At 43.6% G+C, this 56,409-nt stretch carries 71 protein-coding genes, 1 rRNA gene and 2 other annotated features; of the genes, 70 read left to right on the top strand and 2 right to left on the bottom strand.

The genetic code is table 11. From position 1 onward, the window contains the following. Positions 1-133: 133 nt before the first annotated feature. The 67 genes from radA (at position 134) to L1611_RS19125 (ending at position 53,321) form a co-directional block, all read left to right on the top strand. Complete coding sequence (radA, locus tag L1611_RS19455; protein ID WP_236315336.1) at positions 134-1,504, top strand: DNA repair protein RadA; 1,371 nt, start codon at positions 134-136, stop codon at positions 1,502-1,504. Between the two features lie 3 nt (positions 1,505-1,507). Further along, positions 1,508-2,581: a DNA integrity scanning diadenylate cyclase DisA gene (disA, locus tag L1611_RS19450; RefSeq protein ID WP_236315335.1), complete on the top strand. Its 1,074-nt coding sequence runs from the start codon at positions 1,508-1,510 to the stop codon at positions 2,579-2,581. Positions 2,582-2,703: 122 nt separating this feature from the next. Continuing rightward, positions 2,704-3,813 (top strand): PIN/TRAM domain-containing protein, encoded by a 1,110-nt coding sequence (locus L1611_RS19445; RefSeq protein WP_236315334.1) that lies wholly within the window; start codon positions 2,704-2,706, stop codon positions 3,811-3,813. A 25-nt stretch (positions 3,814-3,838) separates the two neighbouring features. Further along, a complete protein-coding gene (gene ispD, locus L1611_RS19440; RefSeq protein ID WP_236315333.1) occupies positions 3,839-4,537 on the top strand; it encodes a 2-C-methyl-D-erythritol 4-phosphate cytidylyltransferase in 699 nt (232 codons plus the stop codon). Then, positions 4,530-5,003 (top strand): 2-C-methyl-D-erythritol 2,4-cyclodiphosphate synthase, encoded by a 474-nt coding sequence (gene ispF / locus L1611_RS19435; protein ID WP_236315332.1) that lies wholly within the window; start codon positions 4,530-4,532, stop codon positions 5,001-5,003. The genes ispD and ispF overlap by 8 nt, the downstream gene beginning before the upstream one ends. Positions 5,004-5,084: 81 nt before the next feature. Then, a complete protein-coding gene (gene gltX / locus L1611_RS19430; RefSeq protein ID WP_236315331.1) occupies positions 5,085-6,551 on the top strand; it encodes a glutamate--tRNA ligase in 1,467 nt (488 codons plus the stop codon). 51 nt (positions 6,552-6,602) lie between these two features. Continuing rightward, positions 6,603-6,820: a binding site (T-box leader), on the top strand. 620 nt (positions 6,821-7,440) lie between these two features. Next, the gene (gene epsC, locus L1611_RS19425) at positions 7,441-8,088 is read left to right on the top strand and encodes a serine O-acetyltransferase EpsC (RefSeq protein WP_236315330.1); all 648 of its coding nucleotides are present in this window, start codon (positions 7,441-7,443) and stop codon (positions 8,086-8,088) included. Continuing rightward, positions 8,085-9,488, top strand: a complete 1,404-nt coding sequence (cysS, locus tag L1611_RS19420) for a cysteine--tRNA ligase (RefSeq protein WP_236315329.1) — start codon at positions 8,085-8,087, stop codon at positions 9,486-9,488. Before epsC ends, cysS begins: the two co-directional genes overlap by 4 nt. Then, the gene (locus tag L1611_RS19415; RefSeq protein WP_265738526.1) at positions 9,485-9,910 is read left to right on the top strand and encodes a Mini-ribonuclease 3; all 426 of its coding nucleotides are present in this window, start codon (positions 9,485-9,487) and stop codon (positions 9,908-9,910) included. The genes cysS and L1611_RS19415 overlap by 4 nt, the downstream gene beginning before the upstream one ends. Continuing rightward, on the top strand, positions 9,907-10,653 hold the full coding sequence (gene rlmB / locus L1611_RS19410; protein WP_236315328.1) for a 23S rRNA (guanosine(2251)-2'-O)-methyltransferase RlmB: 747 nt from the start codon (positions 9,907-9,909) through the stop codon (positions 10,651-10,653). Before L1611_RS19415 ends, rlmB begins: the two co-directional genes overlap by 4 nt. Positions 10,654-10,655: 2 nt before the next feature. Then, entirely contained in the window at positions 10,656-11,165 is a 510-nt protein-coding gene (locus tag L1611_RS19405; protein WP_236315327.1) for an NYN domain-containing protein, read from the top strand. 71 nt (positions 11,166-11,236) lie between these two features. Continuing rightward, complete coding sequence (sigH, locus tag L1611_RS19400) at positions 11,237-11,887, top strand: RNA polymerase sporulation sigma factor SigH (protein ID WP_225067043.1); 651 nt, start codon at positions 11,237-11,239, stop codon at positions 11,885-11,887. A gap of 388 nt (positions 11,888-12,275) precedes the next feature. After that, the gene (rpmG, locus tag L1611_RS19395; RefSeq protein ID WP_236315326.1) at positions 12,276-12,425 is read left to right on the top strand and encodes a 50S ribosomal protein L33; all 150 of its coding nucleotides are present in this window, start codon (positions 12,276-12,278) and stop codon (positions 12,423-12,425) included. Positions 12,426-12,582: 157 nt separating this feature from the next. Then, positions 12,583-12,777, top strand: coding sequence for a preprotein translocase subunit SecE (gene secE, locus L1611_RS19390; protein ID WP_236315325.1), 195 nt, complete (start codon positions 12,583-12,585; stop codon positions 12,775-12,777). Between the two features lie 91 nt (positions 12,778-12,868). Then, positions 12,869-13,405: a transcription termination/antitermination protein NusG gene (gene nusG / locus L1611_RS19385; RefSeq protein ID WP_236315344.1), complete on the top strand. Its 537-nt coding sequence runs from the start codon at positions 12,869-12,871 to the stop codon at positions 13,403-13,405. A 511-nt stretch (positions 13,406-13,916) separates the two neighbouring features. After that, on the top strand, positions 13,917-14,342 hold the full coding sequence (gene rplK / locus L1611_RS19380) for a 50S ribosomal protein L11 (protein ID WP_225067046.1): 426 nt from the start codon (positions 13,917-13,919) through the stop codon (positions 14,340-14,342). 64 nt (positions 14,343-14,406) lie between these two features. Beyond that, the gene (rplA, locus tag L1611_RS19375; protein ID WP_322972586.1) at positions 14,407-15,150 is read left to right on the top strand and encodes a 50S ribosomal protein L1; all 744 of its coding nucleotides are present in this window, start codon (positions 14,407-14,409) and stop codon (positions 15,148-15,150) included. 41 nt (positions 15,151-15,191) lie between these two features. Continuing rightward, positions 15,192-15,334 (top strand) — a sequence feature (ribosomal protein L10 leader region). 40 nt (positions 15,335-15,374) lie between these two features. Next, positions 15,375-15,872: a 50S ribosomal protein L10 gene (gene rplJ, locus L1611_RS19370; RefSeq protein ID WP_236315323.1), complete on the top strand. Its 498-nt coding sequence runs from the start codon at positions 15,375-15,377 to the stop codon at positions 15,870-15,872. Positions 15,873-16,023: 151 nt separating this feature from the next. Beyond that, on the top strand, positions 16,024-16,386 hold the full coding sequence (gene rplL, locus L1611_RS19365) for a 50S ribosomal protein L7/L12 (protein ID WP_236315322.1): 363 nt from the start codon (positions 16,024-16,026) through the stop codon (positions 16,384-16,386). Positions 16,387-16,767: 381 nt separating this feature from the next. Next, positions 16,768-17,370, top strand: a complete 603-nt coding sequence (locus L1611_RS19360; protein WP_236315321.1) for a class I SAM-dependent methyltransferase — start codon at positions 16,768-16,770, stop codon at positions 17,368-17,370. Between the two features lie 452 nt (positions 17,371-17,822). Then, a complete protein-coding gene (gene rpoB / locus L1611_RS19355; protein WP_236315320.1) occupies positions 17,823-21,365 on the top strand; it encodes a DNA-directed RNA polymerase subunit beta in 3,543 nt (1,180 codons plus the stop codon). A 35-nt stretch (positions 21,366-21,400) separates the two neighbouring features. Further along, on the top strand, positions 21,401-25,024 hold the full coding sequence (gene rpoC, locus L1611_RS19350) for a DNA-directed RNA polymerase subunit beta' (protein ID WP_236315319.1): 3,624 nt from the start codon (positions 21,401-21,403) through the stop codon (positions 25,022-25,024). A gap of 86 nt (positions 25,025-25,110) precedes the next feature. Beyond that, positions 25,111-25,359, top strand: coding sequence for a 50S ribosomal protein L7ae-like protein (locus tag L1611_RS19345; RefSeq protein ID WP_225067053.1), 249 nt, complete (start codon positions 25,111-25,113; stop codon positions 25,357-25,359). A 110-nt stretch (positions 25,360-25,469) separates the two neighbouring features. Next, the gene (gene rpsL, locus L1611_RS19340) at positions 25,470-25,892 is read left to right on the top strand and encodes a 30S ribosomal protein S12 (RefSeq protein WP_221569194.1); all 423 of its coding nucleotides are present in this window, start codon (positions 25,470-25,472) and stop codon (positions 25,890-25,892) included. Positions 25,893-26,206: 314 nt separating this feature from the next. Further along, positions 26,207-26,677 carry a 30S ribosomal protein S7 gene (gene rpsG / locus L1611_RS19335; protein ID WP_236315318.1) on the top strand — a complete coding sequence of 157 codons (471 nt, stop codon included), beginning with the start codon at positions 26,207-26,209 and terminating at the stop codon, positions 26,675-26,677. A 51-nt stretch (positions 26,678-26,728) separates the two neighbouring features. Beyond that, positions 26,729-28,807 carry an elongation factor G gene (gene fusA / locus L1611_RS19330; protein WP_236315317.1) on the top strand — a complete coding sequence of 693 codons (2,079 nt, stop codon included), beginning with the start codon at positions 26,729-26,731 and terminating at the stop codon, positions 28,805-28,807. Between the two features lie 120 nt (positions 28,808-28,927). Then, complete coding sequence (gene tuf / locus L1611_RS19325) at positions 28,928-30,118, top strand: elongation factor Tu (RefSeq protein WP_236315316.1); 1,191 nt, start codon at positions 28,928-28,930, stop codon at positions 30,116-30,118. Between the two features lie 617 nt (positions 30,119-30,735). Further along, entirely contained in the window at positions 30,736-31,044 is a 309-nt protein-coding gene (rpsJ, locus tag L1611_RS19320) for a 30S ribosomal protein S10 (RefSeq protein ID WP_221569190.1), read from the top strand. Between the two features lie 38 nt (positions 31,045-31,082). Then, positions 31,083-31,721 (top strand): 50S ribosomal protein L3, encoded by a 639-nt coding sequence (gene rplC, locus L1611_RS19315; protein WP_236315315.1) that lies wholly within the window; start codon positions 31,083-31,085, stop codon positions 31,719-31,721. A gap of 17 nt (positions 31,722-31,738) precedes the next feature. Then, the gene (gene rplD, locus L1611_RS19310) at positions 31,739-32,362 is read left to right on the top strand and encodes a 50S ribosomal protein L4 (RefSeq protein WP_225067057.1); all 624 of its coding nucleotides are present in this window, start codon (positions 31,739-31,741) and stop codon (positions 32,360-32,362) included. Next, entirely contained in the window at positions 32,362-32,652 is a 291-nt protein-coding gene (gene rplW, locus L1611_RS19305; protein WP_225067058.1) for a 50S ribosomal protein L23, read from the top strand. Before rplD ends, rplW begins: the two co-directional genes overlap by 1 nt. A gap of 27 nt (positions 32,653-32,679) precedes the next feature. Beyond that, positions 32,680-33,510, top strand: a complete 831-nt coding sequence (gene rplB, locus L1611_RS19300; RefSeq protein WP_225067059.1) for a 50S ribosomal protein L2 — start codon at positions 32,680-32,682, stop codon at positions 33,508-33,510. Positions 33,511-33,567: 57 nt separating this feature from the next. Beyond that, positions 33,568-33,846, top strand: coding sequence for a 30S ribosomal protein S19 (gene rpsS, locus L1611_RS19295; RefSeq protein ID WP_225067060.1), 279 nt, complete (start codon positions 33,568-33,570; stop codon positions 33,844-33,846). 20 nt (positions 33,847-33,866) lie between these two features. Continuing rightward, on the top strand, positions 33,867-34,208 hold the full coding sequence (rplV, locus tag L1611_RS19290) for a 50S ribosomal protein L22 (RefSeq protein WP_225067061.1): 342 nt from the start codon (positions 33,867-33,869) through the stop codon (positions 34,206-34,208). A 3-nt stretch (positions 34,209-34,211) separates the two neighbouring features. Continuing rightward, a complete protein-coding gene (gene rpsC / locus L1611_RS19285; protein ID WP_225067062.1) occupies positions 34,212-34,871 on the top strand; it encodes a 30S ribosomal protein S3 in 660 nt (219 codons plus the stop codon). A gap of 2 nt (positions 34,872-34,873) precedes the next feature. Then, a complete protein-coding gene (gene rplP, locus L1611_RS19280; protein WP_221569182.1) occupies positions 34,874-35,308 on the top strand; it encodes a 50S ribosomal protein L16 in 435 nt (144 codons plus the stop codon). Then, on the top strand, positions 35,298-35,501 hold the full coding sequence (rpmC, locus tag L1611_RS19275) for a 50S ribosomal protein L29 (RefSeq protein ID WP_225067063.1): 204 nt from the start codon (positions 35,298-35,300) through the stop codon (positions 35,499-35,501). Before rplP ends, rpmC begins: the two co-directional genes overlap by 11 nt. A gap of 21 nt (positions 35,502-35,522) precedes the next feature. After that, entirely contained in the window at positions 35,523-35,786 is a 264-nt protein-coding gene (gene rpsQ, locus L1611_RS19270; protein ID WP_236315314.1) for a 30S ribosomal protein S17, read from the top strand. A gap of 46 nt (positions 35,787-35,832) precedes the next feature. Beyond that, positions 35,833-36,201 (top strand): 50S ribosomal protein L14, encoded by a 369-nt coding sequence (rplN, locus tag L1611_RS19265; RefSeq protein WP_221569179.1) that lies wholly within the window; start codon positions 35,833-35,835, stop codon positions 36,199-36,201. A gap of 51 nt (positions 36,202-36,252) precedes the next feature. Then, positions 36,253-36,564 carry a 50S ribosomal protein L24 gene (gene rplX, locus L1611_RS19260; RefSeq protein ID WP_236315343.1) on the top strand — a complete coding sequence of 104 codons (312 nt, stop codon included), beginning with the start codon at positions 36,253-36,255 and terminating at the stop codon, positions 36,562-36,564. Positions 36,565-36,590: 26 nt separating this feature from the next. After that, positions 36,591-37,130 carry a 50S ribosomal protein L5 gene (rplE, locus tag L1611_RS19255; protein ID WP_236315313.1) on the top strand — a complete coding sequence of 180 codons (540 nt, stop codon included), beginning with the start codon at positions 36,591-36,593 and terminating at the stop codon, positions 37,128-37,130. A gap of 21 nt (positions 37,131-37,151) precedes the next feature. Next, positions 37,152-37,337, top strand: coding sequence for a 30S ribosomal protein S14 (gene rpsN / locus L1611_RS19250; protein ID WP_225067067.1), 186 nt, complete (start codon positions 37,152-37,154; stop codon positions 37,335-37,337). Between the two features lie 30 nt (positions 37,338-37,367). Next, positions 37,368-37,766, top strand: coding sequence for a 30S ribosomal protein S8 (gene rpsH, locus L1611_RS19245; RefSeq protein WP_225067068.1), 399 nt, complete (start codon positions 37,368-37,370; stop codon positions 37,764-37,766). A 33-nt stretch (positions 37,767-37,799) separates the two neighbouring features. After that, entirely contained in the window at positions 37,800-38,339 is a 540-nt protein-coding gene (gene rplF / locus L1611_RS19240) for a 50S ribosomal protein L6 (RefSeq protein WP_236315312.1), read from the top strand. A gap of 32 nt (positions 38,340-38,371) precedes the next feature. After that, positions 38,372-38,734: a 50S ribosomal protein L18 gene (gene rplR, locus L1611_RS19235; RefSeq protein ID WP_236315311.1), complete on the top strand. Its 363-nt coding sequence runs from the start codon at positions 38,372-38,374 to the stop codon at positions 38,732-38,734. Between the two features lie 21 nt (positions 38,735-38,755). After that, complete coding sequence (gene rpsE / locus L1611_RS19230; protein ID WP_225067071.1) at positions 38,756-39,256, top strand: 30S ribosomal protein S5; 501 nt, start codon at positions 38,756-38,758, stop codon at positions 39,254-39,256. Positions 39,257-39,269: 13 nt separating this feature from the next. After that, positions 39,270-39,458, top strand: coding sequence for a 50S ribosomal protein L30 (rpmD, locus tag L1611_RS19225; protein ID WP_221569173.1), 189 nt, complete (start codon positions 39,270-39,272; stop codon positions 39,456-39,458). 33 nt (positions 39,459-39,491) lie between these two features. Beyond that, positions 39,492-39,932, top strand: a complete 441-nt coding sequence (gene rplO / locus L1611_RS19220; RefSeq protein ID WP_236315310.1) for a 50S ribosomal protein L15 — start codon at positions 39,492-39,494, stop codon at positions 39,930-39,932. Beyond that, a complete protein-coding gene (gene secY / locus L1611_RS19215) occupies positions 39,932-41,221 on the top strand; it encodes a preprotein translocase subunit SecY (RefSeq protein ID WP_236315309.1) in 1,290 nt (429 codons plus the stop codon). Before rplO ends, secY begins: the two co-directional genes overlap by 1 nt. 72 nt (positions 41,222-41,293) lie before the next feature. Further along, positions 41,294-41,944, top strand: a complete 651-nt coding sequence (locus tag L1611_RS19210) for an adenylate kinase (RefSeq protein ID WP_236315308.1) — start codon at positions 41,294-41,296, stop codon at positions 41,942-41,944. After that, the gene (gene map, locus L1611_RS19205; protein ID WP_236315307.1) at positions 41,944-42,690 is read left to right on the top strand and encodes a type I methionyl aminopeptidase; all 747 of its coding nucleotides are present in this window, start codon (positions 41,944-41,946) and stop codon (positions 42,688-42,690) included. Before L1611_RS19210 ends, map begins: the two co-directional genes overlap by 1 nt. A 16-nt stretch (positions 42,691-42,706) precedes the next feature. Beyond that, positions 42,707-43,027 carry a KOW domain-containing RNA-binding protein gene (locus tag L1611_RS19200; protein WP_236315306.1) on the top strand — a complete coding sequence of 107 codons (321 nt, stop codon included), beginning with the start codon at positions 42,707-42,709 and terminating at the stop codon, positions 43,025-43,027. Then, positions 43,020-43,238, top strand: a complete 219-nt coding sequence (infA, locus tag L1611_RS19195) for a translation initiation factor IF-1 (protein WP_093073147.1) — start codon at positions 43,020-43,022, stop codon at positions 43,236-43,238. The genes L1611_RS19200 and infA overlap by 8 nt, the downstream gene beginning before the upstream one ends. A gap of 169 nt (positions 43,239-43,407) precedes the next feature. After that, positions 43,408-43,521, top strand: coding sequence for a 50S ribosomal protein L36 (gene rpmJ / locus L1611_RS19190; RefSeq protein WP_003322638.1), 114 nt, complete (start codon positions 43,408-43,410; stop codon positions 43,519-43,521). Positions 43,522-43,540: 19 nt separating this feature from the next. Next, positions 43,541-43,906 carry a 30S ribosomal protein S13 gene (gene rpsM, locus L1611_RS19185; protein WP_236315305.1) on the top strand — a complete coding sequence of 122 codons (366 nt, stop codon included), beginning with the start codon at positions 43,541-43,543 and terminating at the stop codon, positions 43,904-43,906. Positions 43,907-43,924: 18 nt separating this feature from the next. After that, entirely contained in the window at positions 43,925-44,320 is a 396-nt protein-coding gene (gene rpsK / locus L1611_RS19180) for a 30S ribosomal protein S11 (protein WP_225067078.1), read from the top strand. A gap of 407 nt (positions 44,321-44,727) precedes the next feature. Then, a complete protein-coding gene (locus L1611_RS19175; protein ID WP_225067079.1) occupies positions 44,728-45,672 on the top strand; it encodes a DNA-directed RNA polymerase subunit alpha in 945 nt (314 codons plus the stop codon). A gap of 38 nt (positions 45,673-45,710) precedes the next feature. After that, positions 45,711-46,073: a 50S ribosomal protein L17 gene (gene rplQ / locus L1611_RS19170; protein WP_225067080.1), complete on the top strand. Its 363-nt coding sequence runs from the start codon at positions 45,711-45,713 to the stop codon at positions 46,071-46,073. A 287-nt stretch (positions 46,074-46,360) separates the two neighbouring features. Continuing rightward, positions 46,361-47,200: an energy-coupling factor ABC transporter ATP-binding protein gene (locus tag L1611_RS19165; protein WP_236315304.1), complete on the top strand. Its 840-nt coding sequence runs from the start codon at positions 46,361-46,363 to the stop codon at positions 47,198-47,200. Continuing rightward, on the top strand, positions 47,176-48,048 hold the full coding sequence (locus L1611_RS19160) for an energy-coupling factor ABC transporter ATP-binding protein (RefSeq protein ID WP_236315303.1): 873 nt from the start codon (positions 47,176-47,178) through the stop codon (positions 48,046-48,048). The genes L1611_RS19165 and L1611_RS19160 overlap by 25 nt, the downstream gene beginning before the upstream one ends. Then, on the top strand, positions 48,038-48,835 hold the full coding sequence (locus tag L1611_RS19155; protein WP_236315302.1) for an energy-coupling factor transporter transmembrane component T family protein: 798 nt from the start codon (positions 48,038-48,040) through the stop codon (positions 48,833-48,835). The genes L1611_RS19160 and L1611_RS19155 overlap by 11 nt, the downstream gene beginning before the upstream one ends. A gap of 12 nt (positions 48,836-48,847) precedes the next feature. Beyond that, positions 48,848-49,594, top strand: coding sequence for a tRNA pseudouridine(38-40) synthase TruA (truA, locus tag L1611_RS19150; RefSeq protein WP_322972585.1), 747 nt, complete (start codon positions 48,848-48,850; stop codon positions 49,592-49,594). Positions 49,595-49,741: 147 nt separating this feature from the next. Continuing rightward, the gene (gene rplM, locus L1611_RS19145; protein WP_407681755.1) at positions 49,742-50,197 is read left to right on the top strand and encodes a 50S ribosomal protein L13; all 456 of its coding nucleotides are present in this window, start codon (positions 49,742-49,744) and stop codon (positions 50,195-50,197) included. A gap of 20 nt (positions 50,198-50,217) precedes the next feature. Further along, positions 50,218-50,610, top strand: a complete 393-nt coding sequence (rpsI, locus tag L1611_RS19140; protein WP_236315301.1) for a 30S ribosomal protein S9 — start codon at positions 50,218-50,220, stop codon at positions 50,608-50,610. Positions 50,611-50,860: 250 nt separating this feature from the next. Next, on the top strand, positions 50,861-51,298 hold the full coding sequence (locus L1611_RS19135; RefSeq protein ID WP_236315300.1) for a DUF2521 family protein: 438 nt from the start codon (positions 50,861-50,863) through the stop codon (positions 51,296-51,298). Positions 51,299-51,366: 68 nt separating this feature from the next. Continuing rightward, entirely contained in the window at positions 51,367-52,092 is a 726-nt protein-coding gene (gene cwlD / locus L1611_RS19130) for an N-acetylmuramoyl-L-alanine amidase CwlD (protein WP_236315299.1), read from the top strand. A 203-nt stretch (positions 52,093-52,295) separates the two neighbouring features. Beyond that, positions 52,296-53,321 (top strand): Mrp/NBP35 family ATP-binding protein, encoded by a 1,026-nt coding sequence (locus L1611_RS19125; protein WP_236315341.1) that lies wholly within the window; start codon positions 52,296-52,298, stop codon positions 53,319-53,321. 55 nt (positions 53,322-53,376) lie between these two features. Here the strand turns inward: L1611_RS19125 and gerD are convergent, their stop codons facing one another. Beyond that, on the bottom strand, positions 53,377-54,000 hold the full coding sequence (gerD, locus tag L1611_RS19120; protein ID WP_236315298.1) for a spore germination lipoprotein GerD: 624 nt from the start codon (positions 53,998-54,000) through the stop codon (positions 53,377-53,379). A gap of 146 nt (positions 54,001-54,146) precedes the next feature. On the opposite strand from gerD, the gene L1611_RS19115 reads away from it, so the two are divergent. Next, positions 54,147-54,728: a KinB-signaling pathway activation protein gene (locus tag L1611_RS19115; RefSeq protein WP_236315297.1), complete on the top strand. Its 582-nt coding sequence runs from the start codon at positions 54,147-54,149 to the stop codon at positions 54,726-54,728. Between the two features lie 18 nt (positions 54,729-54,746). Here L1611_RS19115 and pdaB read toward each other — a convergent pair whose 3' ends face one another. Beyond that, positions 54,747-55,511: a polysaccharide deacetylase family sporulation protein PdaB gene (pdaB, locus tag L1611_RS19110; protein WP_236315296.1), complete on the bottom strand. Its 765-nt coding sequence runs from the start codon at positions 55,509-55,511 to the stop codon at positions 54,747-54,749. 190 nt (positions 55,512-55,701) lie between these two features. Here pdaB and L1611_RS19105 point away from each other — a divergent pair, with 190 nt between their 5' ends. Both L1611_RS19105 and L1611_RS19100 read left to right on the top strand, forming a co-directional pair. Continuing rightward, complete coding sequence (locus tag L1611_RS19105) at positions 55,702-55,926, top strand: hypothetical protein (RefSeq protein ID WP_236315295.1); 225 nt, start codon at positions 55,702-55,704, stop codon at positions 55,924-55,926. A gap of 392 nt (positions 55,927-56,318) precedes the next feature. Next, a 16S ribosomal RNA gene (locus L1611_RS19100) occupies positions 56,319-56,409 on the top strand; the annotation flags it as partial.

Raw genomic sequence — 56,409 nt, 5'->3', positions numbered from 1 at the left:
CCCTTAATTACCCATATGATGATAACTTATGAATACAATGGTTAAAAGAAGAGTTCCCAAACCTGTTTATGATATGATGGCAATAACAAAATCGAGATAGTTTTAAACCGTTTGGGAAATGGGGAAAATATAGATGGCAAAACGAAAAACGAGTTTTTTGTGTGGAGAGTGCGGGTATGATTCTCCAAAATGGATGGGAAAATGCCCGGGATGCGGAAGATGGAATACGATGGTGGAAGAAATCACCCAACCGGAAAAAGGACACCGCAGATCTTTCCAAACTGGGGGAACAAGCCAGAAGCCAGAACCGATCACCAAAATAAAAAGTGAGAAAGAACCCCGGATCAATACACAAATCAACGAATTGAACCGGGTGTTAGGCGGGGGGATTGTCCCGGGGTCTCTGGTACTGGTCGGTGGGGATCCAGGTATCGGAAAATCGACACTTTTGCTGCAAGCTTCTGCAAAACTAGCTGAACATAATCACACCATCTTATATATATCCGGAGAGGAATCGATCAAACAAACCAAATTGAGGGCCCAAAGACTCGGTATCAATCATGATAACCTTTATGTCCATGCTGAAACAGATATGGACCTGATTGAAAAAGCGATTGAAGAAGTCAACCCTAGCCTTTTGATCATCGATTCCATCCAAACTGTCTTCCGCGCTGAAATCACATCTGCGCCAGGCAGTGTCTCACAGGTCAGGGAATGTACTTCCCAATTCATGAGAATTTCAAAAACGAGCGGAATTGCAACATTTATTGTAGGACACGTTACTAAAGAGGGGTCTATTGCAGGACCTCGCTTACTTGAGCATATGGTTGATGCCGTCCTTTATTTTGAAGGGGAAAGACATCATACGTATCGTATTTTACGCGCTGTAAAAAACCGTTTCGGCTCGACGAATGAAATCGGGGTTTTCGAAATGAAGGAAGCTGGGTTGGACGAAGTTGAAAATCCATCTGAAGTCTTTTTAGAAGAAAGATCGAACGGGGCAGCTGGTTCCGCAATCGTGGCTTCTATGGAAGGAACAAGACCCGTTCTCGTTGAAATACAGGCATTAGTATCTCCGACAAGCTTCGGTAATCCTAGGCGTATGGGGAATGGGATCGATCATAACAAAGTATCCTTGTTGATGGCGGTCCTCGAAAAGCGGGTAGGTTTATTGATGCAGAACCAGGATGCGTATGTCAATGTGGCTGGAGGTGTCCGGCTGGATGAACCGGCTGTGGACTTGGCAATCGCGGTAAGCATTGCCTCAAGTTTCAAAGACAAACCGACAAAGCCGACTGATGTCATTATCGGTGAAATCGGTCTGACCGGGGAAGTCCGTCGCGTTTCACGTGTTGAACAACGTGTACATGAAGTTGCTAAACTAGGCTTCAAACGGGTCATTCTGCCTGAGAGGAACATTGGCGGATGGACGGTACCGGAAGGAATAGAAGTTGTCGGTGTATCCTCTGTGCAAGATACGCTACACCACACATTGGGAGGATGACGCATGGACGTGACCATGAAGGAAATGATCGTTAGTAAGATGCTTCAATATATAGCACCAGGAACGCCATTGCGTGATGGTATCGATAATGTTTTACGTGCAAAAACCGGGGGATTGATCGTGGTCGGTTTTAATGACAAAGTCCAAAAGATTGTCGATGGCGGCTTCTCGATCAATTGCCGATTCTCACCAGCTTATTTGTATGAATTGGCAAAAATGGATGGTGCGATAATCTTAAATGATGAAGGAAATCGGATCTTATTTGCGAATACTCAACTAATACCTGATACATCGATTCCGTCAAAGGAAACAGGGATCCGTCACCGTACGGCAGAACGTGTTGCAAAGCAAACCGGAAATCTGGTCGTATCCATTTCACAAAGAAGGAATGTCATCACGTTGTATCAAGGGAGCATTCGTTATTCTTTGCAGGATATCGGAGTCATTTTGACAAAAGCCAACCAGGCATTACAGACGCTTGAAAAGTATAAATCTGTCCTTGATCAGAGTTTGACAGACCTTGGTGCCCTAGAGTTTGAAGAACTAGTGACCTTTCAAGAGGTCTCACAAGTGATACATCGGATTGAAATGGTACTGCGTATTCGAAATGAAATCATCAAATATGTAAACGAACTCGGATCTGAAGGCCGCTTGATCAGCATGCAAATGGAGGAACTCGTGTCCAATATTGAATCAGAAGCAGCCCTGATCGTAAAAGATTACGCAAAAAACAGGAAAGTCGATCCATATCGGACTTTAAACGATCTGAAAAAGCTGTCCAGTGAAGAATTGTTGGAAGAAAATGCGATCGTGCGGCTATTGGGGTACCTTCCATCTGCGAATATATATGAGGAGTCTGTCAAGCCAAGAGGTTATCGGATTTTACACAAAATACCGAGATTGCCTTCCCTTATCATTGAAAATCTCGTGAATCATTTCGAACATCTCCAAAATACCTTGAAAGCCTCAATCAAGGAGCTGGATGAAGTAGAGGGGATCGGGGAAATCCGTGCTCGTAAAATTAAGGATGGTTTGAAAAGGATCCAGGAACAGTTGTTTCTAGATCGCCACATTTGACACAAATATAGCGGATTTCAAGGTCATTTGACTGTATTTTCTATGTAATTTTATGTAAAATAGTAGCAATAGGTTTCAAATTTGTTGAAATGTCTATAATGAAAAGAAGGAGGTGGACAATTTTGTTAAAACGAATTGTTCAATTGTTTTTTATCATCGTAGGTGGAACGCTGGGTTATTTATATGTCCCTGAACTTATTCAATTATTAAATAATTTAGTTAATATTGGTGATTTACCCGGGTTCATCACTTCACCTTATATGGGAACAGTCATTGGTGCAATTGTTTTCTTTTTAAGTACATTCTGGTTGGCAGATCATATCGTCGGGTTCATACAGAGGATTGAAGAATCCCTTATGAAGGCGCCTGTAGTAGACGTGCTTTTCGGTTCATTCGGTTTGATTTTCGGTCTAGTTGTCGCTTATTTGGCTATGTTTGCGCTGAATAGTATGGAACTAAGTATCGTTGTGAACGTGATCGGCTTCTTCTTCACTGCTTTGTTAGGGTATATCGGTTTCCAATTCGGGTTCAAGAAACGTGAGGAGTTAGTCAATGTGTTTACATCAGCTCGTTTTGCGAACAAAAAGAAGGAAGCTGAAATCGAAACGAAATCCACTAACACCGGTATATTGAAAATCCTTGATACGAGTGTCATAATTGACGGTAGAATCGCAGATGTTTGTCAGACTGGATTTTTGGAAGGTCCGATCGTCATCCCTCAATTCGTTCTTGAAGAATTACAGCATATAGCAGATTCTTCAGATGTGTTGAAACGAAACAGAGGGCGTCGGGGTCTTGATATCCTTAACCGGATCCAAAAAGAACTCGCTGTCAAAGTAGAGATATACGAAGGTGACTTTGAAGACGTTCAAGAAGTCGATAGCAAGCTTGTCAAACTCGGAAAATTAGTCTCTGGAATGGTCGTCACAAATGATTACAACCTAAATAAAGTGTGCGAATTCCAAGGCGTTCCGGTATTGAATATCAATGATTTGGCGAATGCTGTCAAACCTGTCGTTCTTCCTGGAGAAGAACTGAACGTACAAGTGATCAAGGACGGAAAAGAACAAAATCAAGGTGTCGGGTACCTTGATGACGGTACAATGATCGTCGTAGAAGATGGCCGCAATTATATCGGAAAAACGATTGATGTCCTGGTGACGAGTGTCCTACAAACATCTGCCGGTCGAATGATTTTTGCAAAGCCTAAGCTGTTGGAAAAGGCTTTGTAATCCTTTCGGAAAGTAGATGAGAAGTGTGGATTATATTGTAGTCATTCCTGCTGCCGGCCAAGGCAAACGGATGGATGCAGGTAAAAACAAACAATTGATCACCCTACAAGGAATACCACTTATCGTTCATACCTTGCGAATTTTTCAGGAGGATGATTGGTGCAGTGGTATTATCCTTGTCGGTAATAAACGTGAGTTGAATGAACTCGAACAGATCGTCTCTGAATACAATTTGGATAAAGTCCAACGTATTGTAGCCGGTGGTCTAGAGAGACAGCATAGTGTTTATGAAGGTTTGAAAGCAATCGATGCAGAATCGCTTGTCTTGATCCATGATGGCGCTAGGCCTTTCGTATCAATCGATTCCATCCATAACCTCGTGACCAGGACAATTGATAGCGGTGCAGCTGTTCTAGCAGTGCCAATTAAAGACACAGTGAAACGTATCGAGCGGGGTACGGTCATCGAAACTGTGGATCGCAGTAGCTTGTGGGCTATCCAAACCCCACAAGCTTTTCATCTGTCTCTTATCCGGGATGCACATGAAGCTGCTGGAAATAAAGGTCATCTTGGGACAGATGATGCTAGTCTCGTAGAGCATTTCGGCTCGTCCGTATCAATTGTGGAAGGGGATTATTTGAATATCAAGTTGACGACCAAGGAAGATTTATTATTTGCAAATGCGATCATTCGGGAGAGGGAGGAACAGCGAAATAATGTTTAGGATAGGACAAGGCTTTGATGTGCATCAATTAGTCGAAGGAAGGCCGCTTATTATCGGCGGTGTCACCATCCCGTATAAAAAAGGTCTTCTGGGCCATTCAGACGCAGATGTTCTTTTGCATGTGATAACCGATGCAATTCTCGGTGCGATAGGAGAAGGAGACCTTGGTAAACACTTCCCTGATACAAGTGCTGATTTTAAAGATATCGATTCGAAGATTTTATTAAAGCGGGCGTATGACCTTGCAAAAGATAAGGGCTTTTCTCTAGGAAATGTCGATGCGACAATCATTGCCGAGCGCCCGAAGATGGCACCACACATTGAAGAGATGAGAAGCATCATCGCTGAGTTGTTGGAATCTGAGCTTGACCAGGTGAACATAAAAGCGACGACCACGGAAAAACTAGGCTTTACTGGCAGAGGAGAGGGAATCTCTGCCCAGGCAGTCGTTCTGATTGAAAAATAGTACCATCTGTCAGTGGGACAGGAAGACACTTGAGAACTATGATAAAATAGCAACAAAGTAAAGGTGGAAGGTGAGATCATTATGGCTAACGTTAGAGTTCGTTATGCACCAAGTCCAACAGGACATTTACATATCGGTAATGCACGGGCAGCCCTGTTCAACTACTTGTTTGCCCGTAGCCAGAACGGTACATTCGTCATCCGTATTGAAGATACTGATCAAAAGAGAAACGTTGAAGGCGGCGAGTACAGCCAGCTGAATTATTTGAAATGGCTCGGCATTGATTGGGATGAGAGTGTCGATGTTGGCGGCGATTATGGTCCTTATCGCCAGATGGAACGTATTGAAATTTACCGTGAACATTACAATGACCTGCTTGATCGAGGGCTTGCTTATAAATGCTATTGTACCGAAGAGGAACTCGAGCAAGAGAGAGAAGCGCAACAGGCACGCGGGGAAATGCCCCGCTATTCCGGAAAGTGCCGCCATTTGACTGAAGAGGAGCAAGAAAAGCTTGCTGCGGAAGGAAGAAAGCCAAGTATCCGTTTCGCTGTGCCGAGTGGGAAGGAATATTCATTCATCGATATAGTCAAAGACCGTGTAAGCTTTGAATCTGACGGTATCGGTGATTGGGTCATCGTTAAGAAAGACGGAATCCCGACCTATAACTTCGCTGTAGCGATCGATGATCACCATATGAAGATTTCCCATGTGTTACGTGGGGATGATCACATCTCAAATACTCCGAAGCAGCAGATGATTTATGAAGCATTCGGATGGGAGGAACCAAAATTCGGCCACATGACTTTGATCGTCAATGAAAACCGTAAAAAACTCAGTAAGCGTGATGAATCAACGATCCAATTCATCGAGCAGTATGAAGATCTTGGCTATTTACCAGAAGCATTGTTCAACTTCATTGCCTTGCTCGGATGGTCTCCAAAAGGAGAAGAGGAGTTATTCACGAAAGAGCAGTTCATCGAAATCTTCGATGCAGACCGCTTATCGAAAGCGGCAGCGGTCTTTGATACGAAAAAATTGGAGTGGATGAACAATCAATACATCAAGCAAGCGGATTTTGATCGAGTCCTCGAATTGACTGTGCCTCACTTGGAGCGTGCGGGTCGTGTTCCTGAAGACCGGGATGACCAACAGGAAGCTTGGGTTTGTAAACTTGTAGCGCTTTACCAAGAGCAGCTTACCTTTGGAGCGGAAATCGTTCCGTTGACCGAATTATTCTTCAATGAATCCGTTGACTATAATGATTCTGCAGCTGAGATTTTACGTGAAGAGCAAGTCCCTGAAGTTTTGAACGGATTGATTGAACAAATCAGACCGATGGAGACCTTCGAGCCTGCAGAAATCAAGGCAGCAATCAAGGCGACCCAAAAAGCGACGGGACACAAGGGTAAGAAATTATTCATGCCGATCCGTGTAGCGGCGACAGGCCAATCACATGGCCCTGAGCTTCCGGATTCGTTATCGTTGCTTGGTAAAGATGTAGTCATCGCAAGGCTTGAGGATGCTATCAAACAACTTGGGAGCTAAACGATACACATTTTGTTCAAAATATAATATAGTAAAAAGAAAACAAATGACGTTAAATCTTTGACGAGGAGAAGTAAGGAGTACCCTTTCTTTATAGAGAGAACCATCATCGGCTGAAAGTGGTTTAAGGAAGGCATCCTGAAATGCACCTCTGAGACTTTTATTGAATTCAAGTAGATAGGAGCGGTCTTCCACCGTTAGAGGAAGCTGAGAGAGAAGAGAATCCGTTCTTCTAAACAGAGTGGGACCGCGCCGAAAGCGTCTCTGTGAGTAATCACAGAGGCGTTTTTTATGTTTCAATTATGCAAGGTTTCATTTTTGCTCCCAAGTCTCTTTTCGTTTGGAAAAGGCCTTACAAGCAAGCTTGCTGTCCCTTTTCCACTCAAGAGACCGTCGCTTCGCTCAAAAATCTTCAATTTTTTTGGGAGCAAAGAAGCGGATTCAAATTGAAGGTATTTTCGGGTAATCTCGACTGTGGTGATTATTATTTGCTCCCAAGTCTCTTTTCGTTTGGAAAAGGCCTTACAAGCAAGCTTGCTGTCCCTTTTCCACTCAAGAGACCGTCGCTTCGCTCAAAAATCTTCAATTTTTTTGGAGCAAAGAAGCGGATTCAAATTGGAGATATTATCGGGTAATTTCACCGGTGATTATCTTGTGTTAAAACTTTCATGTTGATGAGCGTAATTTGCGACATTCCTGCGGGAAATGCAAGCCAGGCAAGACCCCTTAGTTTGGATGCAGAGAACGGATGTCTAAGCGATTGTTCCGCTTTTCTCCAGCCCGCGAAATGGGCGTGAATTTCACGAAAACCCAAAAATAGAGTTAAGAATAAAAAGAGACGTTAAGTTCAAATGTAGCCGTTGAATCAAAGTGGAGAGGAGTGACGTATATGTTTAAAACCTTGAAGGAAGATATCGATGTGGTGTTCGATCAGGATCCGGCAGCGCGAAGTTATTTTGAAGTCATTTTGACCTATTCAGGCCTTCACGCCATTTGGGCACATCGTTTTGCGCATTTTTTCTGGAAAAAGAAATTTTTCTTCATCGCCCGTGCCATATCGCAATTAAGCCGTTTCTTTACTGGGATTGAAATCCACCCTGGAGCAAAGGTGGGGAGACGCTGTTTCATTGATCATGGAATGGGAGTTGTCATCGGTGAGACCTGTGAAATCGGGGACAACGTGACTTTATTCCAGGGTGTAACGCTAGGCGGTACAGGGAAAGAAAAAGGCAAACGTCACCCGACGCTTGAAGATCATACATTGGTTGCAACAGGCGCAAAAGTTTTAGGATCCATCACGATAGGCAAATGTTCTAAGGTAGGAGCAGGGTCTGTCGTTTTACAAGATGTACCGCAAAATTCAACAGTTGTTGGGATTCCAGGTAAGGTTGTCATCCAGGACGGTGTTCGTGTCAAAGGGGATCTTGACCATAGTGACCTCCCTGACCCAGTTTCAGATAAGTTGAAAGTGATGGAGAAGGAAATTGAACGTTTGAAAGAAGAAATTGAGCTTTTGAGAAGGAGTGAGTTGAAATGAGCATTCACATATATAACACATTGACACGGCAGAAGGAACCATTCAAACCAATCGAAGAAGGTAAGGTGCGCATGTATGTATGCGGACCTACTGTCTATAACTATATCCATATTGGGAACGCAAGGCCACCCATTGTATTCGATACGGTCCGCCGTTATCTAGAGTATCGCGGTTATGATGTTCATTTCATCTCAAACTTCACAGATGTCGATGATAAGATCATCAAGGCGGCCAAAGAACTTGGTGAAGACGTCTCAAGCTTAGCAGAGAGATTTATAGAGGCTTACCATAAAGATACCTCCGAGTTGAATATCCGGAAAGCCGATCTACACCCCCGTGTAACCGAAACAATGGACGATATCATTCTGTTCATCGAAACGTTGATTGATAAAGGATACGCCTATGAAGCCGGCGGGGACGTCTATTTCAGGACGAAGAAATACAAGGATTATGGGAAGCTGTCCCAACAATCAATTGATGAACTTCGTGTCGGTGCGAGGATTCAAGTCGGCGAACATAAAGAAGACCCGTTAGATTTCGTTTTATGGAAGGCGGCAAAGGAAGGAGAAATCTACTGGGAGAGTCCGTGGGGTAATGGAAGACCCGGCTGGCATATCGAGTGCTCTGCCATGGTTAAGAAATATCTTGGTGACACAATTGATATCCATGCAGGGGGGCAAGACCTTTCGTTCCCACACCATGAAAATGAGATCGCTCAATCTGAAGCGCTGAATGAGAAAACGATGGCAAATTATTGGATGCATAACGGGTATATTAATATCAATAATGAAAAAATGTCCAAATCACTTGGGAATTTCATTCTATTGCATGACCTCACCAAGAAGGTCGATCCACAAGCATTCCGTTTCTTCATGCTGAATGTCCATTATAGGCATCCGATCAACTTTACAGAAGAACTGCTTGAAAGCGCCAAGACAAGTTTAGAACGTATCCGTACAACGGTCGAGAACCTTGAACACCGTATCGAACATAGTGCAGATCTAGGCACTGATAATGAGAGGTGGCTGCATAAAATCGAGGACTATAAACAACGGTTCATCAAAGAAATGGATGATGATTTCAATACATCAAATGCCATCGCTACATTATTCGATTTGTCTAAAGAGGCGAATGTGTACCTGCAAGAAAAGAATACAACCGTTGAGGTGTTGGAACGTTTTGTTTCAGTCATAGAGGAAATCGGTGAAGTCCTAGGTTTAGTGCTTAAAACAGAAAAAGACCTTCTGGATGAAGATATTGAAGCATTGATCGAACAACGTAATCAAGCACGTAAAGCAAGGAACTTCCAGCTTGCGGATGAAATCCGTGATAACTTGGTCGATCAAGGAATCATGCTCGAAGATACCCCTCAAGGTGTAAGGTGGAAGCGCAAATCATGAAGGAGCCTTATCGTCTGTCGATCGACGACCCGAAACAATTGAAATCTTCTGCTCTTGCTTATATTGGAGATGCTGTGTATGAAGTGTACATTCGTTCCTATTTGTTAGGAAAAGGGGAAGTCAAACCGCACCAGCTCCATAAGCTCTCTACGAGTTATGTTTCTGCCAAAGCTCAAGCATCGGTCATATTAAGGATGCTTGGGCAGCAGGAACTGACGGAGGAAGAGCAAGGTGTTGTCCGCAGAGGAAGGAATAGTAAAATGGGGACGATTCCAAAGAATACAGACATCCAGACCTATCGATATGGGACAGCCTTTGAAGCCTTGATCGGATTTTTATATTTATCTGGCAGTACGGAACGCTTGGATTCACTCATCGAAAGGGCTATTTTCATAGTGGAAGAAGGAGGGGAAAAAAGATGAATAACGATATCGTGACTGGAAGGAACCCTGTCCTTGAAGCACTGCGTTCTGGGCGGGATATCAACAAGATCTTTGTAGCAGAAGGCGCTCAGAAAGGTTCAATCGGACAAGTCATCAGCCAGGCCAAAAAAGAACGGATCCAAGTGCAATATGTTCCAAAGAAAAAACTGGATGCCCTCGCTGAAGGCGTTAACCATCAGGGTGTCTTAGCATATGTAGCAGCTTACGATTATGCTGACATCGAGGATGTTTTCGATTTAGCGAAGAAGCGGGACGAGGATCCATTCTTCCTTGTGTTAGATGAGATTGAAGACCCTCATAATCTAGGATCGATTTTACGGACGGCCGATGCAGCAGGTGCACATGGTGTGATCATCCCGAAGCGAAGGGCAGTCGGATTGACTTCTGCCGTTGCTAAGGCTTCGACAGGGGCAATCGAATACGTGCCAGTGGTCCGGGTCACTAACATCGTGAGGACGATTGAAGATTTGAAAGCCCGCGGGGTATGGTTTGTGGCTACGGATGCCAAAGGTGATCAAGACTATACGGCTGCACAATACGACATGCCGATCGGATTGGTCATTGGCAGTGAAGGTAAGGGAATTGGCCGCCTGGTAAAAGAAAAATGTGATTTTCTCGTATCCCTGCCCATGAAAGGGAAAGTCACCTCCTTGAACGCATCAGTTGCTGCAGGGTTGTTGATGTATGAGGTATTCAGACAACGAAGGTCTTCAGGTGCATAACGATGGAAATTCTTCTGGTTGACGGCTACAACATGATCGGTGATTGGCCGGACCTCAGGGCTTTGCGAAATGATGACCTTGCAGCAGCACGTGATCTTCTGGTCGAGAAAATGGCGGAATACCAAGCATACACCGGTATGAGAGTCATCGTGGTATTTGATGCACATTATGTACCTGGTAATGAAACGAAATACAAAAACTATCGGATTGAAGTCATTTTTACGAAAGAAAATGAGTCTGCAGATGAACGGATTGAAAAGCTTGCAAAAGAACTGAAGGACATCCGCACAAAAATACATGTAGCGACTTCAGATTTTCTAGAACAGTGGGTCACATTCGGACTTGGGGCTTTACGAAAGTCCGCACGAGAGCTTGCAATCGAGGTGGCCGGCATCGAAAAAAGGATCAGTCGAAAAGTGAAAGATATAGAAAAACAAAGACGGTCCTCAACCTTGACACTATCAGATGAAGTGGCTGAAATTTTTGAAAAATGGCGCCGAGGGGACCGTTGACTGGTTGACGCTTGTCGAATGTGACTGTATAATATTTCTATATCTAGGTCGCCAGGGTCGGAGGGATTCTCGTGAGCATTGAACTCAAAGAGATTGTACACCCGGAATTTGACGAGCTTGAAGATGAGTCGATTGTGGAGCAGGTTCACGAAGGTAACAGCCCCGCACTTGAATACTTAATCAACAAGTACAAGAATTTCGTCCGCGCAAAAGCACGGTCTTATTTTTTAATTGGTGCTGATCGCGAAGACATCATTCAAGAAGGTATGATTGGTCTTTACAAAGCCATACGCGATTTTAAAGAGGACAAGCTATCTTCTTTCAAGGCTTTCGCTGAACTCTGTATCACTCGCCAGATGATAACCGCCATTAAGACTGCAACAAGACAAAAACACATCCCGCTTAATTCGTATGTATCACTCGATAAACCAATCTATGATGAAGAATCTGATCGGACACTGTTGGATGTCATATGTGGTTCAAGGGTAACAGACCCGGAAGAGCTGATCATCAATCAGGAAGAATTTGATGATATCGAGCTCAAAATGGGAGAGCTGTTAAGTGATCTGGAACGCAAAGTATTGATGCTTTACCTTGATGGACGGTCTTATCAAGAGATTTCCGTTGATCTGAACCGTCACGTAAAATCAATCGACAATGCCCTGCAAAGGGTAAAAAGAAAGCTTGAACGTTACCTTGAGTTAAGGGAAGTTGGACTATAGGTAAAGTATAAAGAAAACTTCGCGGGAGCTGAGCCTTGGCTGCGCATATACTGAAGAAAGGCTTCTATACTTCCTTCAATTGTAAAAAAGATCAAAATAGAGACGGCGACTTTTGAACGCGCATTCATGAAGTTTGACAGGGCGGGAAATATGAACCCTGTTTTTTTCTTGCTTTTTTAAATGATAAACTACGAAATTCCGACGTTCTGGACGTACTAGACTGCATTGCAAGTTACGGCTGGAAACCGCTTGTGCAAGGCTGTAGGGTGCGCCTTAGACGCGTTGACAGGACTATACCCCTGTGATAAAGTGTATAGCATAAAATGGACATAGTGTGGGTTAAACTCAAACATTGTTCGGATTTCTGATTTTCAGGGGTTGATCACCGATGCGTACGAAGGTCATACTTGCTTGTGAACAGTGCAAACAACGAAATTATTCGACTAAGAAAAACAAGTCTGCGGATCAAGGTCGAATCGAAATGAAAAAGTTCTGCAAACATTGCCAGACGCACACGGTACACCGTGAAACCAAATGAAACCCGTTCAACGATAAGATAAATAGAACCGTATTGCCTGATTCCAGTAGCCACCATCAAGTCGTTAGGAACCTGTAATTTATGCAACCTCAATAAGGCAAAACGGGAAGTTTAAGGAGTTTTACATTCATAACCAATTTTACTGGGGGGCAAATTAATGGCTGGTATTGCACAAAAAACAGGTAGGTTTTTCTCGAATGTCGTCAAGGAATTAAAAAGGGTTTCTTGGCCTAATCGTAAGGAATTGACTAAATATACAATCACTGTTTTGACGACAGTAGTTTTTATCGTAATATTCTTTTATCTAGTTGATTTAGGATTGACTTGGATTATCGAGACATTTTTAGACTAATGAAACGAATTGATTAATCTGAAAAACAAATGGCTACAATGGTAAAGTATATCCGTTTGGGAGGGAAAGGACGATCGTGTCCTCACAAGTTATGGAAAAAAGATGGTATGTAGTACACACGTATTCTGGATACGAAAACAAGGTGAAAACGAACCTGGAAAAGCGCGTTGAATCAATGGGTATGGAAGACAAAATCTTTCGTGTCCTCGTCCCGCAAGAAGAAGAAACCGAGATCAAGAACGGTAAAAAGAAGACGGCTATGAAGAAAGTGTTTCCCGGGTATGTTTTGACAGAGATGGTCATGACAGATGACTCCTGGTATGTCGTACGGAATACACCTGGTGTGACAGGATTCGTAGGTTCCACTGGATCTGGATCGAAACCGACACCGCTGTTGCCTGAAGAAGTAGATCGTATTCTTAACAGCATGGGTATTGAAAAACCAAAAGCTGATGTTGATTACGAAGTTAAGGAAAGCGTGAAAATCAAAGAAGGTCCTTTCGCTAATTTTGTAGGTTCTGTGGAAGATATCGATGTCGATAAGCAGAAGCTTAAGGTCCATGTGAACATGTTCGGCAGGGAGACTCCTGTTGAGGTTGGATTTGCACAAGTCGAGAAGATCCAATAGCCAGACGAATGATAAACAGCGAATTTCCGACACACATGACGTGTTAGTACCGGCGTTGTCACAGGACGTGACGGTTTTAGCCGGTGATCGTTACTCGATTTTTCCGGTCCTCACGTGTTAACATATACGCTCCGGTCTTCAAAACCGTCGTGCCTCGAACTTCTTGTTTCTAATTCGTCTAGATCAGGAAGTAAACGGTGAATTTTCGACGTAGGAATTACCAGCATGTGGTTAGAAAGTTTTTTTAAGCGAAATTCGCGACAGTCCTGCGGTTCGTCCGCGGAAAGGGAGTGAATTTCACGGAAACCAATAAAGCTTTTAAAAATGACTTTGTCTGCTTTTCAACAAAACTTTCGGGAAATTGTTGAAATATAAAGCAGGAAATGATAGAATCTTAATGTTTGAAACAATCCCGATAAAAAATTGGGAGGGTTGGCCTGCGTCAACCCTGTTATTGAGTGGGAGGGCAAAAAGCCCATATACCACATCACGGACTAAGGAGGTGTGTCACGTGGCTAAAAAGGTAATTAAGGTTGTTAAATTGCAAATTCCTGCAGGGAAAGCAAATCCAGCACCACCAGTAGGACCGGCTTTAGGTCAAGCAGGTGTTAACATCATGGGATTCTGTAAAGAATTCAACGCAAGAACTTCTGATCAAGCTGGTATGATTATCCCGGTTGAAATTACGGTTTTTGAAGACCGTTCATTTACATTCATTACGAAAACTCCGCCAGCTGCAGTATTGTTGAAAAAAGCGGCAGGTATCGAGTCCGGTTCTGGTGAACCGAACCGTAACAAGGTAGCAACGGTTAAGCGTGATAAGGTAAAAGAAATCGCTGAGACGAAAATGCCTGACCTTAATGCTGCAAGCGTAGAATCTGCCATGCGTATGGTGGAAGGTACTGCACGTAGCATGGGTATTGTAATCGAGGACTAATCATGCATAGCACATAAGGTTGCGTTATTCGCAACCTTTCTTATGGCGCACAAGTTGCGTACAAGTGGGAGGATATTCCGTAAAAACCACACTTAAGGAGGAAATGAAATTGGCTAAAAAAGGAAAGAAGTATCAGGAAGCTTCAAAGCTTGTTGATCGTTCCAATCTTTATAGTGCAAACGAAGCCATCGAGCTTGTGAAAAAAGCGGCTCCAGCTAAATTTGACGAAACTGTAGAAGTTGCTGTACGCCTTGGGGTCGACCCTAAGAAAGCGGACCAACAAGTTCGTGGAGCAGTTGTACTTCCGAATGGAACAGGTAAAACACAACGTGTCCTTGTTTTTGCGAAAGGTGATAAAGCGAAGGAAGCAGAAGCTGCTGGAGCTGATTATGTTGGAGATGCTGATTACATCAACAAAATCAACCAAGGTTGGTTCGAGTTCGACGTTATCGTTGCTACACCTGACATGATGGGTGAAGTTGGTAAGCTTGGTCGTGTATTAGGACCAAAAGGCTTGATGCCGAATCCAAAAACGGGAACAGTAACGTTTGAAGTTGAAAAAGCAGTTCAAGAAATCAAAGCTGGTAAGGTTGAGTACCGTGTAGACAAGCAAAGCAACGTTCACTGTCCAATCGGTAAAGTGTCGTTTGAAGATGGTAAGCTTGTTGAAAACTTGACTACGATCATCGATACATTGATCAAAGTCAAGCCAGCAGCAGCTAAAGGTACTTACATCAAGAACATTGCGATCGCTTCAACAATGGGACCTGGAATCAAAGTCAGCCCGAATAGCTTCGGTACAAAATAATATGTTGACTTTTTAGAGGCGCCCGGGATATAATAGCTATCGGAATTGAATAGGTCATACCGTAGACAGTAGGTGCGAGAAATCGCTTAATTTCCTACCGAGGTGTGTTGGATTTCATACATCGTATGATTTTATGACACTATGCCTTTATGTCTACAGACATAAAGGCTTTTTTTGTGAGTTGTGCGAACAACTGCGGTATGGAAAAACAGGAGGTGTAAAATATGAGCGTACTTGAACAAAAGAAACAGTTAGTTTCAGAAATTGCAGATCAGCTCCGTAACAGTAAAGCGGCAATCTTTGTAGATTACCGTGGGCTGGATGTGGCTGAAGTCACTGAATTGCGTAGGCAGCTTCGTGAAGCTGGTATCACTTTCAAAGTATACAAGAACACGATGACTCGTCGTGCTGCTGAAGAAGCTGAGCTTGGTGGATTGAGTGAATCACTAGTTGGGCCGACAGCAGTCGCTTTAAGCGGTGAAGAGGTTGTTGCGCCAGCGAAGATTTTGAATAACTTCTCAAAAGAGCACGAAGCGCTAGTGATCAAATCTGGTGTAATCGAAGGTCAAATCACATCTGTCGAGAACATCAAAGCACTTGCTGAACTTCCATCACGAGAAGGACTTCTTTCTATGCTTCTTAGTGTCCTTCAAGCACCAATGCGTAACTTCGCGTTGGCTACGAAGGCTGTTGCAGATCAAAAAGAAGAGCAAGGTGCATGATTCGGGTTTCGGAATGACGGTAACGTTCATTAAACGTGAAGAGAGTATGGAGCTTTCTCCGTATAATGGGGAACTAAGCCTCGGCTTACGCTAGGGCTTGCCCTCGACAAATTTTTTTAAATTAAAAAACAACCAATAGGAGGATTCAACAATGAGTAAAGATCAAATCATTGATGCAATTAAAGAAATGTCGGTACTAGAACTTAACGATCTAGTTAAAGCAATCGAAGAAGAATTTGGTGTAACTGCTGCAGCACCTGTAGCTGTTGCTGGTGGCGCTGCTGAAGGTGGAGCTGAAGAGAAAACTGAATTTGACGTAATCCTTGAAAGTGCTGGAGCATCTAAGATCAAAGTTATCAAGGTTGTTCGTGAAATCACAGGTCTTGGACTTAAAGACGCTAAAGAATTAGTAGATGGAGCTCCAAAACCTGTTAAAGAAGGTATTGCAAAAGAAGAAGCTGAAGAAATGAAAGCTAAGCTTGAAGAAGTTGGCGCTACGATCGAATTGAAGTAATCTGAGGATTCTAATCTTCACTACAAAAGAAGCTCGCGAGAATCGCGGGCTTCTTTTCTTGGAGGATAAGAAAGTATAAAATTTTGGTTTCGCTTTTCTTGATGTCTAGCTTCAACGCCCAACCACTTGGATCACTTCAGTCCTTCTGCGGTGGCGACACATTGATTTAAATCGAAGTGTTTACCCACGCAGAACCGAACTTTGTTTGGTTCGAGCCTCCTCGTCGGACTTCCAGTGACCTTCGTGGCTGATCAGGGCGTTTGGGCTTTTCTTTACTAAGTGAATTCCAGGTTTATAGGATGTATAATTGCTTGACCAAATAGTTATACAAGATGTTAGAACTTCCTTCGCTCAAAGCAGGTAGTCTAAGGAGATGGCAAAATGGGAGATCATTATTATTCAAGTAAACCTGTTTCAGAAAGCAATATTAAAGATTGGTCGTTTACGTTAAGAGGCCGCACATTCAGGTTCTATTCAGATGCGGGCGTGTTTTCGAAAAATGAAGTAGATTTCGGAAGCAGGCTTTTAATAGAAACTTTTGAAAAACCTGAGACAGATGGTGATATTCTGGATATGGGCTGTGGGTATGGCCCGGTTGGATTGTCCATTGCAGCATCTTATCCAGACACCTCAGTTTCCATGGTCGATATCAACGAGCGAGCAATCGAACTTTCAAAAAAGAATGCACTCCGTAATCAAGTCGACAATGTGACCATTTACCAAAGCGACTTATATGATCGTGTCGAAGAAAAAGACTTTAGTGCCATTCTGACCAATCCCCCAATTCGCGCAGGGAAGAGTGTTGTCCACTCTATTTTCGAGCAAGCCCATGAACATCTTGCAAACGAAGGTGAACTATGGGTTGTCATCCAAAAGAAGCAAGGTGCGCCCTCGGCGATTGAAAAGATGGAGTCGATCTTCGAGGAAGTGGAAGTCGTTGAGCGGAAAAAAGGTTACTTTATTATTCGCGCGAAAAAATGTTGACTCGCATTTGGGTCTATGGTAATATTATAAAATGCCAAAGATACGTGTATTTTCACCATGTGACTTTTTAGGGCAAAATTGCATAAAAATCAAATGGTGTGGGAAAAATAGTATAATCATTTGTTGATTTGGAAAAAATGTGGTTATATAACCCTTTTTTTCTTTTTGCACGTCATGAAAGTGGAAGAGTTGCTTTCAAAGTAAAAGTGCAAGAGCCTTTAGGATCTACCTTGAGGTGTTAAGGCTATTGTCGCTATCTTTTAGCTTGGCATTAGCCAAGTTTTCTTTTTACTCTAACAGATGGCATCTGGTAGATTTTCTGCCCGGATGTTAAACTGCAGGGTATGAAGGGAACAAAGTATCCACTATATAAAAATGGTGTATGCTTCATTTTTCTAGTTTATATAACTAGTTGCTTTACGATACTATGCTGGATTTGAGGGGTGAATCAGTTGACAGGTCAACTCATTCAGTTTGGACGCCACCGCCAACGGAGAAGCTATGCAAGAATTAATGAAGTTTTGGAACTTCCAAACCTCATTGAAATCCAAACTTCCTCCTATCAATGGTTTCTTGATGAGGGTTTGAGAGAGATGTTCCATGACATTTCTCCAATTGAGGATTTCACAGGTAACTTAGTGCTTGAATTCATCGATTATAGTTTAGGAGAGCCTAAGTATTCTGTAGAGGAGTCCAAGGAGCGAGACGTCACCTATGCCGCTCCGCTTCGTGTTAAGGTACGCCTGATTAACAAAGAGACAGGTGAAGTGAAAGAACAAGAAGTGTTCATGGGAGATTTCCCTTTGATGACGGACACAGGTACTTTCATCATCAACGGAGCAGAACGTGTAATCGTCTCACAACTCGTTCGTTCACCGAGCGTTTATTACAATCAAAAATTGGACAAAAACGGCAAGAGAGGTTTCACAGCTACGGTAATTCCAAACCGAGGTGCATGGTTAGAACTTGAAACAGATGCTAAAGATGTTGTCCATGTTCGGATCGACCGTACTCGTAAAATACCGGTAACGGTCTTGTTGCGTGCATTAGGGTTTGGTTCTGATCAAGAAATCATCGATTTGCTAGGGGAAGATGAGTACCTTCGTAATTCACTAGAAAAAGATAATACAGAAGGTACAGAAAAAGCGCTTCTTGAAATTTATGAGCGTTTACGTCCAGGGGAACCCCCTACAGTTGATAATGCTAAAAGTCTATTAGAGTCCCGCTTCTTTGATCCGAAGCGTTATGATCTCGCGAACGTTGGGCGCTATAAGATTAACAAAAAGCTTCATATCAAGAACCGCTTATTCAATCAGCGCTTAGCTGAAACAATTGCAGATCCTGAAACTGGAGAGGTGATCGCTGAAGAAGGAACGGTGCTTGATCGTCGTCTTCTTGAACGAATCCTTCCAGCTTTAGAAAAAGATGAAGCATTTAAAGAAATTATACCTGCTGGCGGAGTGATTGAAGATGAACCAGTCCGACTTCAATCTATTAAAATATACTCTCCTGTCGAAGGTGAGCAGGACCAGGTGATCAACGTGATCGGAAACGGTCAGATCGACCGTACAATTAAAAACATCACGCCAGCTGACATCATTGCCTCAATCAATTATTTCTTCAACCTATTGCATGGTGTAGGGCTGACGGATGATATCGATCATCTTGGCAACCGTCGTCTCCGTTCTGTAGGAGAACTTTTACAGAACCAATTCCGTATCGGACTATCCCGTATGGAGCGTGTTGTCCGTGAGCGTATGTCGATCCAAGATACGAATGCGATCACGCCGCAAGCTCTTATCAACATCAGACCGGTAATTGCATCGATAAAAGAATTTTTCGGAAGCTCACAGCTCTCCCAATTCATGGATCAGACAAATCCATTGGCAGAGCTTACGCATAAACGTCGTTTATCTGCATTGGGTCCTGGTGGTTTGACGCGGGAACGTGCTGGATTCGAAGTGCGTGACGTTCACTACTCCCACTATGGCCGTATGTGTCCGATCGAAACGCCTGAAGGTCCGAACATCGGACTGATCAACTCTCTTTCAAGCTATGCCAAAGTCAACGAATATGGATTCATTGAAACTCCTTATCGCCGAGTCGACCCTGAAACAGGGAAAGTGACGGCTCAAATCGATTACTTGACAGCCGATGAACAAGATAATTACGTCGTTGCACAGGCAAACGCAAAGCTTGCTGAAGATGGATCATTTGTCGATGAAGAGGTCATCGCGCGTTATCGCGACCAGAACACGATCGCAAAACGCGACAAGATCGATTATATGGATGTATCCCCTAAACAGGTCGTCTCTGCAGCAACCGCATGTATCCCGTTCCTTGAGAACGATGACTCTAACCGGGCATTGATGGGAGCGAACATGCAGCGTCAGGCAGTACCGTTGATGGTTCCTGAGTCACCGATTGTCGGAACAGGAATGGAACACGTTTCGGCCAAAGACTCCGGGGCTGCTGTCATTTGTAAACATGAAGGGATCGTCGAGAAGGTTTCTGCTGCTCGTGTATATATACGCCGTATCGAAACTGTAGACGGTAAAGAAGTAAAAGGTGACCTTGATCGTTATAACTTGATGAAATTCGTCCGTTCAAACCAGGGTACTTGCTATAACCAACGCCCGATTGTCAGTCAGGGAGACCGAGTGACCAAAGGTGAAATCCTGGCTGATGGACCATCGATGGAACTTGGTGAACTTGCCCTAGGCCGTAACGTACTCGTTGGATTTATGACATGGGACGGATATAACTACGAGGATGCGGTCATCATGAGCGAACGCCTTGTAAAAGATGATGTCTATACTTCCATTCATATTGAAGAATACGAATCTGAAGCCCGTGATACAAAGCTAGGACCAGAAGAAATTACACGTGACATTCCAAATGTCGGTGAAGATGCACTGAAGAACCTGGATGAACGTGGAATCATTCGTGTCGGTGCTGAAGTGAAAGATGGAGATATTCTTGTCGGTAAAGTTACGCCAAAAGGTGTGACAGAATTGACTGCTGAAGAACGTCTCCTACATGCGATCTTCGGTGAAAAAGCCCGCGAAGTCCGCGATACATCACTTCGTGTACCTCATGGCGGGGACGGTATCGTCCATGATGTGAAAGTATTCAACCGTGAAGACGGGGATGAATTGCCTCCAGGAGTCAACCAGCTCGTCCGTGCTTACATTGTACAGAAGCGTAAGATCCATGAGGGAGATAAGATGGCTGGACGTCACGGTAACAAGGGTGTAATTTCAAGAATCCTGCCTGAAGAAGATATGCCGTATCTTCCAGATGGTACACCGATCGATATCATGTTAAACCCGCTAGGGGTGCCATCACGTATGAATATCGGTCAGGTATTGGAACTTCACCTTGGTATGGCAGCTAGACAGCTGAAACTTCATATGGCTACGCCTGTATTTGACGGAGCACGTGAAGAAGATGTTTGGGAAACGCTTGAGGAAGCTGGTCTTTCAAGAGATGGTAAATCAGTGCTTTACGATGGTCGAACAGGTGAACCATTCGATAACCGTATCTCAGTCGGGGTCATGTATATGATCAAACTTGCTCACATGGTAGACGATAAGCTGCACGCTCGTTCTACAGGACCTTACTCACTCGTAACCCAGCAGCCACTTGGTGGTAAAGCGCAATTCGGTGGACAGCGATTCGGTGAGATGGAGGTTTGGGCGCTTGAAGCATACGGCGCAGCCTATACGCTTCAGGAAATCCTCACAGTAAAGTCCGATGATGTTGTTGGACGTGTGAAGACGTACGAAGCGATCGTCAAAGGCGAAAACGTCCCAGAACCAGGTGTTCCGGAGTCCTTCAAAGTCTTGATCAAAGAACTTCAGAGCCTTGGAATGGATGTCAAGATGCTTACAAGTGATGAACAAGAAATCGAAATGCGTGAATTGGACGATGAAGAGGAAAACTCTAACGATAAATTGAACTTGAACGTAGAAACCCAATCTGTCGGTGAATAAGGGTATAGCAGCATATCATAAGGGAGGTAGACCCCTTGATCGATGTAAATAACTTTGAGTATATGAAAATAGGTCTTGCTTCACCTGATAAAATCCGATCTTGGTCTCGTGGTGAAGTCAAGAAACCGGAAACGATTAACTACCGTACGTTGAAGCCGGAGAAAGACGGGCTTTTCTGTGAAAGAATTTTCGGTCCGCAAAAAGACTGGGAATGTCACTGTGGTAAATACAAGCGCGTCCGCTATAAGGGTGTTGTCTGTGACCGCTGTGGAGTAGAAGTTACACGTGCAAAAGTTCGACGTGAACGAATGGGACATATCGAACTTGCGGCACCAGTCTCTCATATCTGGTACTTCAAAGGAATCCCAAGCAGAATGGGCCTTGTGCTCGATATGTCACCTAGAGCCCTTGAAGAAGTGATTTATTTCGCTTCCTGGGTAGTGACAGATCCAGGTGAAACACCACTTGAGAAGAAGCAGCTTTTATCTGAAAAAGAATACCGTTCTTACCGCGAAAAGTATGGACAGGGATTCAGTGCACAAATGGGTGCCGAGTCAATCAAGAAGCTTCTTGAAGATATCGATCTCGATAAAGAAGTGAATGTCCTGAAAGAAGAACTGAAGACAGCTCAAGGACAAAGACGTACACGTGCAATCAAGCGTCTTGAAGTGCTTGAAGCGTTCCGTCATTCAGGAAACCTTACGTCATGGATGATTTTAGAAGTGTTGCCGGTCATTCCCCCGGAACTTCGTCCGATGGTCCAATTGGACGGTGGTCGTTTTGCGACTTCCGACCTCAATGATTTATACCGTCGAGTCATCAACCGTAACAACCGTCTGAAGCGGCTATTGGATCTTGGAGCACCGAACATCATTGTCCAAAATGAAAAGCGCATGCTCCAGGAAGCGGTAGATGCATTGATCGACAACGGACGCCGAGGAAGACCTGTAACGGGACCAGGAAACCGTCCATTGAAGTCCCTCTCCCATATGTTGAAGGGGAAACAAGGTCGTTTCCGTCAGAACCTGCTTGGTAAACGTGTCGACTATTCTGGTCGTTCCGTTATCGTTGTAGGTCCGAACCTGAAGATGTATCAGTGTGGCCTCCCGAAAGAGATGGCACTTGAACTGTTCAAGCCTTTCGTCATGAAGGAATTGGTCAATAAAGGCCTTGCTCATAATATTAAGAGTGCCAAGCGTAAAGTTGAACGCGTCCAGCCTGAAGTATGGGATGTACTGGAAGAGGTCATCAAAGAGCACCCAGTTCTATTGAACCGTGCACCTACACTTCACCGTTTGGGAATCCAGGCATTCGAACCGACATTGGTCGAAGGGCGTGCAATCCGTCTTCACCCATTAGTATGTACTGCATACAATGCGGACTTTGATGGAGACCAGATGGCTGTCCACGTGCCATTATCAGCTGAAGCACAAGCGGAAGCTCGCATTTTGATGCTTGCTGCGCAGAACATTCTGAACCCGAAAGATGGCAAGCCGGTTGTTACACCGTCTCAGGATATGGTATTAGGTAACTACTACCTTACTCTTGAGCGAATAGGTGCGATCGGGGAAGGAATGATCGTCAACGATGCGAATGAAGCTTTGACAGCATATCAAAATGGTTATGTCCATCTTCACACTCGTGTCGCAATCCCGGCGAAAGCGCTCGGGAAAGGATCATTCACTGAAGAGCAAAACCGTAAATTATTAATCACGACAATCGGTAAGTTGATTTTCAATGAAATCTTACCGCCGTCATTCCCTTATATCAACGAGCCGACTGAGTATAACCTGGAAGTAGCAACACCAGAGAAATACTTTATCGATCCGACTGTTGATTTGAAAGAGGAACTTGATAAACGCGAATTGATTCCGCCTTTCAAGAAAGGTATCTTAGGAAAAATCATCGCTGAGGTATTCAAACGATTCAAAATCACCGAAACCTCTCGAATGCTTGACCGAATGAAGGATTTAGGATTCAAATACGCTACTAAAGCAGGTATCACTGTTGGTGTATCTGACATCGTCGTCCTTTCTGAAAAGAAGGAAATCCTTGAAGAAGCGGAAGAGAAAGTCACTAAAGTATTACAGCAGTTCCGTAGAGGACTTATTACAGAAGAAGAACGTTATGATCGTGTCATTTCCATCTGGAGTAACGCAAAAGATGCAATCCAAGAAAAGCTGATGGTTTCCTTGGATCCATATAACCCGATCTTCATGATGAGTGATTCAGGTGCCCGTGGTAACGCATCTAACTTTACACAGCTTGCTGGAATGCGTGGACTGATGGCCAACCCGGCTGGTCAGATCATTGAACTTCCGATCAAATCCAGTTTCCGTGAAGGTCTTACGGTTCTTGAATACTTCATCTCCACGCACGGTGCTCGTAAAGGTCTTGCCGATACAGCACTTAAGACTGCTGACTCAGGTTATCTGACTCGTCGTCTTGTTGACGTTGCCCAGGATGTAATCGTCCGTGAAAAAGACTGTGGAACCGACCGCGGTCTGACTGTCCGGGCAATTAAAGAAGGAAATGAAGTTATTGAACCACTTGAGGAGAGATTGATTGGTCGGGTAGCATTCAAGACCATCCATCATCCTGAAAATGATTCTGTCATTGTCGGACGTAACGACTTGATCACAGAAGACATTGCCAAAGAAATCATCGACCTGGGAATTGAAGAGGTCGTCATCCGTTCGGCGTTCACATGTAACACTCGTCACGGTGTATGTAACCTATGTTATGGACGAAATCTCGCAACCGGTACTGAAGTGGAAGTGGGAGAAGCTGTCGGTATCATCGCTGCTCAATCAATCGGTGAGCCAGGAACACAGCTTACAATGCGTACATTCCATACAGGCGGGGTTGCGGGAGATGACATCACCCAAGGTCTACCTCGTATCCAGGAATTGTTTGAGGCACGTAACCCGAAAGGTCAAGCGGTCATTTCTGAACTTGATGGAACGATTACAGCGATCAATGAAATTCGGGATAAGCGAGAAATCACTGTTCAAGGTGAAGTGGAAAGCCGTTCTTACACAATCCCTTACGGTGCACGTATCAAAGTGAAAGTAGACGATAAGATTGTAGCAGGCCAAGAACTGACGGAAGGTTCGATCGATCCGAAAGAATTGATGAAAGTTTCTGGTGTTGACGCAGTCCAGAACTACTTGCTTCGTGAGGTACAGAAAGTATACCGTATGCAAGGGGTAGAAATCGGTGATAAGCACGTTGAGGTAATGGTCCGTCAAATGATGCGTAAAGTCCGTGTCATCGAAGCTGGAGATACAAACGTCTTACCAGGATCGCTTGTCGACATCAACCAATTCACAGATGTCAACACACAAGTCCTGTTAGAAAGCGGTCAACCAGCTACAGGGCGGCCAGTCTTGCTCGGAATTACAAAAGCATCTCTTGAAACCGAGTCATTCTTATCAGCAGCTTCCTTCCAGGAAACGACGCGTGTCCTGACTGATGCAGCGATTAAAGGCAAGCGAGATGAGTTGCTTGGACTGAAAGAGAATGTGATCATCGGTAAGCTTGTACCAGCTGGAACAGGGATGGCGCGCTACCGTAACATCGTGCCAGCAGGCGGGGAAACCGAATTGGAACCGACTGAAGAATCTGTTCCTGCAGAAGAATTAGTCACACAAGATTAATTGTTTGTTGACAACATTTTTCAACTCTGATAATATAACGGAGTGCTTTCATATAACCTGTTAAACTTTGGAGGATATCTGAACAAATGTCTTATGAAAAAGTAACGCAGGCCACAAATTTTATTGTTGGCACCAAGCAAACAATAAAAGCCCTTCAGAATGGGGAAGTGAAAGAGCTAATCGTTGCAAATGATGCAGATCAGCGTGTAACGATTAAAGTCGTTCACATCGCAAGAGAAAAAAGCGTTCCTGTCACAAACGTCGACTCGATGAAAAAGCTTGGCAAAGCTTGCGGGATTGACGTTGGGGCTGCAACGGTTGCGATAATAGGATAAAATGTTTTTGCCAGGGCTGTTTAGCCCTGCGCAAAAACTTTATTTTGTCCCAAAATGAACCACCTGGATGTGTGGGCTAGGAATACAAGTATTAGAAGGGAGGATATAAAATGCCTACTATTAACCAATTGGTACGTAAGGGTCGTCATTCAAAAGGTAAGAAATCTGACTCGCCAGCACTGAACAAAGGCTACAACAGCTTCAAGAAAGTGAATACTGATCTTTCTTCTCCGCAAAAGCGCGGTGTTTGTACACGTGTTGGTACAATGACACCTAAGAAGCCGAACTCTGCACTTCGTAAGTATGCGCGTGTCCGTTTGACTAACCAGATCGAAGTTACAGCTTACATTCCTGGAATTGGTCACAACCTGCAAGAACACAGTGTTGTACTTATCCGCGGAGGTCGTGTCAAGGACTTGCCGGGAGTACGTTACCACATCGTTCGTGGTGCACTCGATACTGCTGGAGTCAATGACCGTAGACAAGGCCGTTCTAAGTATGGAACGAAGAAGCCTAAAGACGAAAAGAAATAAATAGGTAGTTCAAAAAGGTAGTTTCAAAAGTCATCAAATGATGAACGGCGAATTTCTGCGTTCCTCGAAAAAGGAAATCACTTTTCCTTCGTGCGAGGTATCGCTTCCGAAGTTTATTCTTGTGCTTGGTTTTACCGGTCCTCATGTATTGAACACATACATTCCGGTCCTCAAAACCATCGCGCCTTGAACTTCTTGTTCCTGATTCGCTAACTTTTGAACCTTCATTGAAAAAGTCATCAAATGATGAACGGTGTACCATCGCTTTTGAACACTCACAATAATTTTAACAACGATTGAAAGGAGGGGACTACATGCCTCGTAAAGGACCTGTAGAACGTCGTGATGTATTACCAGATCCAATTTATAAATCTAAACTTGTGACACGCCTAATCAACAAAATCATGGTTGATGGAAAAAGAGGTGTAGCGCAAACGATTTTATATAATGCGTTCAACATCGTGCAAGAGAAAACAAACCAGGATCCAATGGAAGTACTTGACCAAGCACTTAAGAATATCATGCCAGTTCTTGAAGTAAAAGCTCGTCGTGTTGGTGGTGCAAACTATCAAGTACCAGTTGAAGTACGCCCAGAGCGTCGTTCAACACTTGGACTTCGTTGGTTGGTTAACTACTCTCGTCTTCGTGGAGAAAAAACGATGGAAGAGAGACTAGCATACGAAATCATGGATGCAGCTAACAACACTGGTGCTTCTGTCAAGAAGCGTGAAGACATGCATAAGATGGCTGAAGCGAACAAAGCATTCGCTCACTATCGTTGGTAAAATAAGAGAAAACAAACTATCAATCATATTCGAAGGAAGGAGAAAGACCCTATGGCAAGAGAGTTCTCCTTAAAAGATACACGTAATATCGGGATTATGGCTCACATTGATGCCGGTAAGACAACTACGACTGAACGTATCTTATTTTATACAGGTCGTATCCACAAAATTGGTGAAACTCACGAGGGAGCTTCACAAATGGACTGGATGGAGCAGGAACAAGAGCGCGGAATTACAATTACTTCCGCGGCTACTACTGCACAATGGAAAGACCACCGTATTAATATCATCGACACACCAGGACACGTAGACTTCACAGTTGAAGTTGAGCGTTCATTACGTGTATTAGACGGAGCAGTAGCGGTCCTTGACGCTCAATCTGGTGTTGAACCGCAAACAGAAACAGTATGGCGTCAAGCGACGACATACCATGTACCACGTATCGTGTTCATCAATAAGATGGACAAAATCGGAGCAGACTTCATCTACTCACTTGGAACACTTCGTGAGCGCCTAGGTGCTAACGCACATGCGATCCAGCTTCCAATCGGTGCTGAGGATGACTTCGAAGGTATCATCGACCTTGTAGAAATGAAAGCTTACTTCTATGAGGATGATCTTGGAACCCGTACACAAGCAGGTGAAATTCCTGACGAGTATAAAGAGCTCGCTGAAGAATATCACGGAAAGCTTGTTGAAGCAGTAGCTGAATTAGATGAAGACCTAATGATGAAATACCTAGAAGGTGAAGAGCTTACAGTTGAAGAGCTGAAAGCTGGTATCCGTAAAGGTACTGTTGACGTTGAATTCTACCCGGTTCTTTGTGGTTCGGCATTTAAGAACAAAGGTGTTCAACTTGTACTGGATGCTACACTTGATTACTTACCATCTCCACTAGATGTACCGGCAATCAAAGGTTTCCTGCCTGAGTCTGAAGAAGAAGTGACACGTGAGTCCGACGACAACGGTCCATTTGCTGCCTTGGCTTTCAAGGTTATGACTGACCCTTACGTTGGTAAGCTGACATTCTTCCGTGTGTACTCTGGTACACTTGATTCTGGATCATACATCAAGAACTCTACGAAGAATAAGCGTGAGCGTGTCGGACGTATCCTGCAAATGCACGCAAACTCTCGTGAAGAGATTTCAACTGTTTATGCAGGAGATATCGCTGCTGCCGTTGGATTGAAGGATACTTCTACTGGTGACACTCTCTGTGAAGAGAACGACATGGTAATCCTTGAATCAATGGACTTCCCAGAGCCGGTTATCTCATTATCTGTTGAGCCTAAATCCAAGGCTGACCAAGACAAGATGTCTATCGCTCTAGCTAAATTAGCGGAAGAAGATCCAACATTCAAAACTGAAACGAACACGGAAACTGGACAAACGATCATTTCTGGAATGGGTGAACTTCACCTTGATATCATCGTTGACCGTATGCGTCGTGAGTTTAAAGTTGAAGCAAATGTTGGTGCTCCTCAAGTTGCTTACCGTGAAACAATCCGCAAAGGCGCGAAAGTTGAAGGTAAGTTCGTACGTCAATCCGGTGGACGAGGACAATACGGACACGTTTGGATTGAATTCGAACCAAACGAAGAGGGTGCGGGATTTGAATTTCAGAACAAAATCGTCGGTGGGGTTGTACCACGTGAATATATTCCAGCGGTACAAAACGGAATCGAAGAAGCATTGCAGAACGGGATGATTGCAGGCTATCCTGTAATCGACCTTAAAGCAACAATCTATGATGGTTCATACCACGATGTCGACTCAAACGAAATGGCGTTCAAGATTGCAGGATCCATGGCATTGAAAAACGCTAAACAATATTGTTCTCCAGTTCTTCTTGAGCCGATGATGAAAGTTGAAGTTGTTGTACCAGAAGAATACATGGGAGATATCATGGGTGATGTAACTTCTCGCCGTGGTAGAGTCGAAGGTATGGAAGCTCGTGGTAATGCTCAAGTTATCCGTGCTATGGTACCACTTTCTGAAATGTTCGGTTACGCAACTACCCTGCGTTCAAGAACGCAAGGGCGCGGAACTTACACAATGCACTTTGAAAAGTACGAAGAAGTACCAAAGTCAATTTCAGAAGAAATCATCAAAAAAGTAAGCGGACAGTAATCGTTTACGACTTGTACTAAGAAGTATATTTATTGTAAGCTAAGATAGGTGAAGTTAAGCTTTATCTATCTTACAAATAAAAAACAACTATCTTTTATATTTAAAGGAGGAACATAACTCATGGCAAAAGAAAAATTTGACCGTTCCAAAGACCACGTTAACATTGGTACAATTGGACACGTTGACCATGGTAAAACTACATTGACTGCAGCAATCACTACTGTACTTCACAAGAAGTCTGGTAAAGGTGAAGCTCGTGCATACGATCAAATCGATGGTGCTCCAGAAGAGCGTGAGCGTGGAATCACAATCGCTACTGCACACGTTGAGTACGAAACAGACAACCGTCACTATGCACACGTTGACTGCCCTGGACACGCTGACTATGTTAAAAACATGATCACTGGTGCTGCACAAATGGACGGCGGAATCCTTGTTGTTTCTGCTGCTGACGGCCCAATGCCTCAAACTCGTGAGCACATCCTACTTTCTCGTAACGTAGGTGTTCCCAACTTGGTAGTGTTCATGAACAAATGTGACATGGTAGACGATGAAGAACTACTTGAACTAGTAGAAATGGAAGTACGTGACCTTCTTTCTGAATACGACTTCCCTGGTGACGATGTACCAGTAATTAAAGGTTCTGCTCTTAAAGCTCTCGAAGGAGACGCTGAGTGGGAAGAGAAAATCTTCGAACTTATGAATGCAGTTGATGAGTACATCCCAACTCCAGAACGTGACACTGACAAGCCATTCATGATGCCAGTTGAGGACGTGTTCTCAATCACTGGTCGTGGTACTGTTGCTACTGGACGTGTGGAACGTGGACAAGTCAAAGTCGGTGACGAAGTTGAAATTCTTGGACTTACTGAAGCTCCTAAGAAAACGACTGTTACTGGTGTAGAAATGTTCCGTAAACTTCTTGACTATGCTGAAGCTGGTGACAACATCGGTGCCCTACTTCGTGGTGTTTCCCGTGATGACATCGAGCGTGGCCAAGTTCTTGTTAAGCCAGGAACTGTTAAAGCTCACACTAAGTTTAAAGCAGAAGTTTATGTCCTTTCTAAAGAAGAAGGTGGACGTCACACTCCATTCTTCGCTAACTATCGCCCACAGTTCTACTTCCGTACAACGGATGTAACTGGAACGATTGCTCTTCCAGAAGGAACTGAAATGGTTATGCCTGGGGACAACATTGAAATGATAGTAGAATTGATCGCTCCAATCGCGATTGAAGATGGAACTCGTTTTTCTATCCGTGAAGGTGGACGTACAGTAGGTTCTGGTGTTGTAACATCTATCGTTGAGTAATAGAATGGAAAGCACTCCGTATTTGCGGAGTGCTTTTTTTATGGATATTTTTAGCTGTTACCATAATCCTGGTGTTGTCGAGTTAATTTACGAGTTGTCGAGATAATTATGAAGTTGTAGCGTTCAGGCTCTTAATCGTTGAGATAAATACTTTTTTGATCTATTCAGAAGAATTCAGGAGCCTTTTCGAACAACTGACTTATAGAAATGAATGATAATCGCAAGGTTTTTAATCGTATTATTCATCGCAAATGTGTAATTTGGCGTGATCTTTCCCGTTTTGAGATAAATCTAGTCTAAACTTCCCTCTCAATCAAAAAATTCCTCTTCTAAATGATCCGGAAAATATCCGTCCCCAAAAAATTACGATCCTATTCAAAAATTCCTTGCAAATCATTGGTAAAACCATTATAATAGTTCAAGTGTGGCTGAATACTTGTTTATACTATTGTTGCTTGCAAAACCCTTGCGACTCTAGTATAATCTATAATGTTGGCCATCAATTTGCGATGAAGTAGAAGGTTGCGGACACACCCGGCCCCTTTGCCATGGCGGGAACGTTCGGTAAATTTCTACTGAGAATTGTCTATATCAATGGACGAGAAGGAGGGGAAATAATGGCAAAGCAAAAGATTCGTATTCGTTTAAAAGCTTATGATCACCGTATCCTGGATCAATCTGGTGAGAAGATCGTAGAAACTGCTAAGAGATCTGGTGCAAAGGTATCGGGACCAATCCCGCTGCCAACTGAAAAGTCTGTATACACAATCTTGCGTGCGGTTCACAAGTACAAAGATTCTCGTGAACAGTTTGAAATGCGCACACATAAGCGTTTGATCGACATTATCGAGCCGACGCCACAAACGGTCGATTCACTAATGCGTTTGGATCTGCCATCTGGCGTAGATATCGAAATCAAGCTATAAAATTAAAAATTTTAAGGATATATTAGGAGGTGTGACGAATGACCAAAGGAATCTTAGGTAAAAAGATCGGTATGACTCAAATCTTTGCAGAGAACGGTGAGGTAATTCCTGTAACTGTTGTCGAAGCTGCTCCGAACGTTGTTCTACAAAAGAAGACAGCTGAAAACGACGGCTATGAGGCAATCCAAATCGGTTATGCTGACAAGAAAGAATCTCGTACGAACAAACCTGCAAAGGGCCATGCTGAAAAAGCGAACACAAACCCTAAGCGCTACATTAAAGAGGTTCGCAATGTAGAATTAGCGGACTATGAAGTTGGTCAGGAAGTCAAAGTGGATATTTTCCGGGAAGGCGACATAGTCGACGTAACTGGAACATCAAAAGGTAAAGGATTCCAAGGTGTGATCAAGCGGCATGGACAATCTCGCGGACCGATGACTCACGGTTCCCGTTACCACCGTCGCCCTGGTTCAATGGGTGCTGTTGACCCAATGCACGTTTTCAAAGGTAAAAAGCTACCTGGACGTATGGGTGGAAACACAGTTACAGTGCAAAACCTTGAAATCGCTAGAGTTGACGCTGAGCGCAACCTGCTATTGATAAAAGGTAACGTACCTGGTGCGAAAAAGAGCTACGTAACAGTAGAATCTGCAGTTAAGGCAAAAGAAGCTAAGTAAGAAAGGAGGATACACCGGTGCCAAAAGTAACGCTTTATAACCAATCCGGTTCTGAAATCGGAGATATCGAATTAAATGACAATGTATTTGGAATTGAACCAAATGAAGATGTGCTTTTCGATGCAGTTGTCATGCAACAAGCATCAAGCCGCCAAGGAACTCATGCTGTGAAAAACCGTTCTGCGGTAAGAGGTGGAGGTCGCAAACCTTGGCGTCAAAAAGGTACAGGACGTGCTCGTCAAGGATCCATTCGCTCTCCACAATGGGTAGGCGGTGGTGTGGTATTCGGACCAACACCAAGAAGCTACAGTTACAAGCTGCCTAAAAAAGTACGTCGCTTAGCGATCAAATCTGCCCTTTCTTCTAAAGTGCAAGAAAACAGCGTGGTCGTATTGGATGAGCTTAAGTTTGAAGCTCCAAAAACGAAAGAGATGGCTACAGTGTTAGCTAACTTCTCTACAGCAGCAAAAGCGCTTGTCGTTACTGGTGATTATAACGAATTCGTAGCTTTATCCGCTCGTAATATCCCTGGAGTTACTATCGTAACTGCTGACGGTGTAAACGTGTTGGATGTGCTGAACCACGATAAATTATTCATGACGAAAGATGCTGTAGAAAAGGTAGAGGAGGTGCTCGCATAATGGCAGACGCACGTGAAATCATTAAGCGCCCCGTTATCACTGAAAGAACTACAGAAATCATGGGTGAAGGGAAATACACGTTCGAGGTTGATCCTCGTGCTAACAAAACCCAGATCAAAGACGCGGTAGAAGAAATTTTCGGTGTCAAAGTCGAAAATGTCAACACACAAAATTACAAAGGGAAGAAGAAACGTGTAGGTCGTTACTTCGGATACACTGCAAAGCGCAAAAAAGCGATTGTGCAGTTGACATCTGATAGTAAAGAACTCGATTTCTTCGAAGGAGTATAAGCTTACTCGTAAAGGAGGGACCGTAAAATGGCTATCAAAAAGTATAAACCAACATCAAATGGTCGTCGTCATATGACATCATCTGATTTTAGTGAAATCACAACAGATCAGCCCGAAAAGTCGTTGTTAGCGCCATTAAGCAAAAAAGCTGGACGTAACAACCAGGGGCGTATTACTACACGTCACCAAGGTGGAGGCCACAAGCGGAAGTATCGTATCATCGACTTCAAACGTGACAAAGATGGAATACCAGGACGCGTTGCTACGATCGAATATGATCCGAACCGTTCTGCCAACATTGCGCTTATCCACTATGCTGACGGAGAAAAGCGTTATATCCTTGCTGTTAAAGGCATGCAAGTAGGACAGGAAATCATGTCTGGACCAGAAGCGGACATCAAGACTGGAAATGCTATGGCTCTTAAAGATATCCCGGTTGGTACTACCATCCACAATATCGAAATGAAGCCTGGTCGCGGAGGTCAACTTGTTCGTTCTGCTGGAGCAGAAGCACAACTACTAGGTAAGGAAGAGCGTTATGCACTTGTACGTCTTCGTTCAGGTGAAACTCGCCGTATCCTATTGACTTGCCGTGCGACAATCGGTCAAGTTGGAAACCTGGAGCACGAATTGATCAACATCGGTAAAGCAGGTCGTTCTCGTTGGATGGGCAAACGCCCGACTGTACGTGGATCTGTTATGAACCCTAACGATCACCCGCATGGTGGTGGTGAAGGACGTGCACCTATCGGACGTAAATCACCAATGTCTCCATGGGGCAAACCTACACTTGGATACAAGACTCGTAAGAAGAACAAGCCAAGTGACAAATATATCGTACGTCGTCGTAAAAAATAACGGGATTGAACTACGGTTCAAAAGAACCGTAGCGCAATCGCGAAGGGAGGTACAAACATGGGTCGTAGTTTGAAAAAGGGACCTTTCGTGGATGATCACTTAATGAAAAAGGTAGAAGTTCTTAACGAAGCGAATGACAAGAAGGTCATCAAGACTTGGTCTCGTCGCTCTACTATTTTTCCGGATTTCATCGGACACACAATTGCCGTTTATGACGGACGTAAGCACGTGCCAGTATATGTGACTGAAGACATGGTCGGACACAAGCTAGGTGAATTTGCACCTACACGCACATACAAAGGCCACGCAGCTGATGATAAGAAAACAAGACGTTAACAAGAGAGGAGGTACTCCGAATGGAAGCTAAAGCTGTTGCAAAACAGGTTCGAATTGCTCCTCGTAAAGCTCGCCTAGTCGTCGATCTCATTCGAGGAAAGGAAGTTGGAGAAGCGATTGCAATTTTGCGTCACACACCAAAAGCAGCGTCTCCAATCATTGAAAAGGTACTCAATTCTGCAATCGCAAACGCAGAACACAACTATGAGTTGGAACCGAACAATTTGGTAATTAAGACTGCATGTGTTGATGAAGGTGTAACATTGAAACGATTCCGCCCACGTGCTATGGGTCGTGCAAGCCGCATCAATAAACGCACAAGTCATATTACGATCGTAGTTTCAGAAAAGAAGGAGGGATAAATCGTGGGTCAAAAAGTAAATCCAATAGGACTTCGTGTCGGCGTCATCCGTGACTGGGAATCTAAATGGTACGCGGACAAAGATTACGCTGATCTATTACATGAAGACATCAAAATTCGTGAATACATTGAAAATCGTTTGAAGGATGCAGCTGTCTCAGCGGTTGAAATCGAGCGTGCAGCAAACCGTGTGAACATCACAGTCAAAACTGCTAAGCCTGGTATGGTCATCGGTAAAGGTGGTTCTGAAGTTGAAGCACTTCGTAAATCCCTTAACGATCTGACAGGTAAAAGAGTTCATGTAAATATCTTTGAAATCAAGCAAGCAGATCTAAATTCCAAGCTCGTTGCAGAAAACATTGCTCGTCAGCTTGAAAATCGTATTTCGTTCCGTCGTGCTATGAAGCAAACGATCCAACGTGCGATGCGTGCAGGTGCGAAAGGGATCAAAACGGAAGTATCAGGTCGTCTAGGTGGCGCTGATATCGCTCGTTCTGAATCCTACAGTGAAGGAACTGTTCCGCTTCACACTCTTCGTGCAGATATCGACTATGGAACTGCCGAAGCAGACACTACTTACGGTAAATTAGGCGTTAAAGTCTGGATCTATCGTGGTGAAGTCCTTCCAACGAAAGGAACGAAACAAGAGGAAGGAGGAAAATAATTATGTTGATGCCAAAACGTGTTAAATATCGTAGAGAACACCGTGGTAAAATGCGCGGGCGCGCAAAAGGCGGCCAGGAAATCGCATTCGGTGAATACGGCCTACAAGCAGTTGAATCGTCTTGGATCACTAACCGTCAGATTGAAGCGGCTCGTATCGCGATGACGCGTTACATGAAGCGTGGCGGTAAAGTTTGGATTAAAATTTTCCCTTCTAAGCCTTACACAGCGAAGCCTCTAGAAGTACGTATGGGTTCCGGTAAAGGTGCGCCAGAAGGATGGGTTGCAGTCGTAAAGCCAGGGAAAATCATGTTTGAAATAGCTGGAGTATCAGAGGAAGTAGCTCGCGAAGCACTTCGTCTTGCATCTCACAAGCTGCCAATCAAAACAAAATTTGTAAAACGCGAAGAAGTGGGTGGTGACACAAATGAAAGCTAATGATTTCCGTAACTTAACCACTGCAGAAATCGAACAGAACGTTAAAACTCTTAAAGAAGAGTTATTCAACCTTCGCTTTCAATTAGCAACTGGCCAATTAGAGAACCCTGCCCGCATTCGTGAAGTCCGTAAAGCCATTGCACGTGCAAAAACTGTTTTGCGCGAACGCGAGCTCGGAATTACGAACGCCTAAATTGAAGGGAGGACTTAAAAAATGAGCGAACGCAATCAACGTAAAGTATACGTAGGTCGTGTCGTATCCGACAAAATGGATAAGACGATCGCAGTACTGGTTGAAACTTATAAAAATGATAAATTGTACGGTAAGCGTGTAAAGTACTCTAAAAAGTTCAAGGCACATGATGAAAACAACACTGCTAAGATGGGTGACGTTGTTAAAATCATGGAAACTCGCCCGTTATCTAAAGATAAACGCTTCCGTCTAGTAGAAGTAGTAGAAGAATCAATCATCATCTAATAAAAGTTCGGATCGATATCTTCAGTCCGAAAGGAGGTACACGTAAATGATTCAACAAGAATCACGCTTAAAAGTCGCTGACAACTCTGGAGCTCGTGAACTGCTAACTATCAAGGTCCTCGGTGGATCTGGACGTAAGTATGCGAACATCGGTGATATGGTTGTGTGTTCTGTTAAATCCGCAACACCAGGTGGCGTTGTCAAGAAAGGTGAAGTCGTTCGTGCAGTAATCGTACGTTCTAAACGCGGCATGCGCCGTCCAGACGGATCTTACATCCGTTTCGATGAGAATGCTGCAGTAATCGTACGTGACGACAAGAGCCCAAGAGGAACACGTATTTTCGGACCTGTCGCGCGTGAACTTCGTGACAATCAATTTATGAAAATCGTTTCATTAGCGCCAGAAGTTCTTTAATAAAATTCAAGCTCTGTCTTGTAAGGAGGTGCGCAAATCGCTATGCCTAAAATGCACGTGAAAAAAGGCGATAAAGTTCAAGTTATTTCAGGTAAGGATAAAGGGAAGCAAGGAGTAGTCCTTCAAGCGTTACCTAAAAACAACCGTGTTGTTGTTGAAGGAATTAACGTTGTGAAGAAGCACGCCAAGCCTTCTCAAGATAATCCACAAGGTGGAATCCTTAATGTTGAAGCATCTATCCATGCTTCTAACGTTATGTTGATCGACCCTAAATCAAATGAACCTACTCGTATAGGATATAAAGATGTGGACGGGAAGAAAGTACGTGTTGCTAAAAAGTCAGGAGAAGCACTTGATAAATAAGCTTTGTTGAAAGGAGGTTACCTAGAATGAATCGTCTACAAGAAAGATACAAAAAAGAAATCGTTCCTTCTCTACAAGAGAAGTTCAACTATACATCTGTGATGCAAGTACCAAAAATCGAAAAGATCGTTATCAACATGGGGATCGGTGATGCTGTTTCCAACGCGAAAGCTCTTGATGTTGCCGTTGAAGAACTAACTGAAATCGCTGGTCAAAAGCCGGTCGTCACAAAGGCAAAGAAGTCCATCGCTGGATTCAAGCTGCGTGAAGGTATGCCAATCGGTGCAAAGGTTACATTGCGCGGTGAGCGTATGTACGAATTCCTCGACAAGCTGATCAGTGTTTCTCTTCCACGCGTACGTGACTTCCGTGGTGTTTCTAAGAAATCATTTGACGGTCGCGGAAACTACACTCTTGGAGTGAAAGAACAGCTTATTTTCCCAGAGATTGATTATGATAAGGTCAACAAAGTGCGCGGTATGGATATTGTTATCGTCACTACTGCGAACACTGACGAAGAGGCTCGTGAACTACTTCTTCAAGTAGGTATGCCGTTCCAAAAATAATGAGCCAAAGGAGGGAAAACTGTGGCGAAAAAATCAATGATCGCTAAACAAAAGCGTAAACAGAAATTCAAAGTTCAAGAATACACTCGTTGTGAACGCTGCGGACGTCCGCATTCCGTAATCCGTAAATTCAAGCTTTGCAGAATTTGTTTCCGCGAACTTGCATATAAAGGTCAAATCCCTGGCGTCAAAAAAGCTAGCTGGTAAAACCCATTGTCGGGAAGGAGGTAATTAGTAATGGTCATGACAGATCCAATTGCAGATATGTTAACTCGTATTCGTAATGCAAATACTGTAGGGCACGATAAATTAGAGGTTCCTGCATCAAAGCTCAAAAGAGAAATCGCAGAAATCCTTAAGAACGAAGGGTTCGTACGTGATGTCGAGTATATCGAAGATAGCAAGCAAGGAGTTATTCGTATTTTCTTAAAGTACGGTCAAAACAACCAACGTGTTATTACTGGCCTTAAGAGAATCAGTAAGCCTGGTTTGCGTGTCTATGCGAAAGCTTATGAAGTACCACGTGTACTTGGTGGACTAGGAATCGCACTAGTTTCAACATCAAAAGGTATTATGACTGATAAAGACGCTCGTAACCAACAGGTTGGCGGAGAAGTCTTAGCATACGTTTGGTAATCGAAAGAAAGAAAGAATGGAGGTGCAGCCTGAATGTCTCGTATTGGTAACAAACACTTAGAAATTCCAAGCGGCGTGACAGTTGATAAGAAAGACAACAACGTCGTGACTGTCAAAGGCCCTAAAGGTGAGTTGACTCGCTCTTTTAGCCCGGACATGAAAATCAACATCAAAGATAACAAGGTCACTGTTGAACGCCCAAGCGATCACAAAGACCACAAATCTCTTCACGGAACGACAGCTAGTCTTATCGGTAACATGATCGAGGGTGTTTCGAACGGTTATCAAAAAGCTCTTGAACTAGTAGGGGTTGGATACCGTGCTAACAAATCCGGTAACAAACTAGTATTGAATGTTGGATACTCACACCCTGTAGAGATCGTCCCTGAACAAGGAATCGAGGTTGAGGTCCCAGCGAATACGAAAGTAATCGTGAAAGGTATCGACAAAGAACGTGTTGGTGCGGTAGCAGCGAATATTCGCTCTGTTCGTCTTCCAGAACCGTATAAAGGTAAAGGTATCCGTTACGAAGGAGAATATGTTCGTCGTAAGGAAGGTAAGACTGGTAAATAGTAACGTAAGATTACGGAAAGGAGTGGCGTAGGATGATTACGAAGCAAGACAAAAATACTGCGCGTAAGAAAAGACATGCTCGTGTGCGCCGTACAATTTTCGGAACAGCAGAACGTCCTCGCTTGAACGTATTCCGCTCATCAAAGCACATTTACGCTCAATTGATTGATGATGAAAACGGAGTTACGTTGTTATCTGCATCTACTTTAGACTCTAACGTAGATGTTGATAATGGTGGAAATGTTGAAGCTGCTAAGAAAGTCGGCGAAGAAATCGCTAAGCGTGCAGTTGAAGCTGGACATAAAGTAGTTGTATTCGACCGCGGTGGTTACATTTATCACGGACGTGTGAAAGCACTGGCAGACGCAGCTCGTGAAGCTGGACTACAATTTTAATAGAAGGAGGGAAATCCAATCATGCGTGGAATCGATCCAAACAAACTAGAACTTGAAGAACGTGTTGTTACCGTAAACCGTGTGGCAAAGGTTGTAAAAGGCGGACGTCGCTTTCGCTTTGCTGCGGTTGTGGTAGTTGGAGATAAAAACGGTCATGTAGGATTCGGTACTGGTAAAGCACAAGAGGTACCAGAAGCGATCCGCAAGGCTATCGAAGATGCGAAGAAGAATCTTATCAGTGTACCGATTGTTGGCACTACGCTTCCTCACCAGATCAACGGACGATATGGAGCGGGTAACGTATTGTTGAAGCCTGCATCTGAGGGTACAGGAGTCATCGCTGGAGGACCTGTACGTGCAGTACTAGAGTTGGCTGGAGTTGGTGACATCCTATCTAAATCATTAGGATCCAACAACCCGATCAACATGGTACGTGCAACAATCAACGGACTTAAAAATCTAAAACGTGCTGAGGACGTTGCGAAATTACGCGGCAAATCAGTTGAAGAACTATTAGGTTAAGGAGGGATTTTGAATGGCTAAGAAATTAGAAGTCACCCTCACTCGTAGTTTAATTGGTCGCCCAGAGAACCAACGTGTTACAGTAAAAACACTAGGTTTGCGCAAGATGCACCAAACAGTCGTCCACGAAGACAATGAAGCGATTCGTGGTATGGTGAACAAGGTGTCCCATCTTGTGACTGTCAATGAAATCAACGAATAGTAAGACAATATAAATCATGAGGAGGTGCCGATAATGAAACTTCATGAACTGAAACCATCTGAAGGTTCTCGTGGCAACCGTAATCGTGTTGGGCGTGGAATTGGTTCCGGTAATGGTAAGACAAGTGGACGTGGACATAAAGGTCAAAACGCCCGCTCTGGCGGAGGCGTTCGACCAGGATTCGAAGGTGGTCAAAACCCACTTGCAAGACGTTTACCGAAACGCGGATTTACAAACCCAACTCGTGTTGAATATGCGGTTGTAAACTTGGATGCTTTAAACCGTTTTGAAGAAGGAACTGAAGTAACTCCTGAACTTCTTCTTGAAACTGGTGTCATCAGCAAGTTGAAAGATGGAGTGAAGGTCCTAGGAAATGGAAAACTAGAAACGAAGCTTACGATAAAAGCTCATAAGTTTTCTGCTTCTGCTAAGGAAGCAATCGAAGCAGCAGGCGGAAATGCTGAGGTGATGTAATGTTCCGTGCAATCTCCAATATTATGCGCGTAAGTGATATAAGAAGCAAAGTATTATTTACTCTTGCAATGCTTGTCGTATTCCGAATCGGAACATTCATTCCTGTGCCGAATGTTGACAAGACTGCATTAGACTTTCAGAATCAGATGAACGTTTTCGGATTTCTGAACACGTTTGGTGGTGGTGCCCTGCAAAACTTCTCGATTTTTGCGATGGGGATCATGCCATATATCACAGCATCGATCATCGTACAACTGTTACAGATGGATGTTGTGCCGAAGTTTACCGAATGGTCTAAGCAAGGTGAAGTTGGGCGGAAAAAGCTTGCTCAATTCACCCGTTATGGAACAATCGTGCTTGGATTCATCCAAGCGATCGGGATGTCGATCGGGTTCAACAACCTGTACCAAGGATTGATCCCGAACCCGAGTGTACCTACCTATCTGCTAATCGCTTTGATTTTGACAGCAGGTACTGCGTTCCTGATGTGGTTAGGTGAACAGATCACCGCACATGGTGTTGGGAATGGTATTTCCATTCTGATCTTCGCGGGTATCGTTTCTGCTATTCCAAGCGCATTGAACCAGTTCTATGCTACTCAGTTCGAAGGATCAGAACAGACACTATTCATCGGAATCGTCAAAGTGCTGCTTATTGCTTTAGCAATAGTTGTACTGACCGTCTTCGTTATCTTCATCCAACAAGGATTGCGTAAGATTCCGATCCAATACGCAAAACGTGTCGTGAACAATAAACCAGTTGGAGGACAACAAACACATCTTCCAATCAAGGTTAACGCAGCAGGGGTAATCCCGGTTATCTTTGCAATTTCACTGATCATTGCACCACCGACAATCGCAGGGTTCTTTGCTGAAAACGCGGTGACCAGATTCATTACCAACACGTTTGACTATACGACACCGGTGGGTATGATCGTTTATTCGGCCTTAATCATCGGATTTACGTATTTCTATACATTCGTTCAGGTCAATCCTGAGCAAATGGCAGAGAACTTGAAGAAACAAGGTGGTTACATTCCAGGAATACGTCCGGGTAAAAATACAGAAACGTATATCGTACGTATTCTTTATCGCCTGACATTTGTCGGCGCCCTATTCTTGGCCTTTGTTTCGATCTTGCCGATTTTCTTCATCAAGTTCGCACAACTTCCGCAGTCTTTCCAAATAGGCGGTACCAGCTTATTGATTGTGGTCGGTGTAGCATTAGATATAATGAAACGAATTGAAAGCCAATTAATTAAACGTCATTATAAAGGCTTTATCAAATAGAGGAAAACCGGGAATCGTCCATATTCCCCGTCCTCTTTACAATGTACGTTTGTGACCGTATGGAGGGATTAGATGAATCTAGTACTCATGGGTCTGCCAGGTGCCGGAAAAGGAACCCAGGCTGCCGAGATTGTTGATAAATATGGTATCCCCCATATCTCAACAGGTGACATGTTCCGAGCTGCAATTAAAGAAGGAACTGAATTAGGTAAAAAAGCCAAGTCCTACATGGATGCTGGTAATTTAGTACCTGATGAAGTCACGATCGGCATCGTGGATGAACGATTAAGCAAGAGTGACTGTAAAAAAGGTTTCTTACTTGATGGGTTTCCTCGGACGGTCGCACAGGCCGAAGCGCTGGAAAAAACCCTCTCCGATAAGAACCGTTCGATCGACTATGTCTTGAATATCGTTGTCGATAAAGATAAGTTGATGGAACGCTTGACTGGCCGCAGGATCTGTAAACAATGCGGAGCGACTTATCATGTGGTTTTCAACCCGCCATCTGAACAAGGCGTTTGTGATAAGTGCGGAGGAGAGCTTTATCAGCGTGAAGATGATAATGAAGAAACAGTCAAAACAAGACTTGAAGTAAATATTGAACAATCGAAGCCACTGCTCGAATTCTATGATCAGAAAGGCTATCTCCGTAACATCGACGGAAACCAGGATATCGATCAGGTATTTAACGATATCGATCAACTACTTGGAGGTTTGAAGTAATGATCATATCTAAGACTTCGCGTGAGATCGAAATCATGCGGGAAGCTGGGAAGATTGTTGCTTTGACTCATCAGGAGCTCCAGAAGCACATTAAACCGGGAGTGACTACCAAGGAACTTGATGCAATCGCTGAAAAGTTTATTCGTAGCCACGATGCAATTCCTTCTTTTAAAGGCTATAATGGTTTTACAGGTAGTATTTGTGCTTCCGTAAACGAAGAGTTGGTTCATGGGATTCCAGGGAAAAAGGTACTGAAGGATGGAGATATCATATCGATCGACATCGGTGCAAAGTACAATGGATACCACGGCGATTCAGCTTGGACTTACGGTGTCGGTGAAATATCCGATAAGGACAAACATCTTTTAGAGGTAACCGAACAATCGTTATATAAAGGTCTTGCAGAAGCGAAACCTGGGGAAAGACTCACAAACATCTCTCATGCGATTCAATCGTATGTTGAAGCCGAAGGCTTTTCAGTCGTACGTGAATACGTCGGCCACGGAGTCGGGCAAGATCTCCACGAGGATCCACAAATCCCACATTTCGGACCGCCAGGCAAAGGACCGCGTCTCAAACCAGGCATGGTTCTTGCTATTGAGCCGATGGTGAATGCAGGATCACGATATGTTCGAACGTTAGCAGATAACTGGACTGTCGTTACCCAGGATGGTAAAAACTGTGCGCATTTCGAGCATACCATTGCTATAGTTGAAGATGGTTTCGAAATTTTAACGAAAGCCTAAGTGAAGGTGATAAATGGTGAGTGAATCCGAGCCGGTACCGCAAGTTGGGCAATTGGTCCATATTTTGCGAGGGCGGGACGCTGGTCAAATCAATGTAGTTGTGGGTGTTGTGGACGATAAATTTGTCCTCATCGCTGACGGTGATAAACGAAAATATGACCGAGCTAAGAAGAAGAACATCAATCATCTTGAGCTGTTTCAATATATTTCGCCGGAAGTTAAGCGAAGCATCGATGAAACAGGACGTGTAACAAACGGTAAATTGCGTTTCGCCGTGTCGAAATTCTTGAATGATCAAGCAGACTTGCTTGAGAAGGAGGAACAAATCGATGGCTAAAGAAGATGTAATCGAGGTAGAAGGAACCGTAATTGAGCCTCTTCCGAATGCAATGTTTCGCGTAGAGCTTGAGAATGGTCATAAAATTTTAGCTCACGTTTCTGGGAAGATTCGTATGCACTATATTCGCATACTGCCAGGCGATAAAGTAACCGTAGAATTGTCTCCATACGATTTATCACGTGGTCGTATCACGTATCGTTACAAGTAAGACTTTTTTCCGGTAGATGCCTTGCGTATGACCAGGCATATGAACGAGACCACTCTTGTGGGTGAAACGGTTAAGCTAAATTGAAGTGCCTCGCTCAATAGGATTTTCGATTTTGTCGTCGAAGTCAGCACAATTTGTGCAAGTCCGTGGCATAAGGAGGTATTTAGGAATGAAAGTAAGACCATCAGTCAAACCAATTTGCGAAAAATGTAAAGTTATTCGTCGTAAAGGAACCGTCATGGTAATTTGCGAAAACCCTAAGCATAAACAAAAACAAGGATAAGAATAGGAGGTGCACATACATGGCACGTATTGCTGGAATTGATATCCCTCGTGACAAACGAGTTGTCATTTCATTAACGTATATTTTCGGTATCGGAAAGTCTAAGGCTCAACAAATTCTTGCTGAAGCAGGTGTTTCTGAAGATACGCGTGTAAGAGACCTGACTGAAGAAGAATTGAACAAAATCCGTGAGATCTTCGACCGCCACAAAGTTGAAGGTGACCTTCGCCGTGAAGTTTCGCTTAACATCAAACGTCTGATCGAGATCGGAAGCTACAGAGGTATCCGTCACCGTCGTGGTCTTCCAGTTCGCGGACAGAAGACGAAAAACAACTCACGTACACGTAAAGGCCCACGCCGTACAGTTGCGAATAAGAAGAAATAGTAAGGGAGGTAAACTCACATGGCTAAACAACGTAAAACAAACACTCGTAAACGTAAAGTCAAAAAGAATATTGAGAGTGGGATCGCACATATCCGCTCTACTTTCAACAATACGATTGTTACAATTACTGATACACACGGTAATGCAGTTTCTTGGGCTTCATCAGGCAACCTTGGATTCAAAGGTTCTCGTAAATCCACTCCGTTTGCAGCGCAAATGGCAGCCGAATCAGCTGGGAAAACTGCTATGGAACACGGAATGAAGACTCTTGAAGTAACTGTTAAGGGTCCTGGTGCTGGACGTGAAGCAGCAATCCGTGCACTTCAAGCTGTAGGCCTTGAGGTGACAGCAATCCGTGACGTAACACCAGTTCCTCATAATGGATGCCGTCCACCAAAACGTCGTCGTGTTTAATGCTTGAGGTTTTAAACCTGAAGTATTACAATTTAGAAACCTGTCTATAATGGTTATGTATGAACAATAAATGAGCAATGCATACTAATGGGTTAACCTATGGAGGTGACCCGTTAAGGAATGTTCCAAAAAGTCACCAAATGATGAACGGCGAATTTCCGACGCACAGGCGTGCTAGTACCGGCGTTGTCACAGGACGTGATGGTTTTAGCCAGTGAGCGTTACTTGGTTTTACCGGCCCTCACGTATCAAAATTATACGATCCGGTCCTCAAAACCTTTGCACCTGGAACTTCTTGTTTCTAATTCGTCATATTTTGAACTTTTTTGGACGTGCATGATAAAGGAATTTCGGTTAGGTCGACGGGGTCTAACCGAGGTTCGACGTTTTGAAGGAGGGTTTGTTGAATGATTGAAATCGAAAAGCCAAGAATTGAAACGGTAGAGCTCAGCGACGATGCAACTTACGGGAAATTTGTTGTTGAACCTCTAGAGCGTGGATACGGGATCACGTTGGGTAACTCCTTACGTCGTATTTTATTGTCTTCACTTCCAGGAGCAGCTGCAACTTCTGTACAAATCAACGGAGTATTGCATGAGTTTTCAACGATTGATGGTGTTGTAGAAGATGTGACAACAATCATCTTGAGCCTGAAAAAGCTAGCGTTGAAAATTTATTCTGAGGAAGAAAAGACCCTTGAGATCGATGTTCAAGGTGAAGGTGTCGTAACTGCTGCAGATATTACACATGACAGTGATGTTGAAGTCCTTAATCCGGATCTTCATATTGCTACCTTATCTAAAGATGCACATCTTCAAATGAAAATTACTGCGGTCCGCGGACGAGGTTATGTACCAGCGGAAGGAAACAAGTCGGAAGAACAAGCGATTGGGGTCATTCCGATCGACTCGATCTTTACGCCTGTTACCCGCGTAAATTATCAGGTTGAAAATACTCGTATCGGCCAAGTTACAAACTATGACAAACTAACCCTCGATGTCTGGACAGATGGTAGTATCCGCCCTGAAGAAGCTGTTTCACTTGGAGCGAAGATCGTCACAGAACACTTGAATATCTTCGTTGGTTTGACCGACCAAGCACAAAAAGCGGAAATCATGGTTGAGAAGGAAGAAGATCAGAAGGAAAAAGTTCTCGAAATGACGATTGAAGAACTGGATCTTTCCGTTCGTTCTTATAACTGCCTGAAACGTGCGGGCATCAATACCGTACAAGAGCTCACTCAAAAGTCTGAAGAGGACATGATGAAAGTTCGGAACCTCGGTAAAAAGTCATTAGAAGAAGTCCAAGAAAAGCTTGAAGAGCTTGGTCTTGGTTTACGTAACGAAGAATAGAACAGATATAAAGATTAACAAAGAAGGAGGGACCTCTCATGGCTTATCAAAAGTTAGGTCGTGTATCATCTGCACGAAAAGCTTTACTCCGTGATTTAACAACAGATCTAATCATCAACGAGCGTATCGAAACAACAGAAGCAAAAGCTAAAGAACTTCGTTCAGTCGTTGAAAAGATGATTACACTTGGCAAACGTGGTGACCTTCACGCTCGTCGTCAAGCCGCTTCATTCGTACGTAATGAGGTTGCAAACGAAGAGTCTGGAGAAGATGCAGTTCAGAAGCTTTTCGCTGACATCGCTTCTCGCTACGAAGATCGCCAGGGTGGATACACTCGCATTCAGAAGATTGGTCCTCGCCGCGGCGATGGTGCACCAATGGTTATTATTGAGCTTGTATAATCGGCAATAAATTAATGTGCAATGACATCGACGAAAAGGGCGGGACAGAATCTACAGCAGATACTGATTCTATGCCCTTTTTTTCGTACATTTAAAATGGTGGATCATTTAAAATCAGGCTCCATTCCAGTCGGGGTTGACGAGTAAAGTGGCAGCATTTTCAACGCTTTGATGTCAATCCTTGTTTTATGGAAAGTGGCAATTATAAGAGAGAGTATAGTGAAGATGAGGGCAGGTTTGACACGACCTACACAGTTCATACCTGCGGTGTAGAGGAGGGAACGGGAATGAAGGGCTTAATCATAGTACATGATGTGTCGTTCCGCTATGAAGATGAGGGTCCGTATCGATTGGCAAACATAAATCTGACTGTTCCCAAGGGCGAATGGTTATCCATTGTCGGACATAATGGCTCCGGAAAGTCGACACTTGCTAAACTTCTAAATGGGCTGCTGCTGCCGGATGAAGGTACGGTCAGGATCGGTGGAAAAAGGACTGACCAAGAGAGACACCTTTGGGACATCAGAAAGCAGGTAGGCATGGTTTTCCAAAATCCAGATAACCAATTTGTCGGCACGACTGTAAAAGATGATATTGCCTTCGGGCTCGAAAATAATGGGGTTCCAAGAGAAGAAATGATTGAACGGATTTCTGATTCGTTAACGAGGGTACAGATGACCGAGTATGAAAATCAGGAGCCTCACCAGCTTTCCGGAGGTCAGAAGCAGAGAGTTGCGATTGCGGGTGTTTTAGCACAAAAGCCGGACGTGATCGTTCTTGATGAAGCGACAAGTATGCTGGATCCAATAGGAAGAAAAGAAGTTCTGCAAACAATCCGGGAATTGAATGAGCAGGATGGGATCACCGTTCTATCCATCACACATGATTTAGAGGAAGCAATCAAAGCAGATCGGATGATTGTCATGAAACAGGGTAAAATGGTGGCATCAGGTGCGCCAAAGGATGTTTTTCAAAACACGGATCTTCTGTTGGCTGCTGGTCTTGAGCTGCCATTTTCATTGACGATACAAAAGAAATTGAAGGAGAAGGGCATTCATTTGCCTGCTCCGACATTGACACAATCAGAATTGGTGGACGCATTATGGAACTATCAACTAAACGCTTAGCCCACATATATGGCAAGGGAACACCAAAGGAACGTCGTGCAGTGTATAATGTCTCAATTGATGTACCTCCAGGTAGCTTTTATGCAATCATCGGGCATACTGGTTCAGGAAAATCAACCCTGATCCAGCATCTGAATGGTCTGTTGAAGCCGACTTCTGGTTCCGTGAAAATAGGCGGGACAACCATCCATCCAGATGAAAAGGGGAAAAGGCTCAAGGAAGTCCGGAGGCAGGTTGGAATGGTATTCCAGTATCCTGAACATCAATTGTTTGAAGAAACGATTGAGAAAGACATTTGTTTTGGCCCTCGGAACTTTGATGTCAGTGAAAAGGAAGCAAAACGGAGAGCAAAGGACTCGCTTAAAATGGTTGGACTTGGGGAAGAGTTTTTACAGCGATCACCTTTTGAACTGAGCGGAGGCCAAATGCGCCGTGTAGCTATTGCAGGAGTTCTAGCAATGAAGCCTGAGGTGTTGATCCTTGATGAACCGACTGCAGGTCTGGATCCCCGTGGTCGAAGGGAAATGATGGATTTGTTCCTTTCTTTGCAACAGGAACAGAACATAACGATCATTTTAGTGACGCATAGTATGGAAGACGCTGCTCGATACGCTGATCAGATTATCGTCATGTCCGGCGGGACCGTATATATGGAAGGGACCCGGACGGAAATCTTTAGGCAAGGGGATAAGCTACAAGCAGTTGGCTTGGATATTCCGGAGTCTACACGTTTTCTTCAATCTCTTCAGGAACGTTTCGGTATCTCTATTCAGGCAGGGTATACGGAGGACGAAGTTGTGGAAATCATCGAAAGACTAATGAAAGCGGGAATGCACAATGATGGATAATGTCATCATCGGTCAATACATCCCTGGAAGTTCAACGATCCATCGTATGGATCCCCGAGCAAAATTGATTGCTGTATTTGTTTATGTCATCATCGTCTTTCTCGCAAACAACTGGTTGAGCTATGCTTTTCTTGGTATTTTTACAATCGGTACAGTACTGTTTTCAAGAGTGCCTCTCCCCTTTATATTAAAAGGACTGAAGCCGATTCTCTGGATCATCCTTTTTACGATGATTTTGCATTTGTTCATGACAAAGGAAGGTCCGGTGTTATTGGATTTTGGTTGGACTGCAATCCATGAAGGTGGTGTCGTCCAAGGTGTTTTTATTGCTTTACGGCTCTTATTCCTCATTCTTTTAACGTCTTTATTGACCTTGACGACCACGCCGATTGATATTACAGATGGCATCGAAAGCTTATTAGCACCGTTAAAAAGAGTGAAGTTTCCTGTCCATGAGTTCGCCCTGATGATGTCGATTTCTCTGCGCTTCATCCCGACACTTTTACAGGAGACAGAAAAAATCATGAAAGCCCAGTCTGCAAGGGGCGCAGAATTTTCGAGCGGACCGATCAAAGAAAGGGTCAAAGCGTTTGTTCCTTTGCTTGTACCTCTGTTCATCAGTGCTTTCAAAAGGGCAGAAGACCTCGCCCTTGCAATGGAAGCCCGCGGTTATCGAGGCGGCGAAGGAAGGACAAAACTGAGACTACTGAAATGGAAAGGAATCGATACATTCGCCCTTATCATGGTTGGTGTATTGATCATCGTTTTATTCTTATTAAGATCTTAGAGGGTGGCCGTATTGAGACGAATGAGCGGAACTGTAAGCTATGATGGGACAGGCTTTTCCGGGTATCAGATCCAGCCAGACCAAAGGACGGTCCAGGGCACGATCGAACAAGTTCTCCAACGGATGCATAAAGGAGAAGTCATAAGGACAGTCGCTTCTGGCCGGACGGATGCAGGCGTTCATGGAGTTGGACAGGTTATTCATTTTGATACGCCCCTGTCAATCGAACCGGCTGCATGGAAACGTGCACTCAATACTCTGCTTCCGCCAGATATTCGTATCCAATCCATCGCCGAAGAGAATCCTGATTTTCATGCTCGCTTTGATGTAGAGGCGAAAGAGTACCGTTACCGTATTTTAAGGAAGTCAGATGAAGATGTATTCAGGAGGAACTACACGTACCATTTTCCGTATGAGCTTGATCTTATCGGAATGAGGGCAGCCGCAGAGTTATTAGCAGGTGAGCACGATTTCACCTCATTCTCCTCAGCCAAAACGGAAGTGTTGGACCGTATCCGCACTATCCATAAGCTGGACTTTGAAGAAGCAGGCGATGAGCTGGTCATCAGTGTTGAAGGTAACGGGTTTTTGTACAATATGGTCCGGATCATCGTCGGAACGTTGTTAGAGGTAGGGACCGGCCAGCGACAAGCAGAGGACGTCATTCGGATACTGGAAACGAAGGATCGGAACGCTGCTGGAAAAACAGCTCCGTCCCACGGTTTGTATTTATGGAAGGTAACCTATAAAAAACCGTGATAAAGAAGGCAAAAAACATACTGACACACTTGACATCGTTGTCTAATTATTATAAGATATTCTTTGGTATTTCTGAAATCCACTAGCCCCGGATGAGGAAATCGTCGAATTGAAAAACGAATCGTATTGAAATAGATTTGTAAGTGAATGAATCAGGAGGGAAATAAATTGCGTACCTATATGGCAAAGCCAAAAGAAGTTGAACGTAAATGGTATGTGGTAGACGCTGCAGGCAAAACTCTTGGACGTCTTTCAAGTGAAGTTGCATCAGTGCTTCGCGGCAAGCACAAGCCGACGTACACTCCACATGTTGACACTGGTGACCACGTGATTATTTTAAATGCAAGCAAGATCGAATTGACTGGTAAGAAAATGTCTGACAAGCTCTACCACCGTCACACTGGACATCCAGGCGGTCTTAGAACAAGAACGGCACAGGAAATGCGTGACACGCGTCCTGAAAAGATGCTTGAACTTGCAATCAAAGGCATGCTTCCAAAGAACAGCCTTGGTCGTAAAATGGGTAAAAAGCTTCATGTGTATGCGGGGAACGAACATCCACATCAAGCACAAAATCCTGAAAACTATGAACTTCGCGGATAAATAATAAGGAGGGTTTAAATTTGGCTCAAGTACAATATTACGGAACCGGCCGTCGTAAGCACTCTGTTGCCCGTGTACGTCTTGTACCTGGTGATGGACGTTTCATCGTAAACGGTCGCAACCTCGACGAATTTTTCGGACTTGAAACATTGAAAGTCATCGCAAAACAACCATTAGTTTTAACTGAAACAGAAGGAAAGTACGATGTCCTTGTAAACGTTGACGGTGGAGGATACACTGGCCAAGCTGGTGCAATCCGTCATGGTATTGCTCGTGCACTTCTAGATGTAGATCCTGAATTGCGTCCTTCTCTTAAGAGTGCAGGATTCCTTACTCGTGACGCACGTATGAAAGAGCGTAAGAAGTACGGACTCAAAGGCGCTCGTCGTGCACCACAATTCTCAAAGCGTTAATTACACATCCGTCATACAAAGCTCTGGCCCTTGCGCCAGGGCTTTTTTTGATGCTTTTAGGTGCCAGGCACCATTTCAGATCCGTTGTGGGAGAAGGGATTTGATTTGGTACCAGGCACCATTTGCCACCGGTTGCGGTTCAAGGGTTTGTAAATGGTGCCTGGTACAGTATACATACTGTCTTTTACCAAAGTTCCCATGGTATGAATCAATTTTGCGGTCGAACACTATGGGAAAGGAGGCGAAACCGATGAATGTAATCACCACCTTTAGAGACAGGCAATATAAAAAGCGAATTACATTTGAGCGTAAAGTTTTGCGTGAACTTTCTCTGAATGGGATCAAAACAGAATTCCAAAAGTTGTTTTTCCCATTTTTCCAATATAGTCTGCTGTTCCAGGATGAAATCCAGGATACATGTATCGATATCGCAATTGAAGCGTATTTATTAGGCGCCGAATACAGTAAATTCGGTTATCATGGTGAATCACTCGACAGCATCAAAGAACGCAGTGCTCCGTTTGAAAAACGCTTGTACGATACGTTATTCGAGTACTGGCAATTTTGGAGCTATACACCTGACCATGTCCTTGAATCACTCCATATGTGTTGTGATGCCTTTGTCCAGCGTTGGTGGAGAGAGGGTTATGAAAACGGACAGCGTCGATATCGTATGCGGCTTCACTGATCCAATAAAGGCATATTTCCTCCACTTGTCCCATACATATATACAAGTAATGGGAAGCGGGAGGGAATATGGTGAAGCGGAAAAAATGGTTATTGTGGGGTCTGACTGGGTTTTGTGCTGCACTTTTATTATATGTTATCCAACAACAATTACTTTCGAACGATTCCTGGTCCACATGGAGTCTTCCGTTGACTGGAAAAATCATTGTGCTTGATGCCGGTCATGGAGGAGTAGATGGCGGTGCAGTTGGAAAAGGGGATGTTCAGGAAAAGGATATTGCATTGAATATTTCCTTGAAGCTTAGGGATTACCTTCAACAAGCCGGGGCATTAGTCATAATGACGAGGGAAACGGATCGTGATCTGGCTAATGATGGGACAAAAAGGATCAGGAACCGTAAAACGGAAGATTTGTTGAAAAGAACCGAGATCGTCAACTCATCAGAGGCAGATATGTTCATCAGCATCCATCTTAATGCGATTCCTTCCTCTCGATGGTATGGCGCTCAAGTTTTTTACAACCCAGCAATAGAAGAAAATGAAAAGTTAGCCAAATTGATTCAGGATCAAATCAGGTCGAATCTCGAAAATACGACACGAAAAGCAAAACCGATCAGTACCGTCTACATGGTGAGAAAAGCTGAAATCCCAGGTTCTTTAGTTGAAGTCGGTTTTTTGTCCAATCCGAATGAACGGGAATTGCTAAAATCGAAACTATACCAGACGAAGCTGGCTGCGTCGATCTATCAAGGGATTTTACGGTTCTATGCAAATGAACCTGCTCCAGGTGATTAATGGGGGTCAGGTTTTTCTTTTACGTTGATGGTAGTAAAAGTCCCGGCCGGCGTTTGTAAGGATAATCCTGTGTAAACCTAAAAAACATCCCTGCCCGGTCAACTGAAAAGGACGGAATCCCATCTGATCCTTACGTTTATAAAGCGGATTTTTCTATGTTATACTTAGGGATGAAAGCGATTAAAAAGGATGGTGTTCGAGAGATGATGTCAGAAGAACAAATTATAGAGCTTCTTAAACCGATACAAGAACCTTTTTTACATAAAAGCATTGTCGATTCAGACAGTGTGAAGGAAATAAAAACCAAAGAGGATTATGTCGGGTTGAAAATTATCATTTCCCAGGCTAACTCCCCGGAACAAATGCAGCTTCAACAGGAAATCGTGAATACCCTAAAAGGCGCAGGTGTTGCATCTGTCGGTCTTCGTTTTGAACAGCGGGAGGGGGAAGCTCCGCAAAAGGAAGCGCCAAACGGATCGCCAAAAACAGGCACAACCTTCATCGCGGTAGCAAGTGGTAAAGGGGGAGTTGGTAAATCCACCGTTTCGGTAAACCTTGCGACAAGCCTGGCACGTGAAGGAAAACGTGTAGGACTGATCGATGCTGATATATATGGTTTTAGTGTCCCGGACATGATGGGAATTGCAGAACGGCCGAAAGTGATCGGGGAGCAGATTTTTCCTGTTGAACGTTTTGGCGTCAAAGTGATCTCGATGGCATTCTTTGTAGAAGATAATGCTCCAGTCATTTGGCGAGGTCCAATGCTTGGAAAAATGTTGACGAACTTCTTCAACGATATCGAGTGGGGAGAACTTGACTATCTGATCTTAGACCTTCCACCAGGAACCGGAGATGTTGCATTGGATGTCCATAAGATGCTGCCACAATGTAAAGAGATCATCGTTACCACTCCGCATCCGACAGCGGCATTTGTTGCAGCGCGTGCCGGAGCGATGGCTCTTAAAACAGACCATGATATCCTTGGTGTCGTAGAAAATATGGCGTATTTTGAGAGTAAGAAGACAGGTGAAAAGGAATATGTCTTCGGCCAAGGTGGAGCGGATAAGCTGACGGAAGAATTGAAAACGGAAGTACTCGGGAGAATACCGCTCGGCCAACCGGAGATGCGGGAAGACGATTTCGCACCATCCGTATACCTTGAAGATTCCCAGATCGGGCAAATTTATAGACAGATTGCATTGAATGTCATTCAAAAAGTCGAAGGATAAAAAAGAGGGCCGGCAACCTGTAGTTTGCCGGTCCTTTTTGGAGGCCTGATGGTTATCATTGACCTTGGCCCCCGCCGCCGCCGCCTTGATCCTGACCTTGAGATTTATCTTCCTTCTTCAAAGCATCTCCGCCTTTGATTTCCTCTTGTACTGCTTTTTTGACCAGTTCCGCAATTTGCGCTTTAACCAATGGACTTTCGAATGTCTCCATCATCACTTTCTTCTGTTGTTCCCTATATTGTTGTGATGTCATCATATCCATTGCTTCTTTTGTTAATTCCGGATCTTTCATGAGCTCAATGATTTTTTTCCTGTATTCTGGATCGTCCAATAATTTCTTCTGTAATTCTTCATTTTGTTTTTCCATACTCTTTGCAAGCGCTTCGGCCGTTTTTGGATCTTTCATTAACTCCTTCCAAAAATCCTGGCCTTTTTTAGATGTCAGTGTATCTTCAATCGTTTTTTTGACGAATTTCTGGTCCATGACAATTTGTGATTTTATTTTTTCATCTGTCAAGACTTCTTGTATCGCTTTTTTTCCTTCCTCCGTTTTTAAAAGGTCTACGAGCATTTTTTTGGTTTCCTCATAAGAACCTTTTTCTTCTGCTGCTGCAGGTGTACACCCTTGCAGGTATAATAAACCGAAGGATATGATAAGGACGAACATCCAGTTTCTCATCCTAGAATGCTCCTTTCAGTATTCAATCTTACTTTTAGCGTTCGAGAAAGTTGTGACAAATATGCGGACTAAATAAAGGAAACTGGCTTTTTTATAGATGGATTGGTACAATCGAAGCGAGCAGAATTAAAGGGGAATTGTTATCCGTGAATATCAGAAAATGGGTTTATTTATTTTTCACTACACTTTTAATCGGGGGAGCTAGTGCTGTCATAGTCGGATTACTGCTTCGCTGGGAAGATATCGATAGCATGGCAGGCTTTTTTGTCATGATCGCCTGGTTATTCGGGTTTGGTCTCATCTTCAGTATCATCAGCCAAATGGGGTATTTCGCATATTTGACGATCCATCGATTCGGATTAGGAATATTCAAATCCGTACAATTATGGAGTTGGGTGCAACTATTGATCCTTGCCTTTGTTGTATTTGATCTATTTTACTTACGTTATATTGCGTTTAAAGATACAGGTTTGTCTTTATTTAACTTTATTATTATTCCGATTGCCTTATTGTTTTATGGTTTGATCGTTGCGTATTTCAAAATGAAAGAAACGAATAGAGGAGCTTTCATTCCCGCGCTTTTCTTCATGGTAGTAGTGACGACCATTGAGTGGATACCGGTTTTGAAGCAAGGGGATCTACTTTGGCTATGGTTATCTATCGTCCCGTTATTAGCATGCAACACATGGCAGATTTTAATTTTACATCGCCTGATAAAAAGAAGTTGAGCATTGAGCCCAACTTCTTTATTTGATTTCCTTCGTTTTACTGTCTGTATTTGCAATCAACTCACCGACCGAAGCGAATGTGTAGCCATCCTTCTTCAATTCAGAAATGATTTTTTCCAGAGCATCCCTCGTTTGTTTAACTGAATCGGACGCATGGAGAAGAACGATATCGCCACCTTTCGCCTGAGATAATACAGCTTCAGTGATTCGCTCTGCACCCGGGTTTTTCCAATCATGGGTATTGATGCTCCATTGGATGATTGTTTGGTTCAATTTTTCAGCGATATCCAATACTTCTTTATTGAACTGCCCATTAGGTGGACGTAATAAAACAGGCTTTTGTCCTGAAACTTCATTGATGATTTGCTGGGCTTTTGCCATATCCCGTTTGATCTGATCGTTCTCAAGGTCGGTATAGCTTTTATACCGATAACCAAGACTTCCGATTTCATGGCCGTTCTTCGTGATCTTTTCAACGATATCCGGATGTCTTTCAGCCCATTCGCCCGAAAGGAAGAATGTCGTATCATTGACTTTCTCTTTCTCTAAAAGGTCAAGAATTTCATGGATCCGCTTCTCACCCCAGCTGACGTCAAAAGTGAGAGCGATTCGTTTGCCCTTTTCCTCTCCTTTATAAATTGCCCGTGGATCCCCATCTTTTGTTTTGAAAACCTCCAGATCCTGTGCTTCTATAAAAGCAATCAATGCCGCAAAAAAAGAAGCGATGATTATGATCAAATATTGCTTGAACCTTTTACCGTTCACAATCCAAAAGAAATTCACGTCATTTCCTCCCATCAGTCATACTCCGTACATGTATATGTGTAAAAGGACAAGATAGACCTGTCTTGTCTATGAGGCCTATGTAAATGAAAATGATCGGCAGTTAGGTTGTTTGATCGCCCAGTTCTCTCACAAGAATAGAAAATGGAAAAACAAGGGATAATGATAGAAAAAACGAAGGATGGATATCATGCTCGGATTTGTACTTAATGATAAAGAAGTAAAAGAAATGGAATACCTTCTCAAAAAGGAACTTGAAGAATTATTGCATGATATGGAAGATCATCGGATAGAGGGGATCATTAAACGTGCCATGGAAGAAAGGTATCAATTGGTTTTTAAGATTTTCCAACGTTTTTCAAACCCTGCAGACTGTGTGAAATATATGCGCCATAAAATATCAAATCAAAAATAAAAAAGCTTATTGACAGTAATTTGTGATTCTGATAAAGTATTGTCTGTTGCCGCAAAAAGAAGAAAAAGCTATTCCAAAAAAGTTATTGACTTAAGTTTTTATGGATGTTATACTTGTTAAGTCGCCTCAAAAACGACATAATGATTTTCGGCAAAAAAGTCACGTTCTGTGACGACATCGAAACAGCCTATCCATGGGCAATACAGCTCTTTGAAAACTGAACAAAAGCCAAGCGTGAAAACGGACCTACATGGATCAGATGATCTTCGACTAACGACGTCACGTCCTGTGACAACGTCGAAGTTAGCACATCCATGTGCGTCACAATTTCGATTTACATTTAATGAGCAATCAAACAATGCTCAAAAAATTCAGTGGCATTTGCCAACAATTTTTTGGAGAGTTTGATCCTGGCTCAGGACGAACGCTGGCGGCGTGCCTAATACATGCAAGTCGAGCGGACCAACGAGGAGCTTGCTCCTC

The organism is Pseudalkalibacillus salsuginis (assembly GCF_021646685.1).
In the GTDB taxonomy this organism is placed as follows: Bacteria; Bacillota; Bacilli; order Bacillales; family Fictibacillaceae; genus Pseudalkalibacillus; species Pseudalkalibacillus salsuginis.
This window is presented reverse-complemented; position numbering and strand designations above follow the sequence as displayed.

Excerpts from the sequence above, each read along its gene's own strand:
- radA (WP_236315336.1), top strand. The coding sequence starts at position 134 with ATGGCAAAACGAAAAACGAGTTTTTTGTGTGGAGAGTGCGGGTATGAT.
- disA (WP_236315335.1), top strand. The coding sequence starts at position 1,508 with ATGGACGTGACCATGAAGGAAATGATCGTTAGTAAGATGCTTCAATAT.
- ispF (WP_236315332.1), top strand. The coding sequence starts at position 4,530 with ATGTTTAGGATAGGACAAGGCTTTGATGTGCATCAATTAGTCGAAGGA.
- gltX (WP_236315331.1), top strand. The coding sequence starts at position 5,085 with ATGGCTAACGTTAGAGTTCGTTATGCACCAAGTCCAACAGGACATTTA.
- epsC (WP_236315330.1), top strand. The coding sequence starts at position 7,441 with ATGTTTAAAACCTTGAAGGAAGATATCGATGTGGTGTTCGATCAGGAT.
- cysS (WP_236315329.1), top strand. The coding sequence starts at position 8,085 with ATGAGCATTCACATATATAACACATTGACACGGCAGAAGGAACCATTC.
- L1611_RS19415 (WP_265738526.1), top strand. The coding sequence starts at position 9,485 with ATGAAGGAGCCTTATCGTCTGTCGATCGACGACCCGAAACAATTGAAA.
- rlmB (WP_236315328.1), top strand. The coding sequence starts at position 9,907 with ATGAATAACGATATCGTGACTGGAAGGAACCCTGTCCTTGAAGCACTG.
- L1611_RS19405 (WP_236315327.1), top strand. The coding sequence starts at position 10,656 with ATGGAAATTCTTCTGGTTGACGGCTACAACATGATCGGTGATTGGCCG.
- rpmG (WP_236315326.1), top strand. The coding sequence starts at position 12,276 with ATGCGTACGAAGGTCATACTTGCTTGTGAACAGTGCAAACAACGAAAT.
- secE (WP_236315325.1), top strand. The coding sequence starts at position 12,583 with ATGGCTGGTATTGCACAAAAAACAGGTAGGTTTTTCTCGAATGTCGTC.
- nusG (WP_236315344.1), top strand. The coding sequence starts at position 12,869 with ATGGAAAAAAGATGGTATGTAGTACACACGTATTCTGGATACGAAAAC.
- rplJ (WP_236315323.1), top strand. The coding sequence starts at position 15,375 with ATGAGCGTACTTGAACAAAAGAAACAGTTAGTTTCAGAAATTGCAGAT.
- rplL (WP_236315322.1), top strand. The coding sequence starts at position 16,024 with ATGAGTAAAGATCAAATCATTGATGCAATTAAAGAAATGTCGGTACTA.
- L1611_RS19360 (WP_236315321.1), top strand. The coding sequence starts at position 16,768 with ATGGGAGATCATTATTATTCAAGTAAACCTGTTTCAGAAAGCAATATT.
- L1611_RS19345 (WP_225067053.1), top strand. The coding sequence starts at position 25,111 with ATGTCTTATGAAAAAGTAACGCAGGCCACAAATTTTATTGTTGGCACC.
- rpsL (WP_221569194.1), top strand. The coding sequence starts at position 25,470 with ATGCCTACTATTAACCAATTGGTACGTAAGGGTCGTCATTCAAAAGGT.
- rpsG (WP_236315318.1), top strand. The coding sequence starts at position 26,207 with ATGCCTCGTAAAGGACCTGTAGAACGTCGTGATGTATTACCAGATCCA.
- fusA (WP_236315317.1), top strand. The coding sequence starts at position 26,729 with ATGGCAAGAGAGTTCTCCTTAAAAGATACACGTAATATCGGGATTATG.
- tuf (WP_236315316.1), top strand. The coding sequence starts at position 28,928 with ATGGCAAAAGAAAAATTTGACCGTTCCAAAGACCACGTTAACATTGGT.
- rpsJ (WP_221569190.1), top strand. The coding sequence starts at position 30,736 with ATGGCAAAGCAAAAGATTCGTATTCGTTTAAAAGCTTATGATCACCGT.
- rplC (WP_236315315.1), top strand. The coding sequence starts at position 31,083 with ATGACCAAAGGAATCTTAGGTAAAAAGATCGGTATGACTCAAATCTTT.
- rplW (WP_225067058.1), top strand. The coding sequence starts at position 32,362 with ATGGCAGACGCACGTGAAATCATTAAGCGCCCCGTTATCACTGAAAGA.
- rplB (WP_225067059.1), top strand. The coding sequence starts at position 32,680 with ATGGCTATCAAAAAGTATAAACCAACATCAAATGGTCGTCGTCATATG.
- rpsS (WP_225067060.1), top strand. The coding sequence starts at position 33,568 with ATGGGTCGTAGTTTGAAAAAGGGACCTTTCGTGGATGATCACTTAATG.
- rplV (WP_225067061.1), top strand. The coding sequence starts at position 33,867 with ATGGAAGCTAAAGCTGTTGCAAAACAGGTTCGAATTGCTCCTCGTAAA.
- rplP (WP_221569182.1), top strand. The coding sequence starts at position 34,874 with ATGTTGATGCCAAAACGTGTTAAATATCGTAGAGAACACCGTGGTAAA.
- rpmC (WP_225067063.1), top strand. The coding sequence starts at position 35,298 with ATGAAAGCTAATGATTTCCGTAACTTAACCACTGCAGAAATCGAACAG.
- rpsQ (WP_236315314.1), top strand. The coding sequence starts at position 35,523 with ATGAGCGAACGCAATCAACGTAAAGTATACGTAGGTCGTGTCGTATCC.
- rplN (WP_221569179.1), top strand. The coding sequence starts at position 35,833 with ATGATTCAACAAGAATCACGCTTAAAAGTCGCTGACAACTCTGGAGCT.
- rplX (WP_236315343.1), top strand. The coding sequence starts at position 36,253 with ATGCACGTGAAAAAAGGCGATAAAGTTCAAGTTATTTCAGGTAAGGAT.
- rplE (WP_236315313.1), top strand. The coding sequence starts at position 36,591 with ATGAATCGTCTACAAGAAAGATACAAAAAAGAAATCGTTCCTTCTCTA.
- rpsH (WP_225067068.1), top strand. The coding sequence starts at position 37,368 with ATGGTCATGACAGATCCAATTGCAGATATGTTAACTCGTATTCGTAAT.
- rplF (WP_236315312.1), top strand. The coding sequence starts at position 37,800 with ATGTCTCGTATTGGTAACAAACACTTAGAAATTCCAAGCGGCGTGACA.
- rplR (WP_236315311.1), top strand. The coding sequence starts at position 38,372 with ATGATTACGAAGCAAGACAAAAATACTGCGCGTAAGAAAAGACATGCT.
- rpsE (WP_225067071.1), top strand. The coding sequence starts at position 38,756 with ATGCGTGGAATCGATCCAAACAAACTAGAACTTGAAGAACGTGTTGTT.
- rpmD (WP_221569173.1), top strand. The coding sequence starts at position 39,270 with ATGGCTAAGAAATTAGAAGTCACCCTCACTCGTAGTTTAATTGGTCGC.
- rplO (WP_236315310.1), top strand. The coding sequence starts at position 39,492 with ATGAAACTTCATGAACTGAAACCATCTGAAGGTTCTCGTGGCAACCGT.
- secY (WP_236315309.1), top strand. The coding sequence starts at position 39,932 with ATGTTCCGTGCAATCTCCAATATTATGCGCGTAAGTGATATAAGAAGC.
- L1611_RS19210 (WP_236315308.1), top strand. The coding sequence starts at position 41,294 with ATGAATCTAGTACTCATGGGTCTGCCAGGTGCCGGAAAAGGAACCCAG.
- map (WP_236315307.1), top strand. The coding sequence starts at position 41,944 with ATGATCATATCTAAGACTTCGCGTGAGATCGAAATCATGCGGGAAGCT.
- infA (WP_093073147.1), top strand. The coding sequence starts at position 43,020 with ATGGCTAAAGAAGATGTAATCGAGGTAGAAGGAACCGTAATTGAGCCT.
- rpmJ (WP_003322638.1), top strand. The coding sequence starts at position 43,408 with ATGAAAGTAAGACCATCAGTCAAACCAATTTGCGAAAAATGTAAAGTT.
- rpsM (WP_236315305.1), top strand. The coding sequence starts at position 43,541 with ATGGCACGTATTGCTGGAATTGATATCCCTCGTGACAAACGAGTTGTC.
- rpsK (WP_225067078.1), top strand. The coding sequence starts at position 43,925 with ATGGCTAAACAACGTAAAACAAACACTCGTAAACGTAAAGTCAAAAAG.
- L1611_RS19175 (WP_225067079.1), top strand. The coding sequence starts at position 44,728 with ATGATTGAAATCGAAAAGCCAAGAATTGAAACGGTAGAGCTCAGCGAC.
- rplQ (WP_225067080.1), top strand. The coding sequence starts at position 45,711 with ATGGCTTATCAAAAGTTAGGTCGTGTATCATCTGCACGAAAAGCTTTA.
- L1611_RS19165 (WP_236315304.1), top strand. The coding sequence starts at position 46,361 with ATGAAGGGCTTAATCATAGTACATGATGTGTCGTTCCGCTATGAAGAT.
- L1611_RS19160 (WP_236315303.1), top strand. The coding sequence starts at position 47,176 with ATGGAACTATCAACTAAACGCTTAGCCCACATATATGGCAAGGGAACA.
- L1611_RS19155 (WP_236315302.1), top strand. The coding sequence starts at position 48,038 with ATGATGGATAATGTCATCATCGGTCAATACATCCCTGGAAGTTCAACG.
- rplM (WP_407681755.1), top strand. The coding sequence starts at position 49,742 with ATGAATCAGGAGGGAAATAAATTGCGTACCTATATGGCAAAGCCAAAA.
- L1611_RS19135 (WP_236315300.1), top strand. The coding sequence starts at position 50,861 with ATGAATGTAATCACCACCTTTAGAGACAGGCAATATAAAAAGCGAATT.
- cwlD (WP_236315299.1), top strand. The coding sequence starts at position 51,367 with ATGGTGAAGCGGAAAAAATGGTTATTGTGGGGTCTGACTGGGTTTTGT.
- L1611_RS19125 (WP_236315341.1), top strand. The coding sequence starts at position 52,296 with ATGATGTCAGAAGAACAAATTATAGAGCTTCTTAAACCGATACAAGAA.
- gerD (WP_236315298.1), bottom strand. The coding sequence starts at position 54,000 with ATGAGAAACTGGATGTTCGTCCTTATCATATCCTTCGGTTTATTATAC.
- L1611_RS19105 (WP_236315295.1), top strand. The coding sequence starts at position 55,702 with ATGCTCGGATTTGTACTTAATGATAAAGAAGTAAAAGAAATGGAATAC.